Annotated in this window: 55 protein-coding genes and 2 pseudogenes (1 of these 57 running past the window's edge); 36 read left to right on the top strand and 21 right to left on the bottom strand. The window is 62.8% G+C overall.

The window, feature by feature from the left end; all coding sequences use genetic code 11:
- Window positions 1-470, top strand: partial view of an aldo/keto reductase gene (locus NKI22_RS19025; protein ID WP_031195088.1) — the 3' portion only. The gene continues 385 nt to the left of window position 1, outside the view; 470 of the gene's 855 nt are visible here — the last part of the coding sequence; its start codon lies beyond the left edge, outside the window; it ends in the stop codon at window positions 468-470.
- 119 nt (window positions 471-589) lie between these two features.
- On the opposite strand, the gene NKI22_RS19020 is transcribed toward NKI22_RS19025, so the two are convergent.
- Both NKI22_RS19020 and NKI22_RS19015 read right to left on the bottom strand, forming a co-directional pair.
- Window positions 590-2,845: an alpha/beta fold hydrolase gene (locus NKI22_RS19020; protein WP_352494423.1), complete on the bottom strand. Its 2,256-nt coding sequence runs from the start codon at window positions 2,843-2,845 to the stop codon at window positions 590-592.
- 324 nt (window positions 2,846-3,169) lie between these two features.
- The gene (locus NKI22_RS19015; protein WP_023722367.1) at window positions 3,170-3,475 is read right to left on the bottom strand and encodes a hypothetical protein; all 306 of its coding nucleotides are present in this window, start codon (window positions 3,473-3,475) and stop codon (window positions 3,170-3,172) included.
- Window positions 3,476-3,711: 236 nt separating this feature from the next.
- Here NKI22_RS19015 and NKI22_RS19010 point away from each other — a divergent pair, with 236 nt between their 5' ends.
- From NKI22_RS19010 to NKI22_RS18950, 13 genes and pseudogenes are all read left to right on the top strand, one after another.
- Window positions 3,712-5,004, top strand: a complete 1,293-nt coding sequence (locus tag NKI22_RS19010; RefSeq protein ID WP_023722368.1) for an Nramp family divalent metal transporter — start codon at window positions 3,712-3,714, stop codon at window positions 5,002-5,004.
- A gap of 734 nt (window positions 5,005-5,738) precedes the next feature.
- Complete coding sequence (msuE, locus tag NKI22_RS19005) at window positions 5,739-6,296, top strand: FMN reductase (protein WP_023722369.1); 558 nt, start codon at window positions 5,739-5,741, stop codon at window positions 6,294-6,296.
- A gap of 52 nt (window positions 6,297-6,348) precedes the next feature.
- A complete protein-coding gene (locus NKI22_RS19000; protein WP_352481683.1) occupies window positions 6,349-7,713 on the top strand; it encodes an LLM class flavin-dependent oxidoreductase in 1,365 nt (454 codons plus the stop codon).
- 40 nt (window positions 7,714-7,753) lie between these two features.
- On the top strand, window positions 7,754-8,602 hold the full coding sequence (locus NKI22_RS18995) for an ABC transporter permease (RefSeq protein WP_023722371.1): 849 nt from the start codon (window positions 7,754-7,756) through the stop codon (window positions 8,600-8,602).
- Window positions 8,603-8,662: 60 nt separating this feature from the next.
- The gene (locus NKI22_RS18990; protein ID WP_023722372.1) at window positions 8,663-9,661 is read left to right on the top strand and encodes an ABC transporter substrate-binding protein; all 999 of its coding nucleotides are present in this window, start codon (window positions 8,663-8,665) and stop codon (window positions 9,659-9,661) included.
- Between the two features lie 32 nt (window positions 9,662-9,693).
- Window positions 9,694-10,455, top strand: a complete 762-nt coding sequence (locus NKI22_RS18985; protein WP_023722373.1) for an ABC transporter ATP-binding protein — start codon at window positions 9,694-9,696, stop codon at window positions 10,453-10,455.
- Between the two features lie 174 nt (window positions 10,456-10,629).
- Window positions 10,630-11,259 (top strand): BA14K family protein, encoded by a 630-nt coding sequence (locus NKI22_RS18980; protein WP_023722374.1) that lies wholly within the window; start codon window positions 10,630-10,632, stop codon window positions 11,257-11,259.
- Window positions 11,260-11,408: 149 nt separating this feature from the next.
- Window positions 11,409-11,738 (top strand): DUF2934 domain-containing protein, encoded by a 330-nt coding sequence (locus NKI22_RS18975; protein ID WP_352816502.1) that lies wholly within the window; start codon window positions 11,409-11,411, stop codon window positions 11,736-11,738.
- Between the two features lie 3 nt (window positions 11,739-11,741).
- Complete coding sequence (locus tag NKI22_RS18970; RefSeq protein ID WP_023677295.1) at window positions 11,742-11,891, top strand: hypothetical protein; 150 nt, start codon at window positions 11,742-11,744, stop codon at window positions 11,889-11,891.
- A 263-nt stretch (window positions 11,892-12,154) separates the two neighbouring features.
- Window positions 12,155-12,256, top strand: a pseudogene (locus NKI22_RS18965) (BA14K family protein); the annotation flags it as partial.
- A 418-nt stretch (window positions 12,257-12,674) separates the two neighbouring features.
- Window positions 12,675-13,244, top strand: coding sequence for a hypothetical protein (locus NKI22_RS18960; RefSeq protein WP_352851124.1), 570 nt, complete (start codon window positions 12,675-12,677; stop codon window positions 13,242-13,244).
- A gap of 3 nt (window positions 13,245-13,247) precedes the next feature.
- Window positions 13,248-13,781, top strand: coding sequence for a hypothetical protein (locus NKI22_RS18955; RefSeq protein WP_352816497.1), 534 nt, complete (start codon window positions 13,248-13,250; stop codon window positions 13,779-13,781).
- A 73-nt stretch (window positions 13,782-13,854) separates the two neighbouring features.
- Window positions 13,855-15,786, top strand: coding sequence for an AAA family ATPase (locus NKI22_RS18950; RefSeq protein ID WP_352816494.1), 1,932 nt, complete (start codon window positions 13,855-13,857; stop codon window positions 15,784-15,786).
- A 42-nt stretch (window positions 15,787-15,828) separates the two neighbouring features.
- Here the strand turns inward: NKI22_RS18950 and NKI22_RS18945 are convergent, their stop codons facing one another.
- Complete coding sequence (locus NKI22_RS18945; RefSeq protein ID WP_352816492.1) at window positions 15,829-16,008, bottom strand: hypothetical protein; 180 nt, start codon at window positions 16,006-16,008, stop codon at window positions 15,829-15,831.
- 136 nt (window positions 16,009-16,144) lie between these two features.
- Between NKI22_RS18945 and NKI22_RS18940 the strand changes: the two genes are divergently transcribed.
- On the top strand, window positions 16,145-16,405 hold the full coding sequence (locus NKI22_RS18940; RefSeq protein ID WP_352816490.1) for a hypothetical protein: 261 nt from the start codon (window positions 16,145-16,147) through the stop codon (window positions 16,403-16,405).
- A gap of 3 nt (window positions 16,406-16,408) precedes the next feature.
- Window positions 16,409-16,669 (top strand): hypothetical protein, encoded by a 261-nt coding sequence (locus NKI22_RS18935; protein WP_023677293.1) that lies wholly within the window; start codon window positions 16,409-16,411, stop codon window positions 16,667-16,669.
- Here NKI22_RS18935 and NKI22_RS18930 read toward each other — a convergent pair.
- The 6 genes and pseudogenes from NKI22_RS18930 to NKI22_RS18905 form a co-directional block, all read right to left on the bottom strand.
- Window positions 16,666-17,372: pseudogene (locus tag NKI22_RS18930) on the bottom strand (SOS response-associated peptidase). The gene NKI22_RS18935 and the pseudogene NKI22_RS18930 sit on opposite strands and share 4 nt — an antisense overlap.
- Before the next feature lie 112 nt (window positions 17,373-17,484).
- Window positions 17,485-17,703: a hypothetical protein gene (locus NKI22_RS18925; protein ID WP_051409764.1), complete on the bottom strand. Its 219-nt coding sequence runs from the start codon at window positions 17,701-17,703 to the stop codon at window positions 17,485-17,487.
- A gap of 1,076 nt (window positions 17,704-18,779) precedes the next feature.
- A complete protein-coding gene (locus tag NKI22_RS18920; RefSeq protein ID WP_502895814.1) occupies window positions 18,780-20,564 on the bottom strand; it encodes an ABC transporter ATP-binding protein in 1,785 nt (594 codons plus the stop codon).
- 9 nt (window positions 20,565-20,573) lie between these two features.
- Window positions 20,574-21,545: a glycosyltransferase family 2 protein gene (locus NKI22_RS18915; RefSeq protein ID WP_352788230.1), complete on the bottom strand. Its 972-nt coding sequence runs from the start codon at window positions 21,543-21,545 to the stop codon at window positions 20,574-20,576.
- A 63-nt stretch (window positions 21,546-21,608) separates the two neighbouring features.
- Entirely contained in the window at window positions 21,609-22,715 is a 1,107-nt protein-coding gene (locus tag NKI22_RS18910; protein ID WP_352816487.1) for a glycosyltransferase family 2 protein, read from the bottom strand.
- 2 nt (window positions 22,716-22,717) lie between these two features.
- Window positions 22,718-23,911 carry an acyltransferase family protein gene (locus NKI22_RS18905; RefSeq protein ID WP_352816485.1) on the bottom strand — a complete coding sequence of 398 codons (1,194 nt, stop codon included), beginning with the start codon at window positions 23,909-23,911 and terminating at the stop codon, window positions 22,718-22,720.
- Between the two features lie 206 nt (window positions 23,912-24,117).
- Between NKI22_RS18905 and NKI22_RS18900 the strand changes: the two genes are divergently transcribed.
- Complete coding sequence (locus tag NKI22_RS18900; RefSeq protein WP_352816482.1) at window positions 24,118-24,417, top strand: P-loop NTPase family protein; 300 nt, start codon at window positions 24,118-24,120, stop codon at window positions 24,415-24,417.
- A gap of 56 nt (window positions 24,418-24,473) precedes the next feature.
- Here the strand turns inward: NKI22_RS18900 and NKI22_RS18895 are convergent, their stop codons facing one another.
- Complete coding sequence (locus NKI22_RS18895; RefSeq protein WP_352958688.1) at window positions 24,474-25,880, bottom strand: MFS transporter; 1,407 nt, start codon at window positions 25,878-25,880, stop codon at window positions 24,474-24,476.
- 207 nt (window positions 25,881-26,087) lie between these two features.
- Here NKI22_RS18895 and NKI22_RS18890 point away from each other — a divergent pair, with 207 nt between their 5' ends.
- Entirely contained in the window at window positions 26,088-26,990 is a 903-nt protein-coding gene (locus tag NKI22_RS18890; protein WP_352816476.1) for a sigma-70 family RNA polymerase sigma factor, read from the top strand.
- Between the two features lie 96 nt (window positions 26,991-27,086).
- Here the strand turns inward: NKI22_RS18890 and NKI22_RS18885 are convergent, their stop codons facing one another.
- Window positions 27,087-28,289 carry an MFS transporter gene (locus NKI22_RS18885; protein ID WP_352494430.1) on the bottom strand — a complete coding sequence of 401 codons (1,203 nt, stop codon included), beginning with the start codon at window positions 28,287-28,289 and terminating at the stop codon, window positions 27,087-27,089.
- Between the two features lie 208 nt (window positions 28,290-28,497).
- On the opposite strand from NKI22_RS18885, the gene NKI22_RS18880 reads away from it, so the two are divergent.
- Complete coding sequence (locus tag NKI22_RS18880; RefSeq protein ID WP_352481717.1) at window positions 28,498-28,929, top strand: VOC family protein; 432 nt, start codon at window positions 28,498-28,500, stop codon at window positions 28,927-28,929.
- Between the two features lie 72 nt (window positions 28,930-29,001).
- Here the strand turns inward: NKI22_RS18880 and NKI22_RS18875 are convergent, their stop codons facing one another.
- On the bottom strand, window positions 29,002-29,895 hold the full coding sequence (locus NKI22_RS18875; RefSeq protein ID WP_023722389.1) for a LysR family transcriptional regulator: 894 nt from the start codon (window positions 29,893-29,895) through the stop codon (window positions 29,002-29,004).
- 97 nt (window positions 29,896-29,992) lie between these two features.
- Between NKI22_RS18875 and NKI22_RS18870 the strand changes: the two genes are divergently transcribed.
- Window positions 29,993-30,742 (top strand): SDR family NAD(P)-dependent oxidoreductase, encoded by a 750-nt coding sequence (locus tag NKI22_RS18870; protein ID WP_023722390.1) that lies wholly within the window; start codon window positions 29,993-29,995, stop codon window positions 30,740-30,742.
- Window positions 30,743-30,903: 161 nt separating this feature from the next.
- Window positions 30,904-31,287: a YybH family protein gene (locus tag NKI22_RS18865; protein WP_023722391.1), complete on the top strand. Its 384-nt coding sequence runs from the start codon at window positions 30,904-30,906 to the stop codon at window positions 31,285-31,287.
- Between the two features lie 106 nt (window positions 31,288-31,393).
- Here NKI22_RS18865 and NKI22_RS18860 read toward each other — a convergent pair whose 3' ends face one another.
- Window positions 31,394-31,855, bottom strand: coding sequence for an Lrp/AsnC family transcriptional regulator (locus NKI22_RS18860; RefSeq protein ID WP_023720584.1), 462 nt, complete (start codon window positions 31,853-31,855; stop codon window positions 31,394-31,396).
- Window positions 31,856-32,013: 158 nt separating this feature from the next.
- Here NKI22_RS18860 and NKI22_RS18855 point away from each other — a divergent pair, with 158 nt between their 5' ends.
- Together NKI22_RS18855 and NKI22_RS18850 are read left to right on the top strand one after the other, a co-directional pair.
- Window positions 32,014-33,021 (top strand): ornithine cyclodeaminase family protein, encoded by a 1,008-nt coding sequence (locus NKI22_RS18855; protein WP_352816472.1) that lies wholly within the window; start codon window positions 32,014-32,016, stop codon window positions 33,019-33,021.
- A 132-nt stretch (window positions 33,022-33,153) separates the two neighbouring features.
- The gene (locus NKI22_RS18850) at window positions 33,154-33,612 is read left to right on the top strand and encodes a GNAT family N-acetyltransferase (RefSeq protein ID WP_352816469.1); all 459 of its coding nucleotides are present in this window, start codon (window positions 33,154-33,156) and stop codon (window positions 33,610-33,612) included.
- A 33-nt stretch (window positions 33,613-33,645) separates the two neighbouring features.
- On the opposite strand, the gene NKI22_RS18845 is transcribed toward NKI22_RS18850, so the two are convergent.
- Window positions 33,646-34,578: a dimethylarginine dimethylaminohydrolase family protein gene (locus tag NKI22_RS18845; RefSeq protein ID WP_352816468.1), complete on the bottom strand. Its 933-nt coding sequence runs from the start codon at window positions 34,576-34,578 to the stop codon at window positions 33,646-33,648.
- A gap of 33 nt (window positions 34,579-34,611) precedes the next feature.
- Window positions 34,612-36,204 carry a zinc-binding metallopeptidase family protein gene (locus tag NKI22_RS18840; protein WP_352481718.1) on the bottom strand — a complete coding sequence of 531 codons (1,593 nt, stop codon included), beginning with the start codon at window positions 36,202-36,204 and terminating at the stop codon, window positions 34,612-34,614.
- A 75-nt stretch (window positions 36,205-36,279) separates the two neighbouring features.
- Between NKI22_RS18840 and NKI22_RS18835 the strand changes: the two genes are divergently transcribed.
- The 6 genes from NKI22_RS18835 (at window position 36,280) to NKI22_RS18810 (ending at window position 41,611) form a co-directional block, all read left to right on the top strand.
- The gene (locus NKI22_RS18835) at window positions 36,280-37,170 is read left to right on the top strand and encodes a LysR substrate-binding domain-containing protein (RefSeq protein WP_352816466.1); all 891 of its coding nucleotides are present in this window, start codon (window positions 36,280-36,282) and stop codon (window positions 37,168-37,170) included.
- A gap of 124 nt (window positions 37,171-37,294) precedes the next feature.
- On the top strand, window positions 37,295-38,389 hold the full coding sequence (locus tag NKI22_RS18830; protein WP_352816463.1) for an ABC transporter ATP-binding protein: 1,095 nt from the start codon (window positions 37,295-37,297) through the stop codon (window positions 38,387-38,389).
- A 67-nt stretch (window positions 38,390-38,456) separates the two neighbouring features.
- Window positions 38,457-39,572 (top strand): ABC transporter substrate-binding protein, encoded by a 1,116-nt coding sequence (locus NKI22_RS18825; protein ID WP_352494434.1) that lies wholly within the window; start codon window positions 38,457-38,459, stop codon window positions 39,570-39,572.
- 17 nt (window positions 39,573-39,589) lie between these two features.
- Entirely contained in the window at window positions 39,590-40,423 is an 834-nt protein-coding gene (locus NKI22_RS18820; RefSeq protein WP_031194462.1) for an ABC transporter permease, read from the top strand.
- A gap of 4 nt (window positions 40,424-40,427) precedes the next feature.
- Window positions 40,428-41,234: an ABC transporter permease gene (locus NKI22_RS18815; protein WP_352816460.1), complete on the top strand. Its 807-nt coding sequence runs from the start codon at window positions 40,428-40,430 to the stop codon at window positions 41,232-41,234.
- A gap of 89 nt (window positions 41,235-41,323) precedes the next feature.
- The gene (locus NKI22_RS18810; protein ID WP_352816458.1) at window positions 41,324-41,611 is read left to right on the top strand and encodes a DUF982 domain-containing protein; all 288 of its coding nucleotides are present in this window, start codon (window positions 41,324-41,326) and stop codon (window positions 41,609-41,611) included.
- 41 nt (window positions 41,612-41,652) lie between these two features.
- Here the strand turns inward: NKI22_RS18810 and NKI22_RS18805 are convergent, their stop codons facing one another.
- The 4 genes from NKI22_RS18805 to NKI22_RS18790 form a co-directional block, all read right to left on the bottom strand.
- Window positions 41,653-41,961: a HigA family addiction module antitoxin gene (locus NKI22_RS18805; RefSeq protein ID WP_352455430.1), complete on the bottom strand. Its 309-nt coding sequence runs from the start codon at window positions 41,959-41,961 to the stop codon at window positions 41,653-41,655.
- Window positions 41,962-41,987: 26 nt separating this feature from the next.
- Complete coding sequence (locus NKI22_RS18800) at window positions 41,988-42,266, bottom strand: type II toxin-antitoxin system RelE/ParE family toxin (protein ID WP_352489936.1); 279 nt, start codon at window positions 42,264-42,266, stop codon at window positions 41,988-41,990.
- Between the two features lie 153 nt (window positions 42,267-42,419).
- Window positions 42,420-43,484, bottom strand: a complete 1,065-nt coding sequence (locus NKI22_RS18795) for a glycosyltransferase family 2 protein (protein WP_352494435.1) — start codon at window positions 43,482-43,484, stop codon at window positions 42,420-42,422.
- Between the two features lie 471 nt (window positions 43,485-43,955).
- Window positions 43,956-45,287: a dicarboxylate/amino acid:cation symporter gene (locus NKI22_RS18790; RefSeq protein WP_292659748.1), complete on the bottom strand. Its 1,332-nt coding sequence runs from the start codon at window positions 45,285-45,287 to the stop codon at window positions 43,956-43,958.
- Window positions 45,288-45,523: 236 nt separating this feature from the next.
- On the opposite strand from NKI22_RS18790, the gene NKI22_RS18785 reads away from it, so the two are divergent.
- Window positions 45,524-47,383: a sensor histidine kinase gene (locus NKI22_RS18785; RefSeq protein WP_352816455.1), complete on the top strand. Its 1,860-nt coding sequence runs from the start codon at window positions 45,524-45,526 to the stop codon at window positions 47,381-47,383.
- A gap of 6 nt (window positions 47,384-47,389) precedes the next feature.
- The gene (locus NKI22_RS18780) at window positions 47,390-48,745 is read left to right on the top strand and encodes a sigma-54-dependent transcriptional regulator (RefSeq protein WP_352494437.1); all 1,356 of its coding nucleotides are present in this window, start codon (window positions 47,390-47,392) and stop codon (window positions 48,743-48,745) included.
- A gap of 24 nt (window positions 48,746-48,769) precedes the next feature.
- Here the strand turns inward: NKI22_RS18780 and NKI22_RS18775 are convergent, their stop codons facing one another.
- Complete coding sequence (locus NKI22_RS18775) at window positions 48,770-49,513, bottom strand: 2OG-Fe(II) oxygenase (RefSeq protein WP_352816452.1); 744 nt, start codon at window positions 49,511-49,513, stop codon at window positions 48,770-48,772.
- A gap of 156 nt (window positions 49,514-49,669) precedes the next feature.
- Between NKI22_RS18775 and NKI22_RS18770 the strand changes: the two genes are divergently transcribed.
- Window positions 49,670-50,395, top strand: a complete 726-nt coding sequence (locus tag NKI22_RS18770; protein WP_352494438.1) for a 3-keto-5-aminohexanoate cleavage protein — start codon at window positions 49,670-49,672, stop codon at window positions 50,393-50,395.
- Window positions 50,396-50,421: 26 nt separating this feature from the next.
- The gene (locus NKI22_RS18765; protein WP_352816450.1) at window positions 50,422-51,225 is read left to right on the top strand and encodes an acyltransferase family protein; all 804 of its coding nucleotides are present in this window, start codon (window positions 50,422-50,424) and stop codon (window positions 51,223-51,225) included.
- A 162-nt stretch (window positions 51,226-51,387) separates the two neighbouring features.
- Here NKI22_RS18765 and NKI22_RS18760 read toward each other — a convergent pair whose 3' ends face one another.
- A complete protein-coding gene (locus NKI22_RS18760; RefSeq protein WP_352816449.1) occupies window positions 51,388-52,242 on the bottom strand; it encodes a hypothetical protein in 855 nt (284 codons plus the stop codon).
- Between the two features lie 385 nt (window positions 52,243-52,627).
- Between NKI22_RS18760 and NKI22_RS18755 the strand changes: the two genes are divergently transcribed.
- The 3 genes from NKI22_RS18755 (at window position 52,628) to NKI22_RS18745 (ending at window position 55,190) form a co-directional block, all read left to right on the top strand.
- A complete protein-coding gene (locus NKI22_RS18755) occupies window positions 52,628-53,131 on the top strand; it encodes an Lrp/AsnC family transcriptional regulator (protein WP_023677254.1) in 504 nt (167 codons plus the stop codon).
- Window positions 53,128-54,291: a saccharopine dehydrogenase family protein gene (locus tag NKI22_RS18750; protein WP_352641020.1), complete on the top strand. Its 1,164-nt coding sequence runs from the start codon at window positions 53,128-53,130 to the stop codon at window positions 54,289-54,291. The genes NKI22_RS18755 and NKI22_RS18750 overlap by 4 nt, the downstream gene beginning before the upstream one ends.
- A gap of 110 nt (window positions 54,292-54,401) precedes the next feature.
- Entirely contained in the window at window positions 54,402-55,190 is a 789-nt protein-coding gene (locus NKI22_RS18745; RefSeq protein WP_023720608.1) for an ABC transporter substrate-binding protein, read from the top strand.
- Window positions 55,191-55,331: the final 141 nt, after the last annotated feature.

The following is a 55,331-nucleotide window of genomic DNA, read 5'->3' as shown; positions in this document are numbered from 1 at the left end:
AGACGCTGGTCGAACTCAGGCAATCAGGCCGGATCAAGTCGATCGGCGTTTCGAACTTCAACCAGGACCATCTCGAACGGATCATCGGCGAGACCGGTGTCACGCCGACCGTCAACCAGATCGAGCTCCACCCCCGCTTCCAGCAGCGTGACAAACGCGAATTTCATGACAGGCACAACATCCGCATCGAAAGCTGGAGCCCGCTGGGCAGCGGCCGGCTGTTGAACGATCCGACGCTTGAAAGCATTGCCAGGAAACACGGCAAGTCGCTGGCGCAGACGATCGTCAGGTGGCATCTTCAGGAAGGGCTGATCGTTATTCCAAAGTCGATCCACCAGGACCGCATCGCCGCCAATTTCGATGTCTTCGATTTCGAGCTGGAAGCGAAGGACCTCGAGCTCATTCGGGGCATGGATTCGCCCGACGGCCGCTCCGGCCCGAACCCCGCTACGGCCGCATTCCTGTTCTGAGGGCCGACAGTGAAGCTGCCGATCTCCCCCCTTGTGGGGAGATGTCCGGCAGGACAGAGGGGGGCGCTGTCCCGCCGGCCTATTGAACTCTCCGGCTCATATCCCAACCCAGCGGGACCTCAGGCAGCCGGTTCACTGACGGAAAAAAGCTGCAGGCTGCCGGGAACACCTACAAGCTCCATCTCGCCATGCTCTTCAAAAGCCAGGCCGGAACCGGCCGCGAGATCACGAACCGTGCGCGACGCGATGATCTCGCCCGGTCCGGCAACGTCGAGCAGATGTGATGCCAGTTGAATTGCAACACCGGTGAAGTCGTCTCCGCGCCTTTCGCATTCGCCAATATGGACTGCCGCGCGAACCTGAAGGTCTAACCTCTTCATTCGACGACGGACCGCGATTGCACATTGGATCGCCCGCGTTGGTCGCAGAAATACCGCGAGAAACCCGTTTCCGGTGCGGCTGATTTCTTGACCGTTAGCAAGATGCAATTCGTTGCGTATCTCGTCGTCGTGTCGCTGCATCAGATCGCGCCGCGCCCGGTCGCCAGCGTTGACGGGAGCCGGCGGCAACCCGACGATTTCCATGTGCAGCACCGTCACAAGCACGCGCTCGCTCGACGTTGCCGGCAGCGAGCCGGTGACAAAAGCCTGGATCTCGTCGACCAAACGATCGGAATTCTCCCCCCAGATTACGTGATCACGGCCGGCAAGCTCAATGTATCTGGCGCCTTCGATATGCGTTGCCAGGTAGCGCCCCTCTTCCGGTTTTACCCAGCGGTCGCCCGCCGTCTGCACGATCAGTGTCGGGACGTGAACGGTTGGGAGAAGGGCGCGAACATCGATTTCAGTGCCCCAGCGCCAGAGCGCGACCGCGTCGGCAGGTGAGGCTGAATTCCTAAGATACGCGGCGAACCATTCTCTCTCGAAACTGTCGTTCATCAGGCTGGGTGCGGCGTTGCTCATGTCCGCCGGCTCCCCCCACTGTCTCTCGACGGCGGTCAGATCTTCTTCTACCTGCTCGCTTGTCCTTGCCCATGGATAATCCGGCGACCATCGGCCGCTGGCATAGGTTCCGTTGAGCACGAGAGCCGCTGTTCGTTCGGGATAGGTCGCCGCGAAAAGCATGCACATAGGCCCCCCTTCGGAGCTGCCGAACAGAACCGTTCGCTTTGATCCGACCGCATCCAACACCGCTCGCATGTCTTCCATCCGCTCTTCCAGCGTTGGCAAACCAACATTGCGATCGGACAGTCCGGTGCCTCGCTTGTCCATACGGATCAGGCGGGCAAAGGAACCGAGACGCTGGAGCATATGCGCCAGCCGCGGCGATGACCAGGCAAGGTCGAGATTGGAGACCCACCCAGGCACATAGATCAGGTCGACCGGCCCGTCGCCGGTTACCTGATAGGCGATGTTGATTCCGGCCGATTTGACATAGTGGGTCGCGGGGCGCATCGGCTCGGCCCGGGACGCCGGCCGCTCACCTGTTCGGGCTGCCGACGTTGGCGGTGTCTGGGAAGGCGACACCGAGGCGGCTATCCGGGTAGCGGCTTGCGGCGTCACGCGGCGCGTCCGCAGGTCATCATAGAGTTGCCGGGTCTCCGGCTCGGGCTGCAAGCGGAGCTGCAGTTGCAGCACATCACGGCAGCGCTCATACTGTTTCAGCGCGAGGTTAAAGCGGCCCTGGGCGGCATAGGTCCGCATCAGGGCTCGGTGGATATCCTCCCGTAAGGGCTCCAAAGCCAGCAGGCGCACCGCCGCCCGCAGGCATGATGGAAGATCATTCGTTGCCGAATAGTGCGCGACGAGCTTCTCCAGCACGATGGTTGCGATTGCCCTCAATCGCTCGCGCTCCACTCTGAGCCAATCTTCGAACGGCTCCTCCTTCAGGCCGAACCCGTCCAGGAGGTCGCCACGATAGACGACGAGCGCTTGCTCGAGTTGCTCCGGGTCGGAGCCGGCGGCCAGCGACTCGAACCGCGCGACGTCGAAATCAAGATCGTCGAGATTGAGCGTAATGCTGTCGCCGTCGCTCAGAAACCTTTCGCCATCGGATGCGCCCATTCCTTTCCTTATGGCGGATAGGGCCTGTCGAAGGTTCATTCGGGCCTGGGTTTGGCTGTTGCCGCCCCACAAAAGCGCGGCGAGCTTCTCGCGCGATTGGGAGTGTCCGGATTGCAGGGCGAGATAAGCCAGCATGGCGCGAGCCTTGCGGCTGAAAACCGGGGCCACCGCTCCTCCGGCAAAGTCAAAGCCGCCTAACAGACAGAGATGAGGGTGCGCCATCGGATCCGCCACAGCCACAGCTTCTTTGCGATCCTTTCCTGTACTTGCCTCTATTTCAACCGTCATTTCGCCCGGCCTGGTGTTTTTCACGAATCCTTCACGCTGGCTCCACCGCGTTTCTCACGACGCAGGGAAGACAAGTGTCGGGAGACTGGTATCTCAGGAGGACGCTGTGCTACCCCCGACGGAATGGCCCATCTGGCATGATGATTCAAGGCAGGACCCGCAGCCGCGCGGCGGGCCACTGCGCCACGACATTGCGCTCGCGCGCTATCTTGAGAACCAGCGGGCCCGCCGGGCGTCAATGATCCAGGGGTTCGATTTCCGGACCGCCGCGGTCAGCTTGCGCGCACTTTTGGCGAATGCGGGTGGCCGTGGATATCGGCTCTTGGAGGTCCTGGGCATTCGGCCCTTTCATATCCCCGAGCCATCCACCAGCGGCACATCTTCGCCTTCCCACGGGCTCGGCATTGAGCCTTTGCTGAGATTGGCCGACGGCAGCGGCATCCAGCACTTCAGTTCGGGTTCGGCATATTCGACGATGCGTCCTGGAGACGAATCGGAAGCGCGCCAGCCTTCGCTGCCGAACTGATCGGCGCGGGCCCAGTAAGCCATGTCGACCTCGGCCGGCCCCTGTTCGGAAGGCCGAACCGTGACAAGGATTCTGCTGCCGTCCCTTGGCGCGCTCGACATGTGGCGCCACTGATCGGGCTCGTCCATTGCACTTCCTCCTGCGATCTTCGCCTCGCGCGGATAGTCGCTTCGCGTTCGGAAGCGGTCAACCCGAACTTTTTTGCCTGAGGCAAAATCCCTGCCCCGTCGTCGAGGAACAAGTCATGGCGCGCCGGGTTTGGGCAAGTTGTTGAAGGAAGCAAAATGAGACCAGCGCGCCGACCGATCGTTAGCATTGTTGCATGGCAGGCCGCGCCCTTCGTTCCCAACCCGGTCCGATCGCAATGAGGCAGGCCGGTTCCGATCGTTCCACCCCACCGGAGGAGGGTAAAGGCGGCATAGGCCGCGCGCTCGGCCTCGGCCTGATAACAGGGGCGGCCGACGACGATTGTTCCGCGATAGGCACCTATGCCAGCGCCGGCGCCCGTTTCGGACCCGACCTGCTTTGGACGGCTCCGGTGACGTTGCCGATGATGTACGCGGTCGTCTACCTGTCGTCGAAGCTCGGCCAGGTATCGGGGCGCGGATTGTTCCACGTCATCAAGGACTTTTACCCGCGGTGGCTGCTCTGGTCGGTGCTTTTGGGTGTGCTCGTCGGCAACACCATCGAGGCAGCGGCGGATCTCGGTGGAATGGCCGCGGCGATCAACATATTCGTGCCGCTTCCCATTCCGCTGATCGTGCTGTTCGTCGCCGCCCTCATCTTCGCCCTCCAGGTCTTCGGCTCCTATACTTTGATCCGCAACATCTTTCGCTGGCTGGCGCTGGCGCTGCTCGCCTATGTCGGTGCCGCCATTCTGGCCAAGCCGGACGCCGCGGCGGTGCTGCGCGGGACGCTGCTCCCCAGGATCGAATTCAACCGTGAGTTCCTGTCGATCCTGGTCGCCATCATCGGCACGACGCTGTCCGCCTATCTCTACACGTGGCAGTCCAATGAGGAGGTCGAGGAGGAGATTGCCCAGGGGCGGACAACGCTCAGGGAAAGGAAGGGCGCCACCGACAGCGAACTCCGTCGCTCTCGCCGGGACATCCTCATCGGCATGATGTTTTCAAATCTCATCATGTATTTCATCATCCTGTCGACGGGTGCTACGCTCTACAAGGCGGGCCACCACGATATCGACACGGCCGCGCAGGCGGCGGAGGCGCTGCGGCCGCTCGCCGGCCAGGCCGCAAGCGTTCTGTTCGCCGCAGGCGTGATTGGCGTCGGTTTCCTCGCGGTTCCTGTCATGACCACCGGCGCTGCCTATGATGTGGCGCAAGCCATCGGCTGGAAAAACAGCCTGCACGCCCGGGCTCGAGAGGCGCCCAAATTTTATCTCGCCATCGGATTTTTTACCGCGATCGCCGCCGGCCTCAACTTCCTTGGCTTCAATCCGATGAAGGCGCTGGTCTGGTCCGGCATCGTTCAAGGCTTCTCGACGCCGCCCTTGCTGCTGCTCATCATGCTGATGACGAACAACCGCAGGATCATGGGCGACCAGGTGAACAGCCGCAGCACCAACATACTCGGTTGGGCAACGACCGCCGCTATTTTCTCGGCGACGATCGGCCTGGTGGCAACCTGGTTCATGTGATCAGGCGGAAGCAAAGGGATGCCGCCGGTTGGATTACCCGTTCCCGCTTGCGGATTGTCCCAACTTTGCCGGTCTTGGAAATTCCACAACGTCGCCCGTGGGCCGCTTGTATTGTGCCGCGACAATTGCATCGATCAGGAGATCCAGAGCCGCACGAGCCGTGCGGCTCGTCTCGTCCTCGCCGCTCAAATAATGGCAGGCTCGTTCGAGGTGGAGGTGTGCGGCGGCAAAGTCGCTTGTCATAGGCTTCTCCTTGTTGCCCGCCGGCCGGCAAGATGACCGCCTCGATTTACCCAAAAGCAAATATCCACAGCCGGATTTGAATCAAATTGGCCTGACTCACCACATGCCGCGGACCCCACGCCAGCACCTTGGCCTGTGCCCGCGCCGCGTCCTCTCCGAGGGCCGCCAGGCCATCCAGGATCGTGGCATCAGGACATGGTTCCCCGACGTCGCGCCGGAGCGCCCGAGGGCGACTTGCCTGATATGTCCGGCCGGCTGTTCATGCGCTCTGTCCGACGCGCTACGCTATCGCGGCTGCAGGCGCTGCAGCGATCTTTCAGCGCGGTACGGCGCGTTGAATGAACCAATTGCGGGCGATGTGCAGCAAACTCAGTTCGCTCATCGCCCTGCTTTTGAAATTTTCTCGCTCTTTTAATTCTACAAAATCTCTAGACTTAAATAGATCGCTAGACCCAAGATCTTAAAATAGAGCGCTTGAGAGGGAGCCAGGAATGTCGAAAAAGCTCGTGGTGGGGCTGTCGGGCAATTTGACCCGGCCATCGAAGACCAAGGCGTTCGTCAGCCACATTGTCGGACAGGCCGCCGAAAGCATTGGCGCGGCCTCGGCCGTCTTCGACATCGAGGATCTCGGCGCGTCCCTGCCGCAGGCGAGGCGCCTCGGCGACCTCGACCCGGCGGCGCGCAACATCGTCGAACGGCTGCTAGGCGCCGACATCCTGGTGGCCGGCTCGCCGACTTTCAAAGGCAGCTATACCGGGCTTTTCAAGCATTTCTTCGACCTGCTCGATCCGTCATCGCTGAGGGGCAAGCCCGTCATCCTCGCCGCGACCGGCGGCGGCGAGCGCCATTCGCTGATCGTCGAGCACCAGCTGCGGCCGCTGTTCGGCTTCTTCGAGGCGCTGACCGTGCCGACCGCGATCTACGCCTCCGACAAGGACTTTGCCAATGGCGTGCTGGTGTCGGACGCGATCCATGCCCGCGCCCGGCAGGCGGTCGCCGAGGCATGCCGGGTAACCGGAGTGCCCTATCGCGTCGGCCTTGCCGCCTGAACGCACTACTGACCCGAGATCCCCTCCCCGACCAATCCAGGAGCACGCCGCGATGACCAGATCCAAGAAATCCAGGCAGATCAAACTGGGCGCTTTCCTGCCCGGCGGCGGACAGCATATCGCCGCCTGGCGTCACCCCGAGGCGCCGGCCGACGGTGCCACCAATTTCGAGTTCCACAAGCAGCTTGCCCTGACCGCCGAGCGCGGCCTGTTCGACGCCTATTTCCTCGCCGACAATCTGACGGTCGGGCTCGGCGCCCGCGAAGGCGGCAATGCCAAGATCGCCGGCTTCGAGCCAGTGACGCTGTTTGCAGCGCTGGCGCCGCTCACCACGCATCTCGGCTTCATCGCCACCGCCTCGACCACCTACGAGGAGCCCTACACGCTCGCCCGCAAATTCGCCTCGCTCGATCATCTGTCGAATGGCCGCGCCGGCTGGAACGTCGTCACCTCGGCCGGCGACGAAACCGCGCGCAATTTCAATCGTGATACCCAGCCTGCCCACGCCGAGCGCTATACCCGCGCGCATGAGCATGTCGAGACGGTCAAGGCGCTGTGGGACAGCTGGGAGGACGATGCCTTCATCCGCGACAAGAAATCGGGGCGCTTCTACGACAAGGACAAGCTCCACGACATCGACCACAAGGGCGCGCATTTCAGCGTCAAGGGTCCGCTCAACGTGCCGCGCCCTGTGCAGGGGCACCCGGTGGTGGTGCAGGCGGGGCAATCGGAGGACGGCCGCAAGCTCGCCGCCCACTCGGCGGAAGTCATCTTCACCGCCCATCAGAACCTGGCGTCGGCGCAGGAATTCTACCGCGACATCAAGGCCCGCGTGGCGGCCGTCGGCCGCGATCCCGAGCAGGTGCTGATCATGCCCGGCGTAGCACCCTTCGTCGGCCGTACCGAAGAAGAAGCGCGCGCCAAATACCAGCAGCTGAACGATCTCATCCTGCCCGAAGACGGCGTCGCCCTGCTCAACGGGCTGGCAGGCCAGACGCTCGACATCAGGGGCTATCCGCTCGACGGCCCGCTGCCGCCGAGCAAGGAAACCGAAGGCATGAAGAGCCGCCAGGCGCTGATCCGCCAGATTGCCGACGAGCACAACTTCACCATCCGCCAGCTCTACCAATGGGTGGCGACGGCCCGCGGCCATTACACCGTCATCGGCAGCGCAGTGCAGGTCGCCGACCAGTTGGAGGAATGGTTCGGCAACGAAGCCGCCGACGGCTTCAACATCCTGCCGCCCTGGCTGCCCGGCGGGCTCGACGACTTCGTCGAGCTGGTGATCCCCGAACTGCAGCGCCGCGGCCTGTTCCGCACCGCCTATGAAGGCAGGACGCTGCGCGAGAACCTCGGCCTCAGGCGGCCTGAAAACCCGTGGACCGCCGCCCGCTCGGCCGTGCTGGCCGCCGAATAATCCCGAGAAGCCCACTACCCTCGAAGCGAGAGGCAAGACGATGACCTTGCAGCACATCGAACAGGCCGCCAGCCTCGGCACGCGTGACGGCACGACAAGCCTGGGCACGGACTTCCTGCGCCTCGGCGGCCGGGCAGGCATCCGCTTCCTGTCGCGCTACGGCGCCCTCATCGCTTTCCTCGCAATCTGGCAAGTGTCGAGCAGCGCCGGGTGGGTCAACACGGCCGTGCTGCCGCCGATCGACATGATTGTCGCGGCACTTTGGAAGGGGTTGGCCGGCGGCACTCTGCTCGGTGACATCGCCATCAGCCTGCAGCGCGCCGGTCTCGCCTTCGCGGCCGCCGTGCTGGTCGCCATCCCGCTTGGCCTGTTCATGGGCCAGGTGCGCGCGGTCGAGACCGCGCTCGATCCCATCCTGCAGGTCTTCCGCCAGACCTCGGCGCTGGCGCTCTATCCCGTATTCATCCTGCTGCTTGGGCTCGGCGAAGCCTCCAAGGTGTTCGTCATCTTCTGGGCGACGCTGTTCCCGCTGCTGCTCAACACCATCGGCGGCGTCAAGCAGGTCGATCCGAAACTGCTGGAGATGGCCCGCGTCTATGGCGCCAGGCAGCTCACCGTCTTCCGCCGCGTCGTGCTGCCCGGTGCCGTGCCCTCGATCTTCGTTGGGCTGAGGCTCAGCGCCACCACGGCGCTGCTGCTGTTGATCGCCTCCGAAATGATCGGCGCCAATAAGGGCATCGGCTTCCAGGTGATGAACGCGCAGTACAATTTCCAGATCCCGCTGATGTTTGCGGCAATCGTCATCCTCGCCGGCCTCGGCCTGATCGCCAACCAGGCGCTGGTCAGCCTGCAGCGGCGGCTCTGCCGCTGGAGCAATGCCGTCGACTGACCACCCCTTCGCCATCTCCCAACCAGGCCAAGCCAGGCCAGAACCAAGGAAGACCGGACCATGAAAATCACTCGCCGTTCCCTGCTTGCCGGCGCGCCCTTTGCCGCCGGCCTTCTCGCCGCCGGCCTGCCGCGCCTCGCCTTTGCCGAAGCGGCACCCGTCAAGTTCCGCTCCCTCGCCAGCCGCGGCAGCATCTCTCCGCATGAGCTTGCCGGCGAGCTCGGCTATTTCAAAGGCCTCGGTATCGAGGTCGAGAATGTCGGCTATTCCGGCGGCGGCCCGGAATCGCTGTTTGCGCTGGCCTCCGGGAGCGTCGATATCGGCTCGGCCGCAACCGCCGCCGTGATCAATTCGATCTCCGGCGGCAACGACTTCGTCGCCGCCTATCCGAGCAACGGCATCAACGGCAAGGTGCGAAGCGTCTTCTACGTGCTCGACGACAGCCCGATCAAATCGATCGCCGACATTGCCGGCAAGACAATCGCCGTCAACACGCTCGGCGCCCATCTCGACTACACCGTGCGCGAGGCGCTGCACAGCGTCGGCCTGTCGCCGGACGCCGCCAATCTCGTCGTCGTGCCCGGACCGCAACTCGAACAGACCTTGCGCTCCCGCCAGGTCGACATCGCGGCGCTCGGCTACTGGCAGGCGACCTTTGCCGGCGCGCTGGTCGACAATGGCGGCGTGCGTGGCGTGTTCAACGACACCGACGTGCTGGGCGAACTGGCCGGCGGCTTCGTCGTGCTCAGGCGCGACTTCATCGCCGCGCATCCCGACGCCGCCCGCAATTTCGTCGAGCAATCGGCGCGCGCCTCCGACTGGTCGCTGCAGAACCCCGACGAAGCGCGCAAGGTGCTCGCGACAATCCTCGACAAGCGCGGCGAAAACGGCGAGCTGGCGCGCTACTGGACCGGCTTCGGGCTGCGCCAGGGGGCCAAGGCGACGGACCGCGACATCGACTTCTGGGTCAGCGTGCTCGAGCGCGACGGTCGCCTGCCAAAGGGTAAGCTGAAGGCAACAGACATCCTCTACCGGCCCGGCGAAACCAAGACCAACTGACAAGGCCAACCGGCAGCTGGGAGACGAGCGCGATGAGCAGCACAAGCGGCGGTGAGGTCAGCATACGCGACCTGTCCAAATCGTTCAGCATCGGCGGGCGCTCGCTTGCCGTGCTGAGGACCCTCAACCTCGACATCCGCTCGGGCGAATGCCTGGTCATCGTCGGCGCCAGCGGATCTGGCAAGACCACGCTGCTGCGCATTCTTGCCGGGCTGGAGGCCGCCGACAGCGGCGGCGTCGCCATCGATGGCAAGCCGGTGCACGGCGTCGGCGCCGAGCGCGCGGTGATCTTCCAGGAACCGCGCCTGCTGCCCTGGCTGACCGTGCTCGGCAATGTCGCCTTCGGCCTCGAAGTGCGCGGCGTGCCGAAGGCCGAGGCCGAGGAACGGGCGCGCTTCTATATCGCGCTCGTCGGCCTCGCCGAATTCGGCGATGCTTTCCCGAGGCAGCTGTCGGGCGGCATGGCGCAGCGCGTCGGCATCGCCCGCGCCTTGACCGTGCAGCCCGAAATCCTGCTGCTCGACGAGCCGCTGGGCGCGCTTGACGCGATGACCAAGATCGGCATGCAGGAGGAACTGGCGCGCATTTGGAGCGAGGAGAACGTCACCATGGTGATGGTGACGCACGACCTCGAGGAAGCGATCTACCTGGCCGACAGGGTGCTGATCCTGCCCAAGGAGAAAGGCGGCGCGGCGCGGCTGATCGACATCGACCTGCCCCGCCCGCGCGAGCGCAGCGAAAGCCGCTTCGTACGCTACCGCGAAGAACTGCTGCGCGAATTCGGCCTGCACTGAAAGGCCCCCTACGCGATCTTGGGTTCCTCGCCCCGCAAAGCGGGGAGAGGTGGCTCGGCGAAGCCGAGACGGAGAGGGGTCTTCCTTTTTTGAAATCCTCTCCCCCCGCGCTCTTTCCTGGAACCGGATTCCCCGCCCCCGCATTTCCTTAACCGGGAGGCGAAGGAGCGCGGCATGAAAGCTTTGTTCGCAATCTTTGGCGGCTTCGTCCTGACGCTCGCCGTATTCGCCAGCGGCCTCGCATTCGCCACCTGGCTATTGATAGCCAAGCCGGTGCGGCCGCCCGCCCCGGTCTCCAGCGTCGCCGAACTGTGGGCCAAGGATCCGCGCCCGGTAAACCCGGCCTCGCAGCGCCTCGAGCGCCTCCCGGCCCGCCCGGTTCCCGTTCGCACCTCGGAAGTTGATCGCAGCTCGAAACCCGCCGACACCGCCGCAGCTTCGACACCCGACACCACCGGCTCCATCAAGCCGGCGGTGGAAGAGCAGCAGACGCTGCCCGCCGCCCATGTCGAATGGTGCGCCAGCCGCTACCGCTCCTACAGGCCAGGCGACAACCGCTACACATCCTACAGCGGCCAACAGCGCCCCTGCATATCGCCCTATCTCGACGCCGCCGATGACGGCAGCTACGTCGAGGCGAGCGATACGTCGTCAGTGGAGGGCTACCCGCCACCGGATGAACCCGGCGGCGCCGAGTTCTCATCCGACCACGTCCAATACTGCTTCAGCCGCTACCGCTCGTACCGGCCGGAGGACAACAGCTATCAACCGTATTCCGGCGGGCCACGTCGGCAGTGCGAGTAGGCTGGCGCGCCGGATGGCGGGCTAGCGGACCGAAGGGCATGGTGTCTTGTGCGATCCCACCCTCGAGCGGCTAACCAACGATCACGCAAATTTTTTTGGATCGTTCGGATCGGCGCGGCGTTCATCCGACAGGCAAAGGAGGAATTAAGATGGGCGACGAACGGGACGACAAGATTCGTGAGCGCGCATACCAGATCTGGGAACGCGAAGGCGGGATCCATGGCGATCCCGAGCGGCACTGGCACCGGGCCGAGGCCGAGATCGACAGGGAGGCAGCCCTGCCGCTGACGGCAGGCGATGCCCTGCCGGAAACCCGCGAGTTCGCGAGCTCCGACGTCTTGACGGTGGAGGCCCTGGCGGTGCGCACCGGCATATCGGGCGAACAGGCGCAGGAGCTGATCGACAGGCTGGGCAACGACCGGGCGGCTATCGAACAAGCCGCGCGCAACCTCAAGGGGAAGCAGCGGCTCGGGAAGTGACAGATGATCAGAAAACTCAAAGACGGAAAATACCGCCTCTATTCGCGCAAGAAGGACGAAAAGACCGGCAAGCGCCGCAATCTCGGCACCTTCGATACCCGCGAGGCCGCCGAGAAGCACGAACGCGAGGTGCAGTATTTCAAGAGGCATTGAGGCGGCGTGCCGTCGCTTGCCAGGCAGTCGCGCGGCATGCCTGGCGGAACCTGAATTCCAGCCCTCACGAGCCGTCGCGAAGCCATTACCGCTGCTACAGGCCAAGGGACGACACTACTACACCTCCTACAGCGGACAACAGCGCCCCTGCATCTCGCCCTATCTCGACATCACCGATGACAGCAGCTACGTGGAGGCGAGCGATACATCGTCGGTGGAGGGCTACCCGCCCATTGGATGAACCCAGCGCCGCCGAGCTCTCATCCGACCACGTGCAATACTGCTTCAGCCGCTACCGGTCATATCGGCCGGAAGACAACAGCTATCAGCCGTATTCCGGGGGGCCGCGTCGGCAATGCCAGTAGGAGGGTGAGCGCCGCCGCACGCGCCTGTCGGGCATCTGCAAACTCCGTCTCCGTGCTGGACCGTCGGATTGTGGCGGGAACGGTGCCGCTCGGTCAATCTACGTCGAGACGTGCGACGGGGACGTGGCGGACTTGTGGGCGTGAACAGGCGATCATCATTAGCAGGATGGCCACGCTGGAACGTACCAATGTCGTCTCACAATGGCGTGGGCTTTCCAAGCGACGTCGTCAGGCCATCCTGGGGTAGGTTACACACAAGGGGACCCGTAATCGCGAAGAGCGACATTCGTCGATCGCTCGACTAGCAATAAATATTATGTCACTATACCTGTGGAGTGGGGTACATCATGTTTATCGTTCGGTTCTTATCACCGCCGTCTGATGGTGCTGGCCGTGCGGATTTCGCGCGATTCTTCCTGTGAGCGAGAAGATTTTAGCCACTGTCGTGAGTCTTGCTATCTCTATTATATATTTTACCGGCTTCTGCTATCTGTATTTTTATTACCTTGTCTTTGGGATAACTCCACTGGAGCTGGACTTAAACATCCAATATGTTTTTGTTCACGCCTTTCCGGTTATTTGGTATTTCATAATACATTATACGACAGGTTTCTTTTTCGGCCTATTGGCCAGCGGATTTGCATGTTACTGGTTTCGTAGATCATTAGGCCATTTTTCAGAAAAATCACCGATTGCTTTTCTAAGTATATTTTTAACAATTGCACTTGTGATCTCATATAATGCCGCCATATATAGCGGGCGAAAGAATGCAGAGACCAGTCTAACAAAGCTTCACCCGCTATTCATCACTTTCAAAAATAGGAGTAGTGAAGCCGGAATGGCGGAGGAAACCTTCAGAGGCCTGCGTCATATAACTACGACAAAGGAGACAGTCTTCGCGTTAAAATTCTCTGGCAATGGTGACGAATTTTGGACGATTAGAATCCCGGCGGACAGCGTCGGTTTGTCCAACGTATATATGGACTAGATCATGACAAAGAAATCTAAAATGGTATGCGCCATCTTCCTCATCCTGCCTACGATCGTTATGGCCCAGGAACGGCGTCAATTGTATCGGCTGACTGAGGCGGCTCGCCCCTTCAAGGGCTACCTTCTGCCGGGGCAGAAGGGCATGCCCGTATCAACAAACTTCCAAACCTGCGCCGGTCAGCAGTTGCTTATCGAGACCAGCAAGTTGACGAAGGAGTCTGGATCTTGTGATGATCCCAGCGACACCGGAACGATGATGGTTGATGACAAGAGTATTCTTGGCGCAGCTATCTATATGGCAGGTGCTAGGCCGGCTGACCATGATCAGCAGCTCGGAACTATTCTTAAGGTCGAAGTTGGCGATAAAGGGACCATTTCTGACGTAGTAGTTAAACCGGCAGAATTGTCAGGCATAGGCACCAAGGAAATCAAAATAGATCATAATGATATCGATTTTCAAACTCAGCCCGATGGCTCATACTATATTCGAGTTTTAAAAACTCAGGCGGAATTGAAAGCCGCTTCTCAAAAGTAGGTGTCGTTCTGCTGTTGGCGACAGCCCCAGGGCGCAGTCCACAAGATCGAGCAAGATGTAGCCGGGGGACTAATTGCGTATTCAACACATCAAAATCGAGCGTTGGCGCCATTTCGACGGAGTGGAGTTCACGCTTCCTGACGATGCACCGATCGTTTGCATGGTTGGCGGCAACGGAACAGGCAAGAGCCAGATACTCGAACTTATCGCGGCTTGCGCTCAGCGTATCGGGTTGTCGCCAGGAACTGAAAGCCCACGTGGTGATCCTTTCTCAGAGGGCGCTACGTTCGAGGTGGCCTTCTTCATTGCACTTAATACGGTTCCTAACCTCGACTCTGAGGGCACTTTTCCCGAAAAGCTACGACAGGACCACTCAACCTGGGACCGCACGCTCGTCATTAGCAGCGACCCTGCACAAGGCGTTCGCCTGTCGGCGGGAGGTGTGGTTCCTGAACGATCCGGCAATTTCGCCAACCATGCGGTGGGGACAATTCAGCAAAGCGCGTCAGTTCACTACCTCTCTTTAGACGCTGACCGTGCCTACCCCAAGATCCAAATCGCCACGCATCAGCTTGGTGAGGTATTTGATAGGGATTGGGGGGATTCGACGAACAAGCAGAGTTCTTATCGGATAACACGGAATTTGTATGATGAGTGGTTCAAGTTTTTGATTGGTCGTGAAAATCAGGAAAATAATCGGCACATACAATCAATCCGTGTAGCGCGAGATGCGGGGGAGATTGAGCCTCGATTTGTAGACCAGTTTGAAAGCTACAAAGATGCGGTTAGGAAGGTTCTTCCACACCTTTTGTTCATCGGAATCGACCCCCAAACGAGAAACATCAAATTCGATTCAACCGGAATACCTCTGACATTCGATCAACTAAGTGGCGGTGAACGCGAGATCGCCTTTCTTGTCGGCCAGATAGAGCGTTTCGGTCTCAAGAAGGGTCTCTTGTTAGTCGATGAGCCAGAGCTTCACCTGAATTATGACCTGCTCAGGGCTTGGATCGGATTTCTGAAGGACAGTGTGCAGGAAGGGCAGATATGGCTCGCCACGCATTCGCTCGAAGTTGTTGAGGTGACTGGCCAGGACGCCACGATTATCCTGCAGCGAGACGATCAGTCTCGGCGGGTGATAGGAGCGGCGCCGCTCAGCCAGCAGCCGGTCGTTGCTACGCTTTCTCGAGCAATTGGATCTCCTGCGTTCTCTATCTCGAACTTGGCTTTCGTTCTCATTGAGGGAGAAGAGGAAATTGGGGAGAGAGAGCGATTTAGGCTACTTTGTGAGATTCCTCTTCACGTTCGCTTCTTGGAGGCTGGATCTTGCAGCGAGGTTGTTCGCCGGATCGAGGGACTGAAGGATCTTGCTCTCGCCTCAGGTCAGACGATTCGAATAGGTGGTGTCATTGATCAGGATTGGCGACCAAAGCAAGAGCAGGAAGAGCTTTCAAAGCAAGGGCTCTTCGTCTTGGGTGTCCACGAGGTTGAAAACTTCTTCATTCATCCACCCACCTTGAGAGATTTCTTGTCGGTGAATGGAGGTGACCCAGACACGGTCGACATGATCCTTATCGCTGCGGCAGACCGACGAGCAGGTACATGGATTTTCGATGCGGCGCGGACGAATCGAAAATTTCGTAAGTTCCCAGAGCCTTCCAAGGATGTTCGGGAGCTCGTTCACAGGCTGGCGTGGGCGGACTTCGCCGATTTGGAAGGCCGATCCGAGGAGATTGCTCGACTTCACGGCGGCCTAGACGAGCAAGAGACCGCGGCGCTCAAATCGCATATTGCAGTCCGCGGCAAGATCTATGGCCGCAAGCGGGAGGATGGAGATGTTTGGCGGATATGCGAAGGGAAAGAAGTGTTTCGCTCGGTTCTTTCCGAGCTTGGTATCGCCGACGAGGACGCTGGCGAACGCGCGGTGACGGCTGTTTGGAAACGTCGCCCCGACTTATTGCCAGAGGAGCTTCTTGCCCTTCGGAGCTATGTTCGGGACCTCTGATCCTTCTCAACCTTCTCACTGGGTTTCGCCGCCTCGGCGCTCCTACCGCATGGCCGCTCGTCGCCCCTCCACCGCATCCAGCCGCTCCTGCAGATGCCCATTCAGCACAATCATCTCCTTCAGCGCCTTCACCGCATCGCCCTTGTGCTGGGCGATGAACTTGTCGGCGATGGCCTGAAGGGCAGCCTCCTGGCGGCTGTCCAGCGTCACGATGTGGTCCATGGCGGTGCCTCCAACAGTTTCTGTCCAAATTGAACAAAACGGGAACAAAAATGTCAAGGGCGAATTGACTCCGCGAGGAATGCCTTCCTATTTGTCAGTAGGTGGGGCGGTTGCTCACAAATCGAGGAGAGCCGCGATGGGCAGACGAAAAAGCCGGTTCGACAGGCTGTCGGCGAGGGATGCGGAGGCGATCATCAGGGACGCTTTGAGCCTGCGCCGGACGGTGCAGTCGTCGCAGCTGCATCTGAAGGCGCATGGCGAGCTGTTCTGGCAGCTTTGCGGGCTTGTCGAGAAATTGCACGAGGTGCTGGCCAGCGTCGCGGAGAAGGAGCCCGATTACCGGATGGCGGAGCTTGGCCTGCTTCCCCTCCCCGCGGATTACTCGACCCGGAAATGAGCCATGGCCGGGCCAATGGACAGCGTTGGGCGTGCCGCCAAGGCCAACATGCTGCTTATCGTGGAGTGCGGCCATTGCTACCATGTCGGACGCTTCAGGGCGAATGACGTCGCCCAGGTGGTGGGCTGGAACAAACCGCTGGAAGCCATCAGGTTCAGGTGCAAGCGATGCAGCCGCAAGGACACGACGGTGAAGACGCAGTTCATCGACCAGGATCATCCGCCTAAGGGCTACATCTGGGTGCTGCAGAAGTTCAAGCGCTAAAACAATGAGCCTTGCGCCGGCGGTGCCGGCGGCGGAAACTTGATCTGCGTCGCCGGCTTCTCGACGATCACCAGCGCGTCGTCCGGCGCCGTGCGCTGCAGGTGTCTTGCCTCCGACCATGGCGCCGTCAGCCAGGTCTCTGTTTCTTCCGGCGTGGTCAGGATCACCGGCATCGCCTTTTCGTGGATCGGCGCGATCAGCGCGTTGGGCCTGGTCGTCATGAAGCCAAAGACCTGGTGATCGGCAGGGCCGTCCTTGACCTTGCGAATGCCATGCCAGCGCGTCCACAGGCCGGCAAAGAAGAACAGCGGGCGGTCCTCGCCGAGTGCAAACCAGTAGTTGCGCTGGATCCCGGTCTCGGGGTCCTTGTCCCCGGGCGTCGGACTGGGTTCGGCGAAGCTGGTGACGGGCACCACGCAGCGGTTCTCGATGCCGAGATATTGCTGCCAGTGGCCGTATTGCGGATTGCGGATATTGGTGGTGCCGTAGTCGGCCTTGCCCTTCACCGATCCAGTGGCGTCGGCATGCCCCACAGCAGATTGGCCAATTCGCGTTCGCCGTCCGGCGTGTTGCGCACCACAGGGCCTGGCTGGTTGGGATAGATGTCGATGGAGGGTTCGAGATTGCCGAGGATATCCCGCAAGGCGCGGGTCCACTGGCGAATGGCCTCCTGGCTGGTCGTGATATTGTAAAGATTGCACATTTCAGGCCGTTCCCGGATGCTTAGGCATCTTGTTGGAAACGGCCCGGAATTTCCAGCGCTGTCCGTTAGGTTGCTGACACGGCAGGCCGTGTCAGCAATGGCTTTGTGAGACCTACCGCGCCGATTGTCTCATAGCTTGTGCGGCGACTGCCGCCAGAAAAGCCCTCGCCGCGGCATCGCAGGCCGCTCGAGACGGGCCCTTGGCGAAAAGAAGAAGCTCGGCGGCTCGAATGTTGAGCCCGTGCTTCCTTGCGAATGTGGCTAGATCGTAAGGCTTGTTGTCGTAAGGCACGTCGTCGTAGTCGATCGTCAGATCGTAGTTTTCTTTCATTTTCTTCCTCCCGTTAGCGATCTTCCCCCTCCTGTCGCTAACGCAAAATTAACGTCGATGGCGTCGGGCGAGTCCACCAATCAGAGATTGTGTAAAAAACGTACGAGCTCGGATGCTCGCCCTCGCCACGGCGCCGCGAGCAATCGCCGCGAGCCGGACCGCTCGAAAGAGCCGATTATGGGGGCACGTTGGAAAAGGCAGCCACGGCCTGGTGCCACGGGGTGTCCGCGACCCTACCGTGCCTAATGGCCGTCATTTTCATCTTCCTGGCCCGGTCCGCAAAGCCGGCCTCGTTGGGTCAGCTAAAGAATAAATCCGGCTAATAACACCGTAAGGAGCAGTGACAGCGGAACAGCCGCAAGACACCAGATCTCCAACGTGTTGTTTTGCAGCGGGTCCATCGTCAGCCTCACTTTTTGGTTCGTCATTGTGACACTAACGGTTGGTCGGAGGTAGCGGTTCCAAGCGACGCTGTTCATAGAGCGCTGCCTGTGCTGCATATTAGCAACAGCTTGACGACCGCTGAGCCCGTACCGCTTGGAGAACTTCACTTGGCGCCGGTGGATGGGCATTCCGCAGGAATGCAAGCGCCCCTCCATCAGGCGTGCGGGGATCGATCGCCGCCTATGATCAGCGCCGAGCCATGCCCCGGAACCCAATGGCTGCGTCGACCTCCGGCCGAAGTTTCGCTACCACCGAGCAGACCCGATGTTCACTCCAGCCAGCGATGCCCGTTTATAGGACCTAAGTCTGACCTGCCTGCGCAATGGTCTCGTGTACGGCCGGCGCCGGGAACAACTGCGCCCGTCTTCAGTTGATGGCGTCACCTCCTCGAGGAGAGATCGGCGCAGAATCAGTCCCTTCAGCGCTGATTAGGGTCCGCCTGCCATTGATGGATTTGGCAGGCGGACCCTTGGTTCTGTACGCTCCAGATCGAAAGCGGGTAAGCTCGGGATCACTCATCATCCCAGAAATCCTGCAGAGAGGCATGGCGGAGGGCTCCTCGCCCTGAGATGCTTGACCTGGCTTGACATCCGAGACGACCTCCCAGCGCGCGCACGCAGCGGGGGGCGCCCTCAGCCCTCCAGCGCCTCGTGCTGGTAAAGCTCGTCCATGCTGAGCGTCGCGAGCGCCGCGAAGGGCGCCTGCTTTTTCACGCGGCCGTGGCTCAGGATCACCACGTCGTCGCAGAACGAGATGGTGCTGCGATGGTGGCTGATGACGATGGTGGTGCGGCGGCCGGCGCGCGACTTCAGCGTCTCGACGATCGCCGCTTCCGACAGCCCGTCCACCGCATTGGTGGCTTCGTCGAGGATGAGGATATCGGGATCGCGCACCAGGGCTCTGGCCAGCGCGATCCGCTGCCGCTGTCCCGCCGAGAGGTTGACGCCGCGGTAGCCGACGACGGTCCTGTAGCCTTGCGGCAGTTGCTCGATGAAGCCATGCGCTTCGGCCAGTTTTGCCGCGCGCTCGGCGTCATCGGCCGAGGCCGCGTCCTGGCCGTAGATAATGTTGTCGAAAATCGTGCCGTCGACCAGCTCCAGCTCCTGGCTGGCGAGCGCGATGTGCTTTCGCCATTGGCTGGGGTCGATGCGGTCCAGAGGCGATCCATCGACGAGGATCCTGCCGCTATCCGGTTCGACGAAGCGGCACAGGAGATTGACGATCGTCGTCTTGCCGGCGCCAGAGCGGCCGATCAGCGCGGTCGAGCGGCCGCTGCGGATGTCGAAATTCGCCGCATGCAGCACCACCGCGCGCTGTTCCGAACCAGAATAGGTAAAGGTGACGTCCTCGAACTTGATGCCTTGGCTGAGCCCGGGGAACGCCGCGTCACCTTGCGGCGGCTCGGGCTTACCGGATGGGTCCAGCATCCACGTCACCTCTTCAAGCGATCCGCTCAGGCCCTGCAACTGGCTCCAGGCCATTTGCAGCGACCGCATGTAGGGCTGCAGCCTGTAGAGCAGGATGACGAAGGCGACGATCAGCGGGAAGCTGACATTGGCGAACCAGGCGCCGATCACCACCGCCAGGAACAGCATGGCGTGCAGAACCTCGGTCAGCGGCGGCAACGCTCCCTGACGCGTCAAAAGCACGAACGCCGCCCGGCGCACTGCATCCGATGCCTGGTCGAATGCCGCCTTCTCGCGTTGCTCCTGGCCGAAGATGCGGATCAGCCGTCCGGCATGCACCAGATGCAGCATCTGTGATGCGAGCTGGCTGTTGCGGGAGGCGACGCTGCGGCTCGGCGCCTTCAGATTGGCCGACAGCATGGCGTGCGCGACCTGCACAAGCGCCAGCCCCAGCGTGACCAGCAACGTCATCTGCCACGACAGAAGCAGCAAGAAGGTCAGGAGGATGATTGCGGCCGATGCGTTGACGATCGCCCCTAGCGTGATCTGGATGGCATCGGAGGCGCGCCAGGATTCGTTGGAGATGATGTTGAGCAGCCGTCCGGGGCTTTGCTGCAGAAAGAACGGGTAGCCTACCCTAAGCAACTGCTCCGACAGCGCGCTGCGGATCGAATGGCTGGCCTTGCCATAGATGAAGGTGGTCAGCAGCGTGTTGGCGTAGGCGAACAGGTTCTTCAGAACGATCGAGCCGAGGATAGCGACCGATATGACGATCAGCCGGTCGCGCTCGCTCAGGCTGGATCCGACATGCTGGAAGACGGCGGAAAAGCCAGCCATGCCGGTCTGCCCCTGCCCCATGATTATGTTCAGCAACGGGATGATCAGGCCGATGCCGAACCCCTCAAGCGCCGCACTGAGCAGCCCAAGCACCACCACGGCCGGAAGCAGGCGCAACTGCTTTTGCCCGAGCGCGCGGCGCAGCATCGGCAGGCTGGGCGGCATCAATCGCATGATGATGGATCACCTCGCCTCGGCATTTGCCTGTTGCTCCTGTCGCATTTGCGCCGGCTGCGGCGATTTCACCAGCGAAAGCACCGCGAACTTGGCCGCGCCGAGCAAGTTCATGCCGATGATCGGCCAGTGCGACAGCTTGAGTTCACGGTCGAACAGAGGGCCTTTCCTCAGTTCGCGCAAAGCCGCCCTCATCGACCAGTAGAAATGGCGAAGCAGCCACGGCGCGTGGCGGATATGTTTCAGGCAAAGCCCGCCATTGCCCATGCTGTAGTCGCGATGCAGCTTTTCGATGGCTTTGCGGTCGCGTCGGCCGTGATGGTGATAGATGGTCATGTCGGGCACATATTCGACCGGAATCCCAAGCAGCACCGCCCGCACGAGATAGTCCGTATCCTCGGCGGAGCGCAGCGGGCCGCCGGCGCCGAACCGTTCGTCGAAACGGCCGATGCGGGCGGCAACATCGCGGTGCATCGTCATGTTGCAGCCAAGCACGAAGCCACCGGGATGGACATCCGGCGTAAGCCGCGCGCGCACCGGCGACCGCTTGATGGTGAACGGCAGGTCGCGGGGATCGCCGATCTCGACGCGGCCACCACGGATGACCCGTTCGCCGGCCGCATAGTGCCGCTGCAGATCGCGCAGATAATCCTTGTGGACTGCGCAATCATCGTCGACGAAGACCAGCACGCGGCCCCGCGCGCGCTGGAGCCCGGCGTTGCGCGCGGCCGCCAATCCGGGTCGTGGTTCGCGAATAGCCGTGAACGGGATGTCCGACAGTTCGGCGATGCTGGCCAGCCGTTTGGCCGTGCTGTCGGTCGAGCCGTTGTCGACAACCACCAGCTCGGCGGCAAAGTCGGCATGGGCACGACACGCGGCCTGGATCGACCTGATACAGGGCTCGAGCACGGCGACGCGGTCGCGTGTGCAGACGATGAAGCTGACCGCCGGCGCCGGTCCATGCTGCGGCCGCGGCGACATGGCCGCCGGCACCGTCGAGTGGCCGCGCTGCTGGAGCTGGTGCGATTTGACGAACATGCGTTGCTAGCTCAACTGGTTCGAAGGCAAAACCGCCGCGGCCGGCACGGATTGCAGATACCGCGACAGGGCATCCACCTGCCTGGTGACCGACATCGAGGCGAGACTGAAGCGCGGCGCGAAGGCACCGGTGCGAAACACGTACTGCTCGCGGCGCCGGATGAGCTTCCATTTCGCGGTCCGCGTCAGGAATTCGTGCATCAGCAACGGCTGTCTTTCTCCCGATATGAGCTGATAGAGGAAGTAGAACAGGTTCAGCGTGCCGGCCTGGTAGCTCGGCCTCGCCTCGGCCGGCAGCGCGGCAATCCTTTCTTCCAGCGCAAGGATCCACTCGGCGGCACGGCGAACCGTGCCCATCGACAGGACCTCACCGATGTCGCGGAGGTCTTGCGTCTCTTCCGCGAGCCCCTCGCGCTCGAGGTTCTCGGCGACGATCTTCAAATGCGTCCTGCGCATTTCGCGCTTGTGCCTGTTGGTCACGCTGTCGTCATGGATACGATAGGCGATCAGGCTTTCGGGGATCATGGCCGCCGGGTAGCGGTCGGTCAGCCGCCTGAACAGGTCGAAGTCTTCGGCGTGCTTGTACCTTTCGTTATAAAATAGAACGCTCTCTTCGATGACCTTCCTGTTGTAGACGACCGTGGAATGCATGAAGATCGTGAAGAACATCGACAAGATGCGCAGGCTATTGTCCTGGAATATCGGATCGGGCGAACCCCTGACGATGCGGTTGCCGAGCAAGGTGTCGAAACCCGCGCCGCACAGCGCGAGGTCAGGCTGCTGGCCGAACAGCGCGACCTGTCGCGACAGGCGCCGGGGATAGGCGACATCGTCGGCGTCCATCCTGGCGACCAGATCGCCGCGGGCCACGGCCAGGCCTCCGTTCAAAGTTGCAATCAGGCCACGGTTTTCGCGTGAGATGATCGAGATGCGATTGTCGGCCTGGCGGTATTTCTGCAGGATCTGCAGTGAGTTGTCGGTCGAGCCATCATCGATGGCGATGACCTCCAGACGATCGTAATCCTGCCGCAGGATGCTACCCAGCGCAGCGGCAAGATAAGGTCCCGCATTGTAGATCGGCAGCAGAACGGAGACTAAGGGAGCAGCAGCCATGGTCAGCCCCGACCGCTTCGTTGCAGCTTGCGTGGTAAGCGCGATGCTCCATCAAGCGGCCTGCCCGGATATGCTCCCGCCGCGAGCCATCCGGCGTTGGTCGTATCGATGCCTGTCGGGAAGCCGGCTCGGCCGCTCCGGGCAACATAGGGGAAGTGGCGCTTTAGGCTGTTGAGCGGCTTCTCGAAAAGCAGCCATGAAACCGAAGCCAGCATGAGCGTCACCGTTCCCGCCACCAGGAACCGCCCTTGCCCTTGCTCCGAGACGTTGAGCGGGATCCAGGGCTGCGACTTGACGATGAGCGACAGCACTATCGGATGGTAGAGATAGACGCCGTAGCTGATGCGGCCAAGGCCAAGCAGCGGCGGCAGTTCGACAAGTTTTCCGATATAGCCGCCAACCCCTGTCGAACAGCTTGCAACGATGACCACCAGCGGCGCGAGAGGCAGGATCTGCAACAGCAGCCAGAGGCCCCATTCCTGCAGCGGATTTGCCGGCGCCGGCGCAAACCACTGCAGAACGAAAAACGCCGCGGCCAGCCACGGCCAGCCAGCTCGAAGCCATTGCGGCAGGCCAGCGGATCTTGACCGGTAAGCGGCAAGCAGCGCGCCTGACGCCAATGCATCCATCGACGCCGGCGGCAGCAGGTCGCGCGCCAAACCGGGTGTTCCCGCGATCGGCCAATAAAACCGGTAGGCCAGCGACAGCCCGATAACGCCGATGCAGATCGCTTCGAGGCGCCGGCGCGGCGCCAGCAGGACGATCAACGGCCAGGCGATATAGAACTGCTCCTCGATGCTCAGGCTCCAGAAATGGCAGAGCAGCCAGGGCGTCCATTCATTCTGCGCTGCGTACCAGAAATTCGACAGATAGAGTGCGTGCCAGGCCAGCGATCCCCTGGACTGCTCCAGGTCCACCAGCCAGACGAAACCCAGCACGGCGAAATAGGGCGGGAATATCCGCAGCGCCCGCCTGATATAGAAGGATCTCAGCGCCGGTCCGGTTTCGAATTCGGCGGCCGAGCGGGCTTCGAGCAGCAGGCGGGTAATCAGAAAGCCGCTCAGCACGAAGAACAGACGTACGCCGATATGGCCCCAGAACGAGGATCCTCCGGCCGCGAAGAAGTGTGCGTACAGCACCATCGTCACGGCGATGGCCCTCAGCGCGTCCAATTGGGTGTCGCGCGCATTTCCCATTAGCGGCGTGCGCCGGCGGGACGGCGAAACTGCCAATCGGTCAACATAGCGGCGTCGTTCACGGCGCATTTCCAATCGGAAGCGCCCCCCTCACGCAGGATAAGGCGCCACCATTGTGCAACGCAACACAAAAAGTTGACATATTTGAAAACAGGAACGTGAGGCGCGGCTAATAAAAGCCAAAAAACAGCGGGAACCAGCCCGAATTGTCCATTTTTGACGATTTTCACGCGCTGCCTTGGCCCGCCGATATCGGCGGCAGGGTGCTGCGATGCAGCATGTTCGCCGCCATCACGGAACGCGTGAAGCTGATCCGTTCGATCGCCGCCAGCGGCACTGGCGTCAGCCTCGTCACACACGATCTCGCCACGGTGCGGGCGCTGGCCGACAGGATCGTGGTTCTCAGCCTCGGACGCGTGGCCTATGACGGATCCGCCAGGCACTTGAGCGCCGACCAGTTGTGGGGCCTCATGGCGAGCGGCACCCTCGCATCCGCCGGGCAGTAGAAGGCGTTTTGAAGCGGGGACCCGCTTCGCGCGAGCTTCCCGCCTCCGAGCGACAATTACGCCTCCTTGCCGGCATTCGCGAGCGCCACTGTGCGACGCTCCGGAAGCCCCATTCCGACGAGCGCGCCGGCGAGCGAGAGCAGCGCGGAGACGTCGATTGCCGCGGTGAAGCCATCGCTGAACGCGTCGGTGGACGAGAAGCTTCCAGTGCCGGCGAACACCGCACCGGCGATCGCGATCCCGGATACGCCGCCCAGAAAGCGGAATGTATTGAACGTGCCGGCAGCCTTGCCGACCTCCGGCCGCGCGACCGCATTGAGGACCGCATTCTGCGCGGCAGGCATGGCCATCGACACGCCGGCACCGGTAATGATCAGGGGCGCGACTAGCTGGATGTAGGGCAGATCAGGTGCTGCGATCTGCCCCAGCCAGGCCATTCCAGCCGCTTGCAGGATCAATCCGGCCACGACAAGCCAGCGCTCGCCGACGCGGTTGATCAGGCTGCCGGCGATCGGTGCGACCACGAAAAGCGTGGCGGTCCAGGGCAGCAAACCCATGCCGGCGCCGAGCGGCCCACGGCTCTGGGCAAACTGCAGAAACTGCGGCAGCAGGAATACGAGGCCGTACATGGCGGCGCAAAGCAGGAAGTTCGCGCCGACGCCCGAGGAGAATGCGCGCGCCTGAAAGAACCGCAAAGGCAGCATGGGCTCACGGGTACGCAGCTGCCAAAGGACGAATGCGATGGCCAGAAGCAGCCCGGCCGTCAGCGCCGACAGCACTTCAGAGCTGCTCCAGCCGACGATGTTGCCGCGCATCAGACCCCAGACCACTCCAAATGCCGCCGCAGTTACCAGGGCGACGCCGAGGACATCGATTGCCGTACCCGGCCCGTGACTCTCCGGAATCCGACGCATCACCAGCGGGATGAGAACGATGCCGACCGGAACATTGAGCCAGAAGATCCAGTGCCAGGAGAGGCCTTCGGAGATCGCCCCGCCCGCCATCGGACCGATGATCAGGGCCAGGCCGGTGATGCTGCTAAAGATGCCCAGCGCCTTGCCTCGTTCCTCCGGGGGAAAAGCGACGCTCAGCAGCGCCATGGCCAGCGGCATGACCATTGCGGCACCCGCGCCCTGAACCGCACGGGCCGCAATCAGCAATCCGGCATTTCCAGCGAGCGCGCAGGCAACCGACGCTGCGATGAACAACGCCAATCCGGCAACGAGCGTACGGCGGCGGCCGAACCGGTCACCGAGCGCAGCCCCGGTCATGAGCAGGACGGCAAAGCTCAAATTATAGGCGTTCATCGTCCATTGCAGCGTCTCCAGCGAGGCATCGAGTTCGACCCGCATCGTGCTCAATGCGGTCGCCACGACCATCGCATCGAGAACGACCATCAAGGAGCCTATCGACGTGAGGGCGAGAACCCAGACCTTCGTTGATCCCGCACTTTGCTTGCTCATGATTATGGCGCCTCCGGCTTGAACAGATGGCCCACCAGTCTCGCGGTCCCATGATCCAGAGACGCGGAGGCACCACCAAAGGATTCCAGCTAAAGAAAGTTTCTTTCGACCGAATCCTTTTGCCATCGTCGAGCGTCTATAAGACGCTGCGCCTGATGGCGGGCGCGCCTGCCCTGGGAGATACGCAATGAAATCGATCCTTGTGCGATGACCGGATCCGCATCCGGGGCGCCAGAAGGACGGGAGCCATTTGACCGGCTGCTCGGCGAATTGCGGCCGAAACTGCATCGCTATTGTGCCCGCATGACCGGTTCGGTGATCGATGCCGAGGATGTCGTCCAGGAAGCTACGGTGAAGGCGCTCGAGGCGTTCCCCGGGACCGGGCCGATAGCCAATGTCGAGGGCTGGCTGTTCCGCATCGCGCATAATGCAGCACTCGACCACCTACGCCGCCGTACCAGGTTGGATGCCGCGCATGTCGTCGAGGATATCGATATGATACCTGACCCCGGCATGTCGGCCGAGGGCCGGCACACTGCGGCCGCAAGCCTGCAGACCTTCATGCGCCTGCCCGCGGCGCAGCGTAGCAGCGTCATTCTCATGGATGTGCTCGGCTATACGATCGAAGAGATCGGCAACATTATCGACAGCAGTGTTCCGGCGGTGAAAGCCGCACTGCATCGCGGCCGTCTGCGCCTGCGCGAAGTCGCCGGCGAGCCTGACGATCGGCCTGTGCCGGTGTTGGCCGAGCCCGAGCGGGCGCGTCTGGCAGCCTATGTGGAGCGGTTCAACGCCCGCGACTTCGATACGATCCGCGACATGCTGGCCGAGGACGTGCGGCTTGACCTCGTCAACCGGCTCCGGGCGAGCGGCCGCACGAAAGTGGGCCGGTACTTCCACAATTACGCGGGTATCCACGATTGGCGGCTGCTTCCAGGCCTGGTGGATCGGCGCCCAGCCATTCTGGTGATCGATCCGGACGACTCAGCCGGAGGGCCAAAATACTTTATCCTGCTGGAATGGGCGGGCGACAGATTGGCGAGAATTCGCGATTTCCGCTATGCGCGCTACACGCTTGATGGCGCCGAAGTGGTGCCTCTGCGGGCATAGCAATTCGCTTTTCATAATGCCGAACAACCACTGCCAGCTATTTTGGAACGCGGCCGCTTGCCATCCAAGCGGCCGCCCTTTTCCGCCGATCGTGCTTTAAGCCGGCTGCAACTCCCGGCGCGGCAGCGGCGGAAAGGCGATCGCAATCGCCATCGCGCCAAGCCCGACAAGGGCCGAGCCGATGAACAGCCAGGAATAGCTGGCATAGGCATCGAACACCATGCCGCCGGCGAGCGGGCCGAAAGCCATGCCGAGGCTGGACAGCATGGTTACGGCACCGAACACCGTGCCGAGGATGCGCTGGCCGAAATATTCGCGCGCCAGCACCGCATAGAGCGGCATGACGCCGCCATAGGTGGCGCCGAAAATGACGGCGAGCGTGTAGAATTGACCAAGCTCACTAACCGCGAGATAGGCGGCGATGACCACGGCCTGTATGGCCAGCCCGGTGATCAGCACCGGCTTGACGCCCAGCCGATCGGCAAGCACGCCGTAAAGCAGCCGGCCACCCAGCCCTGCCAGGCCCTCGATGCTGTAGATGCTGACCGCCGCCATCGGCGCTATGCCGCACAGCATCGCATAGCTCACCATATGGAAGATCGGCCCCGAATGCGCCGCGCAGCAGGCAAAGAAGGTCAGTCCCAACACGATGAACTGCGGCGAGCGCAGCGCCTGCGGAACCGTCATGCCGACACCCTCGGCTGCAACGCTTGGCGTAGCACCGTCGGCAGCGGGCTTGGGCGGCTGGCGCACCAGCAAGGCGGCCGGCAGTAGTAGCACCCACGCGATTATGCCGATGTCGAACATCGCGGTGCGCCAGTCATAGGCCGAAATCAGCCAGCGCGCGAAGGGCGAGATGGTCATTGGCGCCACGCCCATGCCGGCCGAGACCAGCGAGACCGCAAGGCTGCGGTTCGTGTCGAACCAGGCGGAAGTCAGCGCGATCATCGGCGCGAAGAAGGCGCTTGCCGCGAGGCCGACGAGCACGCCATAGGTCAGCTGGAAAACGAGCAGCGAGCCGGTGCGGCTGGCCAGAACCAGCGCCAGGCCGAGCAGCACGGCGCCCGTCATGACGACGATGCGAGCGCCGAAGCGGTCGTAAATGGCGCCCCAGGCGAAGCCGCCGAGGCCCATTACCAGGAAGTTCAGCGTCATCGCACTCGATATGCCGGCGCGCGACCATTGTGTGTCGAGCGCCATCGGTTCGAGGAAGATTGCCAGCGAGAACATCGCCCCGAGGGCGACACAGGTCATCAGCGCGCCAGCCGCGACGATAACCCAACGATAGGAAAGGCTCATTTCACTTTTCTCCCATGCCGGAAGCGTTGATACGGCACGACCTTTTCGAGCTTCGCCGAGCCGCTTGCGTCCGAAGGACGTTGGAGATGTTTTGAATCCGACAATCCGGTTGCATTTTTTATCCAGTCAGGAAATTGCGCCGCTCAATTGCTCCATTGCATTGACGGTGCACCGTGCTGAGCTAGATTTCCAGCCTGGCGATCAGGAGCTGACAGGCATGGAACTTCATCGCGGCCGTCTCATCGACCACGTCCAGCTGGTGGTCAGGGATCTCAAGACCAGCCGCCGCTTCTACGAGGCGGTTTTCAAGGTGCTCGATATTCCGATCGGCGGCAGCGCCGAGGATTATTTCTGGGCCGACGAGCTGTTCATTTCCAGCCCCGACAGCCCGGCAGCCCAGGGAAAGCTGACGGGGCGCCACCACCTTGCCTTCCAGGCAAAGGACCGCGCCATGGTCGACGCCTTCTACAGGGGCGGCCTCGATGGCGGCGGCACGGACAATGGCGCACCGGGCGAGCGGCAGCACTACCATCCCGGCTACTACGCCGCCTTCCTGCTCGATCCCGACGGCAACAATATCGAGGCCGTCCACCACGGCCCGGCCAACCGCAGCGCCGAGTCAGTGAAGATTGCGTTCTGAAGATCGGGTGATGGGGCAAGAATCTTGCTTGCGACGGCGTCGGATCGGCTGCGGAGGTCATTCCGCCCTGCGCTATCGCATCAGCGCCGCCATCTGGCCCGCCAGGAAGTCGACGAACAGCCGCGCCCGGACGGGTAGCTGTCGCCCATACGCATGGACGATGTACACCGGCATGGTCGGCATCGCCACCTCGGGCAGGATTCGGACCAGGCGGCCCGTGTCGAGATCGTCCTGCACGGCAAACCGCATCAGATGCGCGATGCCGGCGCCGGCAAGTGCCGCATTGCGGATGGCACCACCATCATCGGTATCGAGCCGTCCGTCCGGCACGATCATCGTACCGTCGGCAAAAGTGACGGGATAGGGCCGGCCGGCCATCTGGTAGCGGACGAATTCGTGGTTCGGTAAATCCTCGACCGATGCCGGACGGCCGCGCCGCTCGACATAGGCCGGTGAGGCCACCAGCACGATCGGCAGATTGGCGATCTTGCGCGCGATGAGCCCGGTGTCCGAGAGCTGCCCCATGCGCACTGCAACGTCATAGCCTTCGCGGATCAGGTCGGCGTGGCGGTCGGTGACGCTGAGCTCTAGTTTGACTGCGCCATGCCGCGAAAGGAACGCCTGCGCCCATGCCGCGATCAGGCCGCGGCCGAGTTCGACCGGCGCTGTGACGCGCAGCAGGCCGCGCGCTGTATCGGCCAGCTGGACGATGTCTTCGGCATCGTCCAGCGCCCTGAGCAGCGGCGCCACGCGCTCGTAATAAGCGATGCCTTCACTGGTCAGCCCGAGCCGGCGCGTCGAGCGCTTGATCAGCCTGACGCCCAGCCGCCGCTCGAGCCGCGCCACGCTTTTCGACACCGCCGATGGGCTGGAGCCGACCAGCCGGCTGGCGGCATGGAACGAGCCGGCATCGACCGTGCGGACGAAGGCGACGAGACCGGCGGTCTTTTCGAGGATGGTGGTCATTCCGGAATTCCAGGCACGAAAGAATGGATCATGATGATCCTAATACGATTTCTGATCATCATTAAATACCGCTCATCATCGACAAAGGAGAGATTTGATGAGCAAGCTGAACGGCAAGGTCGCCATCGTCACCGGCGCCTCCAAGGGTATCGGCGCTGCCATCGCCAAGGGTCTTGCCACGGCCGGCGCCGCGGTGGTCGTCAACTACGCCTCGTCACAGGAAGGCGCCGACCGCGTCGTCGCCGAGATCGAGGACCGTGGCGGCCGCGCCGTCACCGTCCAGGGCGACGTGTCGCAAGCGGCCGACGTGCGCCGCCTGTTCGAGGCGGCGAAATCGGAGTTTGGCGGGCTCGACATCCTGGTCAACAATGCCGGCGTCTTCGCGTTCGAGCCGCTGGAAGCGGTTACCGAGGCCGAGTTCCACCGTGAGTTCGACACCAATGTGTTGGGCATCATTCTGACCACGCAAGCAGCAGTGAGCCATTTTGGCCCGGGCGGCGGCAGCATCATCAACATAAGCTCGGTTGCCAGCCGCAATCCGCAGCCGAACTCGCTCGTCTACGCCGCCACCAAGGGAGCGGTGGACACGATCACGCTGTCGATGTCGCGGGAGCTCGGCGCACGCAACATCCGCGTCAACGCGATCGCGCCCGGCGGCATCGATACCGAAGGCCTCGCGCGCATCGGCATCGTCGGCAGCGAATTCGAGAAGCAGATTATCGCCATGACCCCGCTCGGTCGCTTCGGCCTGCCCGATGACGTCGCCCGCGTCGCGGTGTTCCTCGCCTCCGACGAGGCGTCATGGCTGACCGGCGAGCGCATCACCGCCTCGGGCGGCTGGCGATAGGCATGGAGGGGCGCGGACCTGCCGTTTCACGGACCATGCCCCACGCCGCGCGACGTCGAGGACCACCGCAATCGATGACGACAGCGATCTAAGCCCTATGTTTCAGCGAGGGGGAAGCGCCGTGCGCTATCGATGACGGCGAGATGCCAGGGAGGTAACGGATGACGGGCGACGAAACAGCAATCCGAAAGCTGGTCGAGACGTGGATGGATGCGAGTAAGCGTGGAGACATCGCGACTGTCCTCAGCTTGATGACGGACGATGCGATCTTCATGGTTCCCGGCCGGGAACCCTTCGACAAGGAGATCTTCGCGGCGGCCGCGCAGGAGACGGCCGGCGTTCATATCGACGGCACGAGCGATATCGTGGAACTACAGCTTCTCGGCAATTGGGCCTTCATCCGCAGCCGCATCGACATGACCGCGACCCCGCCGAATGGCGAGCCGGTCCATCGATCGGGATATGCGCTGACGCTCCTGCGTAAGGAGCCAGATGGTGAGTGGCGGCTCGCGCGCGACGCTAACCTGCTGACCCTGCAAGGCTAGAGCCGGTCTCCGGCATCTCTGCACCAGGAGGCGCGCTAGGGGGAGCGACAAGGTGGCGAAGATGCGTTCAACGTCGCCCTGAACAGCATTCCCCTCCTCCATCTGATTACACCGGCAAGAGGGCGTTCGGCTTGACATCGGCGATGGAGGCGAAAGTGTGCGTTTCGCGCACGCCGGGCAGAGGCAGGATGACCCGCTGCAGGAAATCCTGGAACACCGCCATTTCAGCGATCCGCGCCTTGACCAGATAATCGAAACCGCCAACCACCATATGGCACTCCAGAACCTCCGGAGCTTTCGCCACGGCTTCGGCGAAGCGGTCAAAGACATGCGGCGCCGTGTGGTCAAGCCTGACCTCGATGAACACCAGCGTTCCCCTGCCGACCTTGCGCGGATCGAGCATAGCCCTGACCGCGGTGATGAACCCGTCGCGGAACAGGCGCTTCACCCGCTGGCTGGTTCCGGTCGGCGACAGCCCGACACGCCCGGCAAGATCAAGCGTCGTCCGGCGCCCATCCTCCTGCAGCAGCCGGAGCAGGCTGCGGTCTATCTGGTCGAGATCGTCCATTCACAATCCACTCTATCTCAGGGATTTGTGTGCTTAATTCACGCACAGATGCCAAAATCAACGTATTTCATCACATAAAACCTCGCAATAGCCTGCGCTTCCCTCACCCACTCAAAGCAGATGTAGTGAGCCGATTTCGACGAACACAGGAGTGCAGGATGACCAAGGAAGCGTGCAGCCCAGCCGGCAAGAGTGCGGCGGAAATCAGCAAGGGAGCGACCGAGATCCTGGTGCTGAGCGAAGCCGACGTGATGGCGTGCATCGACCTCAGCCAGCTTCTCGACGTTCTGGAAGACGGCTTCAAGGCGCTGTCACAAGGTAAGGTCGTCAATCCACCCCGACCACAGCTCGACATCCCCGGAGCCGGCTACAGCCTCGCCATGCCGGCCTGGATGGAGGACATGAACCTGACCGTCAAGATCGTCAATGTCTTCGAAGGCAACCTGGCCAAGAACCTGCCCAGCCATCTCGCCACCATCAGCCTGTTCGATCCGCTGTCCGGCCTGCCGGTCTGCATCATGGACGGCACCTTCATAACCGCGGTGCGAACCTCCGGCTCCGCCGTGCTGTCGGTGCGCGCGCTTGCCCGCCGGGATGCCAGGATAGCGACAGTGATCGGCGCCGGCGTGCAGGCCAACCAGCACCTGCATCTGTTGCCGCTGGTGCGCGACTTTGCCGAAATCCGGGTCGCTTCGAAGAGCTTCGACGATGCGGCAGCGCTTGCCCGGCTGCATCCGTCGGTGGTGGCGGTCGCCGACCTCGAGGCGGCAGTGCGCAGTTCGGACGTGGTGTGCCTGGCGACCCACTCCTATGAGCCGGTGATCGACGCAGGCTGGGTTCGGCCGGGCACGCATGTCTCGTCGGTCGGGGTGGCGCCGCCCGGCGGAGAAATGCCGATCGAGCTCATCGGCAAATCCAGTCTTTTTGTCGAAACCAAGGATGCGTTCAAACCGACCCCGGTCGGTTCTTGCGAGCTTGCCGGCTTCGACCCGGATTTCGGCACCGAGCTTGGCGCCATGCTGCTCGACCGCGCGCCGGGTCGCGTTTCGAATCAACAGATCACCACCTACAAGGCGATGGGCATTGCGATGGAAGACATGGTCGCCGCCGACCTCGCCTATCGTTGCGCCAGGCGCCTTCGCAAGGGAAAGCTCATCGTTCTGTAGGCGCATGCCGCCAGCCAGGCGGGATCGACATTGCTGGCCATGCGGGTCTTTCACGGAAGCGGCCGGGCGCCGATCGGGCCGGCATTTGCGTTGACCATCCCTGCCCTATGTCTGGGGCAACGGAGGAACACCGTGCGATACAGAAATGACAGCGGAGAATGGACAATCCGGCTGACACATGCACCGGACCTCAGGGAACCGGAACTCGAGGCAAAGGAACGAGCCGCCGCTTCTCTCTACTGCTACAATGTCGAAAAGACCGGGATCGACGACAGAACGCCGATCGGCGCGGAACTTTGCAGCTCTTCGGGAGAGGTATTCGGCGGCCTCTGGGGCCGGACCGAGCTTGGCTTGTTGTTTCTCGATATGTTTTTCCTGCCCGTGCGTCTGCGCGGGAAATCGCAAGGTGCACGGCTTCTCGCGGCGGTCGAGGAGGAGGCGAGAAACCGCGGCTGCAGGCGCGCCGTCGTCGAGACAAGCAGCTTCCAGGCTCCGGATTTCTACCTCCGGCACGGCTATGAGGAATTTGGCCGGGTTGAGTTCGGCATCCCCGGTCACGCCCGCATTTTCTTGCGCAAGACGCTGCGATGAGACACCGCTTGTCAGGTCAGGCGCGCCTGCTCCTTACGCCGGCTCGCGCTTCAGCGCCTGCGCCATGCAGTGGATGCCGCCGCCGGTCTTGGAGATCTCGCTCATGTCGATGGCCGCCACTTCGAAGCCGCGCGCCTTGAGCTGACCGATCAGCGTCTGGCTGGATGTCGGCGCGATCACCCTGTCCTTGCCCAGCGACATGAAGTTGCAGCCGAGCGCCATCGTGTCCTGGAACGGCACGTCGATGATCTCATGGCCCTTGCCTTTCAGCCAGTCGACGATGCCGGGCTCGGTGCAGGCGAGGCAGACGGCGGTCAGCTTCTCGGCGATCGGCACCACCATCAGGTCGATATGGACGTAATATTCGTCGATGAAGGCGATGCGGGTCTCCCAGCCCTCCTTGTCGAACCAGGCCTGGACCTGGCGGGCGCCCTCCTCCTGCGTGCGGGCGCCGCCGCAGCCGATCAGCACCACGCCGTCCTCGATGACGTTGAAGTCGCCGCCCTCGAAAGTGCCGGCGGTGACCATGTCATAGATCGGGATGCCGAGCTTCTCATAGGTGCGGATCGCCGCGTAGTTCTCGCCGCGCCGCCACCAGTTGGCCATCGCGGTGATGATGACGCCATATGGCGTCATCACGCTGGAATCGCGTGAATAGACCTGCATCGGCAGTTCCGGCGTCGGCTCATGCCAGTGGATGTTGACGCCGAAATGCTCGTAGGCGGCGACAAGGTCCTTGTGCTGCGCCTGCGCGATCTGGACATTGCAAGGCGCCTCGCGCAGATGTTTTCGCGATAGCGAACTGGTCGAGAGATGGCGCAGGAAATTGGGCGAGCCGAGCAGCACGTCGGTCAGCACGTCGGTCTCGTTGGCGAAGCCCCAGGCGGTCAGCTTCTTGGTGCCGCCGGCCGGGTTGCGGCGCTGCAGCGAAAACGGCTCGGTGACGATGCGGTCATGGACGGTCATGGGTTCTCCTCGTGAAGGGGCGGCTTGGTTGAGTCATGCGGCTTGGTTGCTCGGTATCCACCAGTCCCGTCCGCGCGGGGAGGTGATGTATTCCGGCCAGCGAAATCCAATTGGCGGCTCGTAGTCGCAGAGCGGCGCGATCCAGTTCGAGCCGCCGATGCCGCCACCGGTGCGGGCGACGAATTCGTCCATCGCCGCGTCGCGCGCGGCCTCGTCTTCCAACAGGCGAAGTGCTGCCAGCGCGACCGTCTTTGCGGCGCAGATGACCATCGGGTCGATGGTGGCAGAAATGCCGCCCAGCGCATTCATCGCCCAGGACGGAAAGGCGTGACCGTTCTCCGAGCGCAATGCCGGGCGAGCGACATAGAACCGCGCCGTCGGCGTATGCCATGACATGTCGGTGTAGTCGTCGGACGTCGAATTCACCTGCGACGGCGCCAGGTCGCGGCGCAGGATCGCTTCTGCCTCGCGAGGTTCGATCAGCAGTTCCAATTCCTCGATGAAAGGCTCCTCGCTCGCCACCCCGCCGGCATTGACCTGGATTTCGCGGGCGATCGCCTTAGCCGTCTCGTCCCAGCGCGGCGGCCCGACCGCCGCCAGCGCGTCGAAGGCAATGCCAGCCATTACGTGATTGGCGAGCCCCGGCCGCGACTTCGACACCCAGTGCCGCTCATAGCGGCAGCCGCCCATCACCGCGACGGCTTCCGCATTGCGGTCAAGCACGGCGGTGACCTGCTCGGCCATCGCCAGCGTCGGCACGCGGATCATGTACTGGATCTCGGCCAGCCCGGCCGGCAGATTGTCGGCGGTCGCCTGCCCCGCCGTCAGGATCGCCTCGCTGATCGACCAGCCGCCCTGATGCGGCAGCATGGAATCGCGTAGCGCCTTCGAGGCCATGTACATCATCATGAGCGCGTCGTTGGCGCCCGGCGCCCGGACCGCCGAATGCGCCTGCGGGATCGGCGCCGCGTTGCCTGCCGCCCTCGCCCAATGTTCCGGCTCGTCGCAGATGAAGCGGTAGATCATCGCATAGGCCGCACCGCAATGCGTGTCCCAGCGCGCCGTGTTGCACAGCGGCAGCATGTAAAAAGGATGGAAGGAAATCATGCCCGCCAGCCCATCGTAATAGCCCTTCGCGGCATGGATCGGCTTCGATCCCCTCACCTTCTCCGCCGGCTCTCCGGTGAAGCGCAGCGTGCCCGATATGCCGTGGCGCTGCATCGCCGCCTTGGTCGCCAGCAGCCCGCCGAGGCTGGCAATGCCGAGCCCGGAATGCGGATCGGTGTGGCCGCCGGCCTGTTCGCCGAGGCCCGGACGCGGTCGCTTCACCGTCGCCGCATCCTGGCAATTGCCAGGCACCGCGTCGTACTCGGCATACATGCCGATTGTCGGGCCGGTCCCGTTGGTCCAGTGGGCGCAGAAGGCGGTCGGCATGCCGCCAGAGCCCTCTTCAACGGTAAAGCCTTCGTGCTTCAGGCGCTCGACATACCAGGCGGCCGACTGGTATTCGCGCCAGGCGGTCTCGCCGAAGTCGAAGATGGTCCGCGTCCACGCCGACAGCGACGGCTGGATGTCGTCCAGACAGGCAAGCGCGGTCGCTTGCGCCGAGGTCACCGGTTTCTCCATGGCGGAAAGAAAGCAGTGAAGCGCCTCGCCAAAAAGTGATATGTTTTCCCGGCTCATGCAAATTCGGTTCACCTCTTGAGAATTCCCTCGACGCAGGCGCTGCGCGCCCTCGACAGTTTTGCCCGCCACGGCAGCGTCTGGCGCGCCGCTGACGAACTGCATCTGACCCGCAGTGCGGTCAGTCATCAATTGCGCCTGCTCGAACGCGATCTCGGCTTCGACCTGCTCGCGCGCATCGGCAAGGGCGTGGCGCTGACGCCACGCGGCCAACGCTATGCCAGCGACGTGCGCAAGGCGCTGACGGTGCTAGGCGACGCGGTGACACGCCATGCCGGCACCGGCATCGGCGGCTCGTTCAGTGTCAGTTGTACGCCGGGTTTCGCCTCGCTGTTCCTGTGCACCCATATCGGCGAGTTCCGGCAGATGTACCCCGATGTCGCACTGCGCATCCTGACGCCGCGGCGCCTCGACGACGTCAGCAATGCCGAGGCCGACGCCTTCATCGCCTTCGGCGTCGGCAACTGGCCGAACCGCGTGGTCGAACCATTGTGCGAAATCTCCTTCACGCCGCTGTGCAGCCCCACGCTGCTCAACAAGATCGGCGGCTTCTCCAAGCCGGCAGACGTGCTGCGCGCCAATCTCCTGCATCTCGATGACACCGAGGACTGGGCGCGCTGGCTGGCCCTGTCCAAGGTCGAGAACCCCGACCCGGAAGGCGGCATCTTCTTTTCCGACATGAACCTGGTCTTTTCGGCGGCGATTGCCGGCCAGGGCATCGCCATGGGCGACGAGCTGACCAGTCGCCGGGCGCTGAGCGAAGGCCGGCTGGTCCGCCCCTTCGACATAGCGATCAATTCGCCGCGCTCGTATTTTCTGGTCTCCGAGCACGCCAAGGCAGCGCATCCGGTGCTGGAGGCGTTTGGGAGATGGCTGAGGTCGAAGCTGTCCGAGAACAAGGAGCGCTAATCTCCCCCCTCGAGGAGGAGATTGGCGCATAGATGAATCAAATTTGCCGGTCAGGCGAAAACTATTCGGTTGCGGTGAGCTGCCGCCCTGCCTACGATTTCGCCTACGCTAAGGGAAGGGCAGGATGCAGCAACCCGGCCGGGCCGCAGAGATCAAGGCAATCGGGATCGGCAAGAGCTTCGGCTCGTTCCGTGCGCTGGACGATCTGACGCTCGATATCGGCCGTGGCGAGTTCCTCACCCTGCTCGGCCCCTCCGGTTCCGGCAAGACCACCTTCCTGATGATCCTTGCCGGCTTCATTCAGCCGACCGACGGCCGCCTTTACAGCGACGGCGTCGACATCACCGAGCGGCCGGCCGAGCAGCGCGCCGCCGGCATGGTTTTCCAAGGCTACGCACTGTTCCCGCATATGAGCGTCGAGGCCAACATCGCCTTCCCGCTCAAGGTGCGCAAGAAACCGGCGGCCGAGATCAAACGCCGCGTCGGCGAAATGATCGAGCGCGTCGGGCTCAAGGGCCACGAGAAGAAACTGCCGTCGCAATTGTCCGGCGGCCAGCAGCAGCGCGTGGCGCTGGCGCGTGCGCTGGTGTTCGAGCCGGGCGTGCTTTTGCTCGACGAGCCGTTTTCGGCGCTCGACAAGGGCCTGCGCGGCCAGATGCAGGCCGAGATGAAGCGGCTGCACCAGGAGACCGGCACCACCTTCGTCTTCGTCACCCATGACCAGAGCGAGGCGCTGGCGTTGTCGTCGCGCGTCGCCATCTTCAATCATGGCAAACTGCTGCAGGTCGGCGCACCGGACGAGGTCTACGACCGGCCGGACAACCGCTTCGTCGCCGAGTTCCTGGGCGAGATCAACATGCTGCCGCTGAAGGGCGTGCGCCCGGCCGACAATGGCTCGACGGGCCTCTGCGAAGACCGCGCGATCAGCATGCGCTGCAAGGCCGAGAAGGTCCGTGGAGACGCCATCCTGGCGATCCGGCCAGAATACATGTCGATCGCCCGCGAAGCCGCCGTTGGCGAAAACGGTATTGCCGCGACTGCCGTCGCCTCGACCTATCTCGGCGCTGCGACGCGGCTCGATCTGACGACGCGCCAAGGCGCCAAGGTGACGGTCTCGGTACCGAACGAGGTTGCCGCTTCCGCGCTCAGCAAGGGCAATTCCGTGTGGCTGACCTGGCCGGCGGAGAAAGGCTTCCTCCTTCCGGACGGAGGACAATGACGATCGGCGAGGCGAATTCGCCACGCTGACTTTCAGGAAATACCAACGACAAAAAAGGGGAACTGACATGACAAACCAAACCAAGAAACATTCCATCGAGGCGCTGTCCGCCAGGGCCGTGCGCGGAGAGATCTCGCGCCGGCAGTTCACGCAGCTGGCCGCGCTGGTGCTGGCCGGCACGCCGATGCTGCTGCGCTCGACCGGCGCCTTTGCCGCGGCGAAGGAACTGGTGCTGGTCAACTGGGGCGGCGACGCCATCACCGCCTATGACGCGGCTTACGGCCAGGCCTTCACCAAGGAGACCGGCATCGTCGTCAAGATGGATGGCTCCGGCCCGACCGAAGGCGCAATCGCGGCGCAGTTCAAGAGCGGCGCCCCGACCTGGGACCTGGTCGACGTCGATCCGTTCTCGGCCATCACGCTCGGCGCGCAGGGCATGCTCGAGCCGATCGACTATACGATCGTCGACAAGAAGAAGATGCGCGAGGGGTTCGGTTGGGAACACGCCGCCTCGACCTATTTCTTCTCCTACGTCATCGCCTACGATGCCGAGAAATACGGCAGCCAGGCACCGACCGGCATGGCCGACTTCTTCGACGTGGCAAAATTCCCCGGCAAGCGCTCGCTCTACAAATGGGGCGTGTCGAGCTGGGAAGCGGTCCTGCTTGCCGACGGCATCGCGCCGGCCTCGCTCTATCCGCTCGACCTCAAGCGCGCGCATGACAAGATCGCTGCCTTCAAGGAAAACGTCGTCGCCTATTGGGGTGGCGGCGCCGAAAGCCAGAGCGTGCTGCTCAATGGCGAGGCCTCGATGGCGATCGTCTGGTCGACCCGGGCTTCGCTCATCGAGCAGGATTCCGGCGGCAAGATCAAGTTCATCTGGGACCAGGGCCTGATCTCGCCCGGCGCGCTCGCCGTGCTCAAGGGCAATCCCGGCGGCAAGGACGCGGCGATGAAGTTCATCGCCAGCACCCAGGACCCGGAGAAGGAACTCATCATGTTCGACAAGCTCGGCCAGGGTCCGGCCAATCCGGCCACCGATGCGCTGATCCCCGCCGACAAGAAGCGCATCAACCCGGTCGATCCCGAGAACATGAAAAAGCAGATCCCGCTCGACATGGATTGGTACGCCAAGAACTATGGGGCAGCACTCGACGAATACACGAAGATCATCTCCGCCTGACAAGCCGGGATAACCGGATGAGAGCATACCTCTCCGACCGGATGGGCGCGGCGCTGTTGATGGCGCCGCTGCTCCTCTTTCTTGTGCTGGCCTATGCCTGGCCATTCCTCGGCGTGGTCAAATGGAGTTTTACGCTGCCCACGCCGGGGCTGGGGCAGTACAATGCGCTGCTCACGGATCAGTTGGTGCAGTCGGTCTTTATCCGCACGCTGCGCATCGCGGCGATCGTGACGATCGTTTCGGTTGCCGCCGCCTACGCCATCACCGTTGTCTGGGTGCGCGGCACGCCGGTGCAGCGCGTCGTGGCCGAATTCTGCATCCTGGTGCCGTTCTGGATCTCGGTGCTGACCCGCGCCTTCGGCTGGGTGGCGCTTTTGTCCAATCGCGGCCTGATTAACACCTGGCTGCAGGCGGTCGGCTTCATCTCGGAGCCGCTGGCGCTGGTGCGCAACGAGTTCGGCGTCATCGTCGGCATGACGCATTTCCTCATCCCCTTCGCCGTGTTTCCGCTGGCCTCTTCGATGCGCAGTCTCGACGACCGCGTGCTGCTGGCGGCGCGCGGCCTCGGCTCCAGCCGCATGCGCACCTTCTGGTCGGTGTTCGTGCCGATGACCCGCTCCGGCATTATCGGCTCGGCGCTGATCGTCTTCGTCTTTTCGCTCGGCTTCTTCGTCACGCCGGCGATCCTCGGCGGCGGCCGCAGCGTGATGATCGCCGAGTTGATCTACCTCCGTATCTTCCAGAGCCCGGACTGGGGCCTGGGCGCTGCGATCAGCGTGGTGCTGGTGCTGTTCGTCGGCGCGCTGATGGCGCTGCTGTTCCGCTATATCAGACCAAAGCAGTTGGTGTAGCGCGATGCCGACCTATCGCCCCGGTCCCGTCTCGCTGGTCCTCGCCGCCCTGGTCGCGCTGTTTCTGCTGTTGCCGCTGCTCGCCGTCATTCCGGTGTCGCTGACGCCGAGCCGCATGCTGGCGATGCCGTCGGGCGAATTGTCGCTGCGCCATTACCGGGCGTTGATCGAGGATCCGCGCTGGATCAACTCGATCCTGCTCTCGATCAGGATCGGCGTCGTCAGCAGCGCCTTTTCCACCGTGCTCGCGCTGTGCTTCGGCCTTGGCGTCTGGATGTTCCAGCCGCGCTTCACCGCAGCATTGGTCGGCTTCGTGCTGCTGCCGATGGTGGTACCGCCGGTGGTCTCGGCAATCACGCTCTACTTCCTGCTGACCTCGATCTCGGGTTTCTCGTCGTTCTTCGGCTATGACACCTGGCTGGGTGTCGCCATGGCGCATGCGGTGATGACGGTGCCCTTCGCCACGGTGCTGATCCTGGTGTCGCTCAGCCAGCTCGACCGCCGCATCGATCTTGCCGCGCGCGGCCTCGGCGCCACCGTGTGGGAGCGCGCCACCCGCATCATCATGCCCAACATCAAGTTCGGCATCGTCACCGCGGCACTGCTCTCCTTCGTGCTGTCCTGGGAAGAGATCGGCGTCACCCTGTTCATCACCTCGGTCAACGCCATCACGCTGCCGCGCTTGATGTGGATGGGCCTGCGCGACAACATCGACCCGGCGATCGCCGCACTCTCGGTGATCCTGATCGTCATCACCGTGCTGGTGCTTGTGGCGCGCAGCGTCGTGGTCAGGCTGGGCGCGGCGCAGTGAGGGCCGCCTCACGCCGTGGCGAGTGGCGCGAATGAAACCTTGCGCCACGATTTTCGTTATAGGCAATTCAACACGTCGAAGGCTTCGCCATGAATCAAGGATGGTTTTCCAAGCCGGTTGCGGTTGCGGTCGGCATTGTGGGAGATATCCGCAACATTTCCAACGCACGGCAGGCTGTCGAGTTGCTGACAGCGCACTGGCGTGACGCCGGCAGCGCCAAGCACGGCTTGGCACTGCGCACATGCCGCCGCGCCATGAGCGACGACCGCTGGACCGAAGCCGCCAGGGACGCGTTCGTCGAGGCCGCGCGGGAGGCGCATGTCCTGGTCGAGCGAGCCGTTGAACCGCAGGACCGGTCCAGGCAGGCGGGACCGTGATCGATTTGTGAGCCTCGGTGGTTCGGCCGATCTATTGCATCTCAGGCAGCATGCAGCCTTGGAATGGCACTGACGTCAACCTCGCGCTCCGCGTGCCACGCATCGTAAGCGGCCTGCATCCTGAGCCAGATCGCGGCGCCGTCGCCGAACATCTTTCCAAGACGCGCCGCGACAGCCGGCGACACCGGCTTCTTTTCGCGGATGATGTCGTAAAGCTGCTGGCGCGAGATTCCGAGCAGATTGGCGATTTCCACCTTGGTCTTTCCGGTTGCCGGGATAATGTCGTCGAGCAGCGCCCCAGGGTGGGATGGGCAGCGCTCCATCGGACGCATCGGCTCATACACGCTCATAATCGATTTCTCCAATCTAAGCCGTCTCAATGGTACTGTTCGAAATCGACGCGGGCAGCATCATTGGCGTCGAATTCGAATGTGATGCACCACGGCCCGTTGACATGCACTGTGTAGCGGGTCGGGTTAAAGCCCTTCAAAGCGTGGAAGTCGAAGCCGGGCAGGTCCATGTCATCAGGCCTTTCCGAGACTTCCAAGCGGTCAAGCCGGACAAGGATGCGCTTATGCATCTTGGCGTCGATCTTTCCGGTCTTTCCGGTTTGAAAGAGGTCCGCCAGCGCCTTGTGCTTGAACGACTTGATCATGCAACATGTAAGCATATTGCTTACTCGGGTCAAGCAGGTGTAAGCAAATGATTTACAGAATGGTCCGAGCCCATCGGAGGCAATAACTACGCCCGCTGGACGCTGGGCCGGGCCAGCCGAATACCTGGCGGACCCATGTCACGGCATCATCCGCTATCCCATGGCGTGGCGGATTCTCTTCGACAGGCGGCTCAAAAATGCCGGCCTCGACGACGCATCAAGCTTCCACGACAGCACCGCCGTTGCCATTTTCCGCGGCAACACCCCGACCGACAGGAACCAGGCGGCAAGGATTGCGCGCCGCCGCAGGGATGCGGTCATTTCGAGGCTGGCGACGGCGCCGGCCGCCCCGAGCGCCAGCCGGGAATCGTCGGCCACGGGGTGTCGGTCTCTGTCGGCGCAGAGCGACGCCAGCCGCTCTTCCAGGTGGACCGGATCGTGGCGGACGGCATCCGACGGCACGATGGTCAGGCCGATCCCGGAGGCCTGGTCCGACAGTGCCTGCATGCGGCGGAAATCGTGGGTTACCCGCCAGCGTGCCCGCTCGGCGAGCTTTTCGCCGAAGACCGAATGGTTGGCGCCGTGGATCCGGTAGGCGCCGAGGCATTCGTCGATGGATTGGACGTGCCCGTACATCGGCGCCAGCGTGGCAAGATAGCCGTCAGCGCCCTGGCGGAACTCCGGCTCCGGTATGGGCATGATCGACTCCAGCGTTGCGCGGTCAAAGGCCAGCCCGCTGGTCACGGTGGTCTGGTAGCGGCCCTTGTGCAGGAGTTTCGGCATGACATCGCCGCTGTCGAAAGGCAGTTCGGGCGGCGGAAAGACATCCTTGATGCGTTGCCCTTCGTCGACGATATGCAGTCTGGACTGGACCTGGGCGGTTGCCTCGTCCCAGGTGTCGACGATGGTGGAGACGGCGGTCGGATAAAGATAATCGTCGGCGTCGAGGAACAGGACGATCTTGCCCGAGCTCGCTGCAAAGCCAGTGTTGAATGCCGCGGCGTGTCCGCCATTTTGCGCTCGCGGACATGCGAGGATCTCGTCGCGATACGATTCCATGATTGTCGTGGAATTGTCCTGCGATGCATCGTCGACGACGATGACTTCGACATCCGCGTAGTCCTGCTCGAGGGCGCTGTCGATGCTGCGTTTGAGGAACCGCGCGTAGTTGTAGTTCGGGATGATGATGGATACCGGAATTCTCGGGACAGTCTGCATCGCGTTTGACCTCGCATCTTGCTTTGGTTCGGCAAAGGCCCGCTCATGGGCCTGCCCCCCCTCTTCAAGCGCCCTCTTGGCGCGCAACGAGTTCCCTGGGAGAAAGCCTGCGCTTTCCACGAGGAGACCGGTCACGTTTCGCTTTGCGACTTCGTACTGAGGCCGCCATTGCCTTCGAGGGCTGCTGCCATGGTCAGGGGTCGGCGGCAGCAAAAGCCCAGACGGTTCGGCCAAGGTGATGTCGCAACCGAGCCCGACGGAAATGTCTCGCCTCGCGATCAGGTCGGGAGCGAAGCGGACGGGTGCCCTGAAGGCATGGCGGATACTGGCCTTCAAATGCGGCTGGAACAAGCCCCGCGTCGAAAACAGGGCCACTTCAGGTTGCGTTCAGGCGGCATGCCGCGACCGCCGGTGCTTTGCCCCGGAGCCGGCGAACCGCCTCCGGGGCTTATAGTCATGTGGCCTGGACAGTCAGGCGGCCTGCAACCCTGGCAGCGACAGGTCGACTTCCTCGGGCAAGTCGCCGGCCATGGCCGCGGCAAACTTCGTCTGGTCGAGTTCTCCCTCCCAGCGTGCCACCACCACTGTCGCCACCGCATTGCCGATGAAGTTGGTCAGCGCCCGGCACTCCGACATAAAGCGGTCGACGCCGAGGATCAGCGCCATGCCGGCGACCGGCACGGTGGGGACGACCGAAAGCGTTGCCGCCAGCGTGATGAAGCCGGCGCCGGTGATGCCGGCGGCACCCTTGGAGCTCAGCATGGCGACGGCGAGCAGCAGGATCTGGTCGCCGTAGGTGAGTGGCGTGTCGGTCGCCTGCGCGATGAACAGCGCCGCCAGCGTCATGTAGATGTTGGTGCCGTCCAGATTGAAGGAATAGCCGGTCGGGATGACCAGGCCGACCACCGAGCGGTTGCAGCCGGCGCGCTCCATCTTGGCCATGAGGCCCGGCAATGCCGCTTCCGAGGACGAGGTGCCGAGCACCAGCAGCAGCTCTTCCTTGATGTAGCGGATCAGCGCCAGGATCGAGAAGCCATTGTAGCGGGCAACCGCGCCGAGCACCACCAGCACGAACAGCAGCGCGGTCAGGTAGAATGTGCCGATCAGCATGGCGAGGTTGGCGATCGAGCCGATGCCGTATTTGCCGATTGTGAAGGCCATGGCGCCGAAGGCGCCGATCGGTGCGGCCTTCATCAGGATGGCGACGAGGCGGAAGATCGGCGTGGTCAGTGCCTGCAGGAAATCGACGACCGGACGGCCGCGATCGCCGACCAGTGCCAGGGCGACACCGAACAGCACCGAGAAGAACAACACCTGCAGGATGTCGCCCTGCGCGAAGGCGCCGGTGATGGTGTCGGGGATGATGTTCATCAGGAAGCCGACGATGGTTGTGTCGTGCGCCTTCTCGGCATAGGCCGTCACCTTGGTGGTATCGAGCGTGGCCGGATTGATGTGCATGCCGGCGCCGGGCTGGACGACATTGGAGACGACCAGGCCGACGACAAGCGCCAGCGTCGAGAACACCAGGAAATAGATCATCGCCTTGCCGGCGACGCGGCCGACCTTCTGCAGGTCGGAAACACCGGCGATGCCGGTCGCCACCGTCAGGAAGATCACCGGCGCGATCACCATCTTCACCAGCTTGATGAAGGCATCGCCGAACGGCTTCATCGCCTCGCCGGTTTCCGGATAGAAGTGGCCGAGCAGCACACCGGCGGCGATCGCCGCCAGCACCTGCACATAAAGATGCCGGTATAAGGGAAGTTTGCCGCGCGGCTCGGCGGCAGCGATTGCTGTCTGCATGACGTCCTCCATGGCGCCCCGATCGAAAGCTCGACTCCCCGGGGCAGTTGTTTTGACCAGCAGCCTCGCGACTGCTGAATTCGTGTTTGCAACAGCCGTGCCAGATACGCAGAAGGGCCTTTCATCATTGATTTTGTTGAGCATTCACAAATGTCCGCACTGCTGGACACACAGACAAGTGCGAATCTCCGCATAGGTCGAATTGTGTTTTGTGCGAGTTCATGCACAAATGGGCGATGCTGCAACGCCCCGCCGGTGCCTTGTCTTCGACGCCCGAGCAACTCGCCAGGCGGGCGCGCCGAGCCTGGCTGCTGTTTGCGGCCGTCGCCCTGCTGATCGTCACGGCAGCGCTCTACGGTGCCGGCCTCTACGGCCGCACCGCCGAGGTCGGGACCCTGGCGGCGCAGGGGCGTACCGACGCCAATCTGAAGGTCGCGCTGCTGCGCGCCGTGCTCGAAAGCCCGCGCGCCCTGCCGCTGCTTCTGTCCGCGGACCAGCAAGTGCGTGACGCGCTGTCGCAGAAAAATGCCGCGGCAATCGATGTTCTGAACCGCAAGCTCGAGGGGCTGGTCTCCGGCACCAAGGCGTCGGTGCTCTATGTCGTCGGCACCGACGGACTGGCGATCGCCTCCAGCAACTGGCGCGAGCCGATCAGCTTCGTCGGCAATGACTACCGTTTTCGCGATTATTTCTCCGGCGCGATGCAGGCCGGAACCGCCGAGTATTTTGCGCTCGGCAATGTCAGCAAGCGTCCCGGCCTCTACATTTCGCGGCGCGTCGGCGATGCCGCCGCACCGCTCGGCGTCGTCGTCGTCAAGGCCGAGTTCGACCAGCTCGAAGCCGACTGGCGCGAGGCGAACCGCCCGGCTTATGTCAGCGACGAGAATGGCGTCGTGCTGATCACCAGCGTGCCGTCCTGGCGCTTCATGACAACCGCGCCGCTGGCCGGACCTGAGCAAGCCGCGATCCGCGACAGCCAACAGTTCGGCGACGCGCCGCTGGTTCCGCTGCCGATCATGCACCGGCAGGCGCTCAGCCCGGATGTGTCGATCGTCCACGCGGTGACGCCCGGCGGCAGTGAGGCGGAGTATCTCAGCCTTTCCACGCCGGTCCCTTCGACCCCATGGCAGCTCGACTATCTGATCCCGGCCGAAGCGCCGATCGCCGCTGCCGTCCGCGAAATGCGGCTTCTGGCACTGGGTGCCGTCGTCCCGCTGCTCGGCCTGGCCGCGTATCTGTTGTGGCGGCGGCAGTCGGCGCAGATGCGGATTGCCGCCGAACAGGCGGCGCGCACCGAACTCGAACGCCGCGTCGTCGAACGCACCGAGGATCTGAGCCAAGCCCGCGACCGGCTGCAGGCCGAGATAGCAGGCCACCGCAGCACCGAAGCCAAGCTCCAAATCGTGCAGCAGGATCTGGTCCAGGCCAACCGCCTCGCCATCCTCGGCCAGGTCGCCGCCGGTGTCGCCCATGAGATCAACCAGCCGGTCGCCACCATCCGCGCCTATGCCGACAATGCCCGCACCTTCCTCGACCGCAAGCAGACCGGGCCGGCCGAGGAAAACCTCGGCGCCATTGCAGCACTTACCGAACGCATCGGCTCAATCACCGAGGAGTTGAAGGCATTTGCCCGCAAGGGCCGCACCGCCGCCGAGCCTGTTGAATTACGTGGTGTTGTCGAGGGCGCGGTCATGCTGTTGAGAAGCCGCTTTGCCGGTCGGCTCGACGCATTGGCCATCGACCTGCCGCCGCCGAGCCTCAAAGTCATGGGCAATCGGGTCCGGCTCGAACAGGTGCTGATCAACCTCTTCCAGAACGCGCTCGAAGCACTCGACGGCCGCGACGACGCTTATGTGCAGGTATCGGTCGAGGAGACCGCGGACGGCGTGACGGTCGGCGTGTCCGATAACGGACCTGGCATTCCGCCCGGGATTCTCAAGTCGCTGTTCACGCCGTTCAACACCTCCAAGGAAAAAGGCCTCGGCCTTGGCCTCGTCATCTCGAAGGACATCGTCGCCGATTATGGCGGCCGCATCGAGGTTTCAAGCAACGACAGCGGCACCCGCTTCACCATCCATCTCATGAAAGCAGCGTAAGCCATCATGACGAACGACAATGCCGCGCCGGTGATCCTGATCGACGACGACCGCGATCTCCTCAAGGCCACCGCGCAGACGCTGGAGCTTGCCGGCTTCTCGGTCTCGGCCTTTGCGGTGGCGGCTGAGGCGCTGGCCGGGCTCGACGCCGGTTTTACCGGTGTCGTGGTGTCGGACATCCGCATGCCTCAGATCGACGGCTTGCAGCTTTTCAACCGCATCCTGCGGCTGGATGCCGACATTCCCGTCATCCTCGTCACCGGCCATGGCGACATCGCCATGGCCGTCAAGGCGATCAAGGACGGCGCCTACGACTTCATCACAAAGCCCTTCGCCGCCGACCGGCTGGTACAGAGCGTGCGCCGCGCAGCGGAAAAGCGCCGCCTGGTGATGGAGAACCGGGCCTTGCGCGAGGCGGCCGGAGAGGCGCAGGACGGCCTGCCGCTGATCGGCCAGACGCCGGCGATGGACAGGCTGCGCCGCACACTGCGCCAGATCGCCGACACCGACGTCGACGTGCTGGTGACCGGCGAGACCGGCTCCGGCAAGGAGGTGGTGGCAAGCCTTCTGCATCGCTGGAGCCGCCGCGCCAAGGGCAACTTCGTTGCGCTGAATTGCGGCACGCTGCCGGAGACCGTTATCGAAAGCGAATTGTTCGGCCATGAGGCCGGCGCCTTCACCGGCGCTCAGAAGAAACGGATCGGCCGCATCGAGCACGCCAGCGGCGGCACGCTGTTCCTCGACGAGATCGAAAGCATGCCGGTCTCGACACAGGTGCAGATGCTGCGCGTGCTGGAAATGCGCGAGGTCACCCCGCTCGGCACCAACGAGGTGCGGCCGGTGGATCTGCGCGTCGTCGCCGCCGCCAAGGTCGATCTCGGTGATCCGCGCCAGCGCGGCGCTTTCCGCGAGGATCTCTACTATCGGCTCAACGTGGTGACGATCTCCATTCCGCCGCTGCGCGAGCGCCGCGACGACGTCGCCCTGCTGTTCTTCTATTTCGCCGAGCGCGCCGCCGCCCGCTTCCATCGTCCGGTGCCGGCAGTGCCGGCGACGGTACATCGCCATCTGAGCGACCATGACTGGCCGGGCAATGTGCGCGAACTGGCGCATTTCGCCGAGCGGTTCGTGCTTGGATTGGAGGAAGGCGCCGAAGCACAACCCCCTGCCCCAACTGAATCGAACGCCGCCATGAAGCTGCCGGAGCGGCTGGAGCGCTACGAGGCCGACATCATCCGCGAGGCGCTTGGCCGCAACGAGGGCGATGTCAGGCGCACGATCGAAGCGCTGGGGATTCCGCGCAAGACCTTCTACGACAAGCTCCAGCGCCACGGCATCGTGCGCAGCGATTTTTCCAGGTAATCGCCGCCGGGCCGAGAGGCTCGGCTACTTGGCGTCGTGGAAGATGATACCGACGGTGTGGCGCATGCCGGAGCGTAGCCGGCTGACGCCGTGCCTGAGGTTGACCCGGTAATTGCCCTTGCTGCCCTGGACCGGACGATTGTGGACCGCGAAGGCGACCGCGTCGCCCTGGCGCAGCGGCACCACCTCGACGCGGCTTTGCATGCGCGGACGCTGCTCGGTCAGCACGAACTCGCCGCCGGTGAAATCCTTGCCGGGCTCGGACAACAGGATCGCCACCTGCAGCGGGAACGCCAGATCGCCGTAGAGATCCTGGTGCAGGCAGTTGAAATCGCCGGGGACATATTGCAGCAGGAGCGGCGTCGGCCGCGTTTGGCCCTGCTCGTGGCATTGCTCGAGGAATGCGGCGTGTTCGTCGGGATAGCGCTGGGCGATACCCATGCGCGCGTTCCAGTCGTTGGCGACCGCGGCCAGGCGCGGAAAGAGCGCGGTGCGCAAGCCGCCGATCAAGTCGGGTAAGGGATAGCGGAAATAGCGGTACTCGCCCTTGCCGAAGCCGTGCCGCGCCATGTGGACATGGCTGCGGAAATGGCTCTCGTCCGGATAGAGCCCGGCGATCTGCCGGCACTCCTGCGGCGTCAGCAGCTTTTCCATCACCGCGCAGCCATAGCCGCTCAGCTCGCCGGCGAGTTTCGGCCAATCATAGGCGGCGACGCGCGCCTCCGCCGATTTGATCGCCGCTTTCGCGCCTATCGAATGGATGGTCATGGCTTCGCCTCCTTCTCTACGACCAGAGATGGGTGAGACAGCGCGCGCAGACCACCCGTTTCTTGCCGGGTGAGCTTCGCGGGATGGATATCATCCGATTTCCGATTTCGTTGTCGTGCGCTAAACTTGTTCCACTTCAACGGGACCGCCATCTCAATGATTGTCCAGACCTGCATCAATGGCGCGCGCAGCGCCGATTTCCACCCGCGACTGCCGCTCGACGCGGAGGCCATGGCGGGCGACGGTGCGGCCTCGATTGCCGCCGGTGCGGCCGAGCTGCATGTCCATGCGCGCGGACTCGACGGCCGCGAAAGCATCGCGTCTGCGGCTATGGACCGGACTGTGATGGCGCTCCGCCGTGCCTGTCCGGGAACGCTGATCGGCGTGTCGACCGGCGCCTGGATCGAAAACGACGACGAGCGGACGCTGGCCGCGATCGCCGGTTGGAGCGAGCTGCCCGACTATGCCTCGGTCAATCTGAGCGAAGACGCCGCGCCCGCCGTCATGGAGAGTCTGCGCCAGCGCGGCATCGGCATCGAGGCGGGGCTTGCCTCCGTCGCCGACGCCGAACGCCTGGTGAGCCTCGACCATGGCAAACGGGTGCTGCGCATCCTGATCGAAATCTCCGAGCAGCCCCTGGACGCGGCGCTGGAGGTCAGTGACGATATCGCCGCCGTGCTCGACGGCGCCGGGATGCGCCGGGCGATCCTGCTGCACGGCGCCGACGCCACGGTCTGGCCTTTCGTGCACCGGGCGGCGGAACGCCGTTGGTCGACGCGCATCGGACTGGAAGACGGCAAGGAGCTTCCTGATGGAACAGTAGCACCCGGTAACGCCGCACTGACAGCGGCAGCCGTCGCTATCTTCGAGACCAGCCGTTAGGGCGGGGAAACGGCCAATCTCCTTTGATGCAGCGCTTCACGCGCGTCGTTCCGTTCTATTGGGTTATGACCTTCGTCATGGTCGCCGCACTTTGGTTGTTTGCCGGTCGTGCAGTGTCTCTTGAGCAGCTCACCAATAACCTGCTTTTCGTTCCCTATCTCGACACTGTTACAGGTTATGTCCAACCAGTGCTTGGCGTGGGTTGGACGCTCAATCTGGAAATCCTGTTTTACATTCTGTTCGCGGCGACTATGGGTCTTGGCACCTTGACGCAAATGGCCATGGTCGGCGTTGTCTTTGCAATCGCCGTAGCGGCGCGCATCATCTTCAAACCCGCCGCCGATACTGTGCTGTTTTTCTATACCACGCCAATCCTGTTTGAGTTCCTTGCCGGCATGGCTCTCGGCCACCTGGTCGGCAGGCTGGCGCGTTTGCCTGCCGTCCTGGGTGTCTCGGCACTCGTGTTCGCCATCGTGTCCATGCTGGTGATGGGCCTTGGCTTCAACTTGCCGCGAACCCTTGCTCAGGGAATCCCGGCGTTGATCCTTGTCGCGGCTTGCATAAGCCTGGAAAGCTACTTCCGGCTTCTTGCTCCTCGCGTGCTGGCAAGGTTGGGTGATGCTTCCTACTCTCTCTATCTGACACATCCTATCGTGCTGCTTGCGACCGCTCCTGTCGTTGCAAGCGCCAATGTATCACCATGGCTCGCAGGCACGGTTCTTGTCGCCGCCTGCATCGCCGTCTCCCTGGCCAGCTATAGTTTTATTGAGAAGCCGCTTTTGGCGATATCTCGGATGAGCCTCTCCGCCTATCAGGTGAAGGCACAATAAGTTGAGGTTGCGCCTCGCAGCGATTTTGCGACATGCATAAAACAAAAACTTAAAGCGCGTCGCAGGATCCGTTCAATGCGACGCGCTCTAGGTGCAAAAATAGCCGCCCGGTTGGACCCGAAGCAGCTTGTTATTTTATGCACTTCGGCAATGTGTCAGTGGCTACTTTGCAATCATGTAGGCATCATCAGTGTAGAGTTTGCCAACTCCACCATAGTGACCCACCCCAAACACGAATGACTGAGGTGTACCTGATCCGTCGGAATCTCGCCCGACCGGCCAGGTTGCGTTCGACGACGATTGCCAAAACACCCCATCCAGATACCAATCGATGCCTACCCCTTCATAGAGATCCGCGCGCAGCTGAAACCAGCGGCCCTTCGGGGCGGGAACATCGTTAGCCGGATTGTGGACTCCGGCCGCCGCATTTTCCACATGCAGCATCACCACATCGTCAGTCGGATTGTCGGTCAGGTTGACCCACCACGTTGGATCCTGCTTGAAAGGCGATTGCTCGGTCACCTTGAACTGGAAGATATTCGTCCAGCCGTTTCCCGCGTATTGGTAATCGGAGGGAATGAAAAACCACGCGACATAAGTTCCATCGATCCCTGACGGCGACATCGCCTGGAGCGGACGTCCGAAAGCGTCGTTCTTGGCCAGGCCGCCCGCAAAGAGCCACTCCTTGTAGACTTTGGAGTGGGGCTTCCCGGCATTGATGGCAGCCAGCGTCGTTTCGAACTTTCCGAAGCTGTTGCCGCCGTGCGAGGATACATTCCCTGCGCCGGTCGAGACCAGGCCGCTGACAATTGCGTTCAGGCTGGGATCGGCTTCCGCCGGATTCTCCGCCTGGACGAAAGACCAGTCGGTATAGCACGAGGCTCCGGTGCAAGGCCCCTCCTCCCAGTCCGCTCGCCAGTAAGGCGCGTTCTGGGCATATGCGGCGCCAACTGGCGGCATAACGGCGGTAATGGTGCAGATTGCCGTCAGCACCAACAGATGAGAAATCTTCTTCATGTCGATCTACCGTTCCTTTCTAAGCTATGGATTCCAGGCACCTCTTGCGCCACTTGCTTCTTTCACCCTCGAACACAGCGCGTCCCGAACGGCGCTGTACCGCCAACTCAAGCCGGCGGCGCTGAACCTTCAAAGGGTATTCGGAAAACAAAAAACCCGCCTCGGGAGGGCGGGTCGGCGGCGCGATTAGCACCATACCCAAATTAGTAGCATAGCTGCCGGCACAAAGCAAGAACAAAATGTGGCATCTGCGACGAAACTGCCGACAGGCACAGGGGCACCGCGGATGACGTGGCTCTTGCCGTTGTTAAAAATCTCTCATAAGGTATTTTCATATCAGAAAGAAAATCCGACCGTTTATTTCCTTTTATGAAAGCCTGAGCGTTTGCGGGAACATCTCGATCAGACCGACCGGCGACTGGTCAAGCTGCTGTCGCAGGATGCGCAGCTTGGCGTCAACCGCCTCGCGGAGAAGATGGCGATCTCGGTGCCGACGGTGCGCATGCGGCTGCGCAACCTGCTCGACCGCAACCTGCTCAAGATCGTCGGACTGCTTAACCTGACCGAACGCCCCGAGCTGATCTCGGCCATCGTCGGCATCAACGCGCAAGGGCGCGGCCGGGCGCGTGAACTGGCGCAGCGCATCTCCGAACTGCCTTTCGTGAACTCGGCCGCCGTCGTCACCGGACGCTTCGACATCATCGTCGACGTAACGGTGGCCGGCGATGTCGCCGATCTCTACCGCGTCACCAGCGAGCTGATCCCCGGCGCCGGTGAGCCGGGCGAAGTCGTGCGCAGCGAGACCTTCGTCGTCATGGCGTCCTGCAACAAATGGGTCAGCCTGCCTGAAGGCTGCTGGTCGGACGAGACGCGAAAGGAAATGGCATGAAGATCGCGGTTCTCGGCGGCCTCGGCCTGCAAGGCCGGGCGGCGATCGCCGATCTCGTTGCCAGCGACGGCGTCGAGCAAGTGGTCTGCCTCGACACCGCAACCGACGGCGCGGCGCGGCTTGGCGGCCTGACCGACCTTGCCCGGGTGCGTTTCGTCGTGCCGGAGGGCGCGATCGGTCCGGTGCTGGCCGATGTGATGAAGGACGTCGACGCGGTCATCGACCTGTTGCCGCAGCCGCTGATGCGCGAGGCGGTGCAGGCGGCGATCGCGACGCGCACGCCGCTGGTCACCACCAATTACGGCAAGGCCATCGCCGATCTCGCTCCCGAGGCCGAAAAGGCCGGCGTCTCGATCGTCACCGAATGCGGGCTCGACCCCGGCATCGACCTTGTGCTCTACGCGCGCGCCGCAAGCCAGTTCGACACCATCACCGCGATCGATTCCTATTGCGGCGGCATTCCCGAACCGAAGGCGGTGGTCGAGCCGCTCCGCTACAAGGTGAGCTGGAATTTCGACATGGTTCTGGTCAGCCAGAACCGCGACAGCGTGCTGGTCGAGGACGGCAACCGGGTCGATGTGCCGGCCGCCCGCCAGCACGACAATCGTTTCATCCACGATATCGAGATCGCCGGGCTGGGCAGGCTCGAGGCCTTCCCCAATGGTGACGCGCCGCATTATGCCGGCATGCTCGCCGCCGCCAAGGGACTGCAGCGCTCCGGCCGCTATTCGCTGCGCTGGCCCGGCTGGTCGGCGTTCTGGGCGCCGCTGAAGCAGCTTGGCCTCCTGTCCGAGGACAAGGTGCCCGGCACCGGCGTCAGCCCACGCGAATTCCTCGGCCGGCTGCTCGGTCCGCAACTGCAATATGGCGCCGACGAAAAGGACCTTTGCGTGATGCGCAACGTCTTTGTCGGCAGCGAAGGCGGCCGCCGCAAGACGGTGACCTCGGAGCTGGTCATCGAACGCGACCTCGCCTCCGGCCTGTTCGGCATGAGCCTTGGCGTCGGCTATCCCGCCAGTATCGTGGCGCAGATGCTGGCACGGCGCGAGATCGCCACGCCCGGCCTGCTCAACCCGCTGCTGCATGTGCCCGATGGCCGCTTCCTCGACGAGCTGGCCAGGCGCGGCATCAAGGTCGCCGAAACGGTGAGCTGGGATTGAAGATTTTCGAACGGTGGTTGCCGCCGGCAACGGCGCCGCCGCTCAAAAGGCGCCCCGATGGGGTGAAACAACAAGTGGAACAACAAACGACAACAAGGAGGAATGCCCAAATGAAGATTGCCAAGCTTTTCATCGCCGGACTTGCGCTCGCCGGCCTCACCGCTGCCGCCAGTGCCGGAACGCTCGACGAGATTACCAAGCGCGGTGAGTTGCGCGTCGCCGTGCAGACGCAGGGACCGCCCTTCTCGCTGGTCGGCGCCGCCGGCGAACGCACCGGCAGTTCGGTCGAACTCGCCGAACTGATGGCCAAGGAAATGGGCGTCAAGATCACCTTCCTCGACTTCGACTGGGACGGCCTGATCCCGGCGCTGCTGTCGGGCAAGGCCGATCTTCTGGTTGCCGACATGACGCCGACACTGGCGCGTGGCATGAAGGTCGCCTTCACCAAGCCTTACATGTACACGGGCAGCACCGTCTTCACCAAGGCTGGGACTGCCTTCAAGTCCACCGAGGACTGCAAGGCCAAGGGCACCAAGATCGCGGTGCTGCTCGGCGCCACCGGCGAGAAGGAAGCCAAGGCCGCCTTCCCCGATGCCGACATCAAGAGCTACAAGGGCGGCGGCCCGCTGCTGCTCGACGCCGTCAACAACGGCCAGGCCGATTGCGGCGTCAACGACGTCTCGGCGGTCAAGGGCCAGTCAACCGCTTATCCGGCCGGCAGCTTCATCATCATGCCGGACATGCTGTCGAAGGAGCCACTGGCCTTCGCCACGCGCTATGACGAGCAGGACCTGCTGACCTGGATGAACCTGTTCCTCGACCAGGTCAGCCTCGACGGCCGCTTGCAGAAGAACCTCGATTACTGGGTCAATTCCGACGCCTGGAAGAAGGATCACTGAGTAGAGGGAATAGGGAGTAGGGAGTAGGGAGTAGGGAGCGCTACTCGCTACTCGCTACTCGCTACTCGCTACTCGCTACTCGCTACTCGCTACTCGCTACTCGCTACTCGCTACTCGCTACTCGCTACTCGCTACTCGCTA

The organism is Mesorhizobium sp. M0778, from assembly GCF_040320105.1.
Lineage (GTDB): Bacteria > Pseudomonadota > Alphaproteobacteria > Rhizobiales > Rhizobiaceae > Mesorhizobium.
Note: the sequence above shows the minus strand (reverse complement) of the source record. Positions and strands in the feature narration are given on the sequence as shown.

Bases quoted from the DNA above. Each gene is read 5' to 3' on its own strand.
- NKI22_RS18805 (WP_352455430.1), bottom strand. From the start codon at position 41,961: ATGAGCGTGTATGAGCCGATGCGTCCGATGGAGCGCTGCCCATCCCAC.
- NKI22_RS18815 (WP_352816460.1), top strand. From the start codon at position 40,428: ATGCCGACCTATCGCCCCGGTCCCGTCTCGCTGGTCCTCGCCGCCCTG.
- NKI22_RS18890 (WP_352816476.1), top strand. From the start codon at position 26,088: ATGACCGGATCCGCATCCGGGGCGCCAGAAGGACGGGAGCCATTTGAC.
- NKI22_RS18870 (WP_023722390.1), top strand. From the start codon at position 29,993: ATGAGCAAGCTGAACGGCAAGGTCGCCATCGTCACCGGCGCCTCCAAG.
- NKI22_RS18785 (WP_352816455.1), top strand. From the start codon at position 45,524: ATGCTGCAACGCCCCGCCGGTGCCTTGTCTTCGACGCCCGAGCAACTC.
- msuE (WP_023722369.1), top strand. From the start codon at position 5,739: ATGTCGAAAAAGCTCGTGGTGGGGCTGTCGGGCAATTTGACCCGGCCA.
- NKI22_RS18765 (WP_352816450.1), top strand. From the start codon at position 50,422: ATGCAGCGCTTCACGCGCGTCGTTCCGTTCTATTGGGTTATGACCTTC.
- NKI22_RS18820 (WP_031194462.1), top strand. From the start codon at position 39,590: ATGAGAGCATACCTCTCCGACCGGATGGGCGCGGCGCTGTTGATGGCG.
- NKI22_RS18980 (WP_023722374.1), top strand. From the start codon at position 10,630: ATGAAAGCTTTGTTCGCAATCTTTGGCGGCTTCGTCCTGACGCTCGCC.
- NKI22_RS18770 (WP_352494438.1), top strand. From the start codon at position 49,670: ATGATTGTCCAGACCTGCATCAATGGCGCGCGCAGCGCCGATTTCCAC.
- NKI22_RS18955 (WP_352816497.1), top strand. From the start codon at position 13,248: ATGACAAAGAAATCTAAAATGGTATGCGCCATCTTCCTCATCCTGCCT.
- NKI22_RS18845 (WP_352816468.1), bottom strand. From the start codon at position 34,578: ATGACCGTCCATGACCGCATCGTCACCGAGCCGTTTTCGCTGCAGCGC.
- NKI22_RS18915 (WP_352788230.1), bottom strand. From the start codon at position 21,545: ATGTCGCCGCGGCCGCAGCATGGACCGGCGCCGGCGGTCAGCTTCATC.
- NKI22_RS18885 (WP_352494430.1), bottom strand. From the start codon at position 28,289: ATGAGCCTTTCCTATCGTTGGGTTATCGTCGCGGCTGGCGCGCTGATG.
- NKI22_RS18795 (WP_352494435.1), bottom strand. From the start codon at position 43,484: ATGCAGACTGTCCCGAGAATTCCGGTATCCATCATCATCCCGAACTAC.
- NKI22_RS18910 (WP_352816487.1), bottom strand. From the start codon at position 22,715: ATGGCTGCTGCTCCCTTAGTCTCCGTTCTGCTGCCGATCTACAATGCG.
- NKI22_RS18925 (WP_051409764.1), bottom strand. From the start codon at position 17,703: ATGAAAGAAAACTACGATCTGACGATCGACTACGACGACGTGCCTTAC.
- NKI22_RS18855 (WP_352816472.1), top strand. From the start codon at position 32,014: ATGACCAAGGAAGCGTGCAGCCCAGCCGGCAAGAGTGCGGCGGAAATC.
- NKI22_RS18780 (WP_352494437.1), top strand. From the start codon at position 47,390: ATGACGAACGACAATGCCGCGCCGGTGATCCTGATCGACGACGACCGC.
- NKI22_RS18875 (WP_023722389.1), bottom strand. From the start codon at position 29,895: ATGACCACCATCCTCGAAAAGACCGCCGGTCTCGTCGCCTTCGTCCGC.
- NKI22_RS19010 (WP_023722368.1), top strand. From the start codon at position 3,712: ATGAGGCAGGCCGGTTCCGATCGTTCCACCCCACCGGAGGAGGGTAAA.
- NKI22_RS18825 (WP_352494434.1), top strand. From the start codon at position 38,457: ATGACAAACCAAACCAAGAAACATTCCATCGAGGCGCTGTCCGCCAGG.
- NKI22_RS18745 (WP_023720608.1), top strand. From the start codon at position 54,402: ATGAAGATTGCCAAGCTTTTCATCGCCGGACTTGCGCTCGCCGGCCTC.
- NKI22_RS18895 (WP_352958688.1), bottom strand. From the start codon at position 25,880: ATGAGCAAGCAAAGTGCGGGATCAACGAAGGTCTGGGTTCTCGCCCTC.
- NKI22_RS18750 (WP_352641020.1), top strand. From the start codon at position 53,128: ATGAAGATCGCGGTTCTCGGCGGCCTCGGCCTGCAAGGCCGGGCGGCG.
- NKI22_RS18790 (WP_292659748.1), bottom strand. From the start codon at position 45,287: ATGCAGACAGCAATCGCTGCCGCCGAGCCGCGCGGCAAACTTCCCTTA.
- NKI22_RS18935 (WP_023677293.1), top strand. From the start codon at position 16,409: ATGGCCGGGCCAATGGACAGCGTTGGGCGTGCCGCCAAGGCCAACATG.
- NKI22_RS18905 (WP_352816485.1), bottom strand. From the start codon at position 23,911: ATGGGAAATGCGCGCGACACCCAATTGGACGCGCTGAGGGCCATCGCC.
- NKI22_RS19000 (WP_352481683.1), top strand. From the start codon at position 6,349: ATGACCAGATCCAAGAAATCCAGGCAGATCAAACTGGGCGCTTTCCTG.
- NKI22_RS18800 (WP_352489936.1), bottom strand. From the start codon at position 42,266: ATGATCAAGTCGTTCAAGCACAAGGCGCTGGCGGACCTCTTTCAAACC.
- NKI22_RS18945 (WP_352816492.1), bottom strand. From the start codon at position 16,008: ATGGACCACATCGTGACGCTGGACAGCCGCCAGGAGGCTGCCCTTCAG.
- NKI22_RS18985 (WP_023722373.1), top strand. From the start codon at position 9,694: ATGAGCAGCACAAGCGGCGGTGAGGTCAGCATACGCGACCTGTCCAAA.
- NKI22_RS18775 (WP_352816452.1), bottom strand. From the start codon at position 49,513: ATGACCATCCATTCGATAGGCGCGAAAGCGGCGATCAAATCGGCGGAG.
- NKI22_RS18865 (WP_023722391.1), top strand. From the start codon at position 30,904: ATGACGGGCGACGAAACAGCAATCCGAAAGCTGGTCGAGACGTGGATG.
- NKI22_RS18810 (WP_352816458.1), top strand. From the start codon at position 41,324: ATGAATCAAGGATGGTTTTCCAAGCCGGTTGCGGTTGCGGTCGGCATT.
- NKI22_RS18920 (WP_502895814.1), bottom strand. From the start codon at position 20,564: ATGCGATTGATGCCGCCCAGCCTGCCGATGCTGCGCCGCGCGCTCGGG.
- NKI22_RS18970 (WP_023677295.1), top strand. From the start codon at position 11,742: ATGATCAGAAAACTCAAAGACGGAAAATACCGCCTCTATTCGCGCAAG.
- NKI22_RS18860 (WP_023720584.1), bottom strand. From the start codon at position 31,855: ATGGACGATCTCGACCAGATAGACCGCAGCCTGCTCCGGCTGCTGCAG.
- NKI22_RS18940 (WP_352816490.1), top strand. From the start codon at position 16,145: ATGGGCAGACGAAAAAGCCGGTTCGACAGGCTGTCGGCGAGGGATGCG.
- NKI22_RS18975 (WP_352816502.1), top strand. From the start codon at position 11,409: ATGGGCGACGAACGGGACGACAAGATTCGTGAGCGCGCATACCAGATC.
- NKI22_RS18760 (WP_352816449.1), bottom strand. From the start codon at position 52,242: ATGAAGAAGATTTCTCATCTGTTGGTGCTGACGGCAATCTGCACCATT.
- NKI22_RS19015 (WP_023722367.1), bottom strand. From the start codon at position 3,475: ATGGACGAGCCCGATCAGTGGCGCCACATGTCGAGCGCGCCAAGGGAC.
- NKI22_RS18990 (WP_023722372.1), top strand. From the start codon at position 8,663: ATGAAAATCACTCGCCGTTCCCTGCTTGCCGGCGCGCCCTTTGCCGCC.
- NKI22_RS18830 (WP_352816463.1), top strand. From the start codon at position 37,295: ATGCAGCAACCCGGCCGGGCCGCAGAGATCAAGGCAATCGGGATCGGC.
- NKI22_RS18840 (WP_352481718.1), bottom strand. From the start codon at position 36,204: ATGGAGAAACCGGTGACCTCGGCGCAAGCGACCGCGCTTGCCTGTCTG.
- NKI22_RS18995 (WP_023722371.1), top strand. From the start codon at position 7,754: ATGACCTTGCAGCACATCGAACAGGCCGCCAGCCTCGGCACGCGTGAC.